At 72.5% G+C, this 56,357-nt stretch carries 52 protein-coding genes and 1 other RNA gene (1 of these 53 only partly in view); 39 read left to right on the forward strand and 14 right to left on the reverse strand.

Annotation, left to right across the window (positions count from 1 at the left end; all coding sequences use genetic code 11):
* The 4 genes from ACFV46_RS18500 to ACFV46_RS18515 form a co-directional block, all read left to right on the forward strand.
* A protein-coding gene (locus tag ACFV46_RS18500) for a protein kinase (RefSeq protein ID WP_385498890.1) crosses the window boundary here: on the forward strand, positions 1-1,027 show its 3' portion. 680 nt of this gene lie to the left of the window's left edge; the window shows 1,027 of its 1,707 coding nt (coding positions 681-1,707); the start codon falls outside the window, past its left edge; it ends in the stop codon at positions 1,025-1,027.
* Positions 1,028-1,262: 235 nt separating this feature from the next.
* Positions 1,263-2,504: a serine/threonine-protein kinase gene (locus tag ACFV46_RS18505; protein WP_385498891.1), complete on the forward strand. Its 1,242-nt coding sequence runs from the start codon at positions 1,263-1,265 to the stop codon at positions 2,502-2,504.
* A gap of 80 nt (positions 2,505-2,584) precedes the next feature.
* Entirely contained in the window at positions 2,585-3,691 is a 1,107-nt protein-coding gene (prfB, locus tag ACFV46_RS18510) for a peptide chain release factor 2 (protein WP_361924371.1), read from the forward strand.
* A 302-nt stretch (positions 3,692-3,993) separates the two neighbouring features.
* On the forward strand, positions 3,994-4,587 hold the full coding sequence (locus tag ACFV46_RS18515) for an LPXTG cell wall anchor domain-containing protein (protein ID WP_385498892.1): 594 nt from the start codon (positions 3,994-3,996) through the stop codon (positions 4,585-4,587).
* Between the two features lie 109 nt (positions 4,588-4,696).
* Here ACFV46_RS18515 and ACFV46_RS18520 read toward each other — a convergent pair whose 3' ends face one another.
* Positions 4,697-4,888, reverse strand: a complete 192-nt coding sequence (locus ACFV46_RS18520; protein ID WP_361924375.1) for a hypothetical protein — start codon at positions 4,886-4,888, stop codon at positions 4,697-4,699.
* Positions 4,889-5,125: 237 nt separating this feature from the next.
* Between ACFV46_RS18520 and ftsE the strand changes: the two genes are divergently transcribed.
* The 8 genes from ftsE to ACFV46_RS18560 all read left to right on the forward strand — a co-directional run bounded on the left by ftsE (position 5,126) and on the right by ACFV46_RS18560 (position 11,840).
* Positions 5,126-5,815, forward strand: coding sequence for a cell division ATP-binding protein FtsE (ftsE, locus tag ACFV46_RS18525; RefSeq protein ID WP_361924377.1), 690 nt, complete (start codon positions 5,126-5,128; stop codon positions 5,813-5,815).
* 37 nt (positions 5,816-5,852) lie between these two features.
* Complete coding sequence (ftsX, locus tag ACFV46_RS18530; protein WP_361924379.1) at positions 5,853-6,770, forward strand: permease-like cell division protein FtsX; 918 nt, start codon at positions 5,853-5,855, stop codon at positions 6,768-6,770.
* 68 nt (positions 6,771-6,838) lie between these two features.
* Positions 6,839-8,005, forward strand: a complete 1,167-nt coding sequence (locus ACFV46_RS18535; RefSeq protein WP_361924381.1) for a S41 family peptidase — start codon at positions 6,839-6,841, stop codon at positions 8,003-8,005.
* 59 nt (positions 8,006-8,064) lie between these two features.
* On the forward strand, positions 8,065-8,607 hold the full coding sequence (gene smpB, locus ACFV46_RS18540; protein ID WP_361924870.1) for an SsrA-binding protein SmpB: 543 nt from the start codon (positions 8,065-8,067) through the stop codon (positions 8,605-8,607).
* A gap of 89 nt (positions 8,608-8,696) precedes the next feature.
* Positions 8,697-9,065: a transfer-messenger RNA gene (gene ssrA / locus ACFV46_RS18545) on the forward strand.
* Between the two features lie 146 nt (positions 9,066-9,211).
* Positions 9,212-10,222 (forward strand): DUF4232 domain-containing protein, encoded by a 1,011-nt coding sequence (locus ACFV46_RS18550; protein ID WP_385498893.1) that lies wholly within the window; start codon positions 9,212-9,214, stop codon positions 10,220-10,222.
* Positions 10,219-10,776: a hypothetical protein gene (locus tag ACFV46_RS18555; protein WP_376729761.1), complete on the forward strand. Its 558-nt coding sequence runs from the start codon at positions 10,219-10,221 to the stop codon at positions 10,774-10,776. The genes ACFV46_RS18550 and ACFV46_RS18555 overlap by 4 nt, the downstream gene beginning before the upstream one ends.
* A 77-nt stretch (positions 10,777-10,853) precedes the next feature.
* Positions 10,854-11,840 (forward strand): alpha/beta hydrolase family esterase, encoded by a 987-nt coding sequence (locus ACFV46_RS18560; RefSeq protein ID WP_385498894.1) that lies wholly within the window; start codon positions 10,854-10,856, stop codon positions 11,838-11,840.
* A 136-nt stretch (positions 11,841-11,976) separates the two neighbouring features.
* On the opposite strand, the gene ACFV46_RS18565 is transcribed toward ACFV46_RS18560, so the two are convergent.
* Positions 11,977-12,822, reverse strand: a complete 846-nt coding sequence (locus ACFV46_RS18565; RefSeq protein ID WP_361924389.1) for an NAD(P)H-binding protein — start codon at positions 12,820-12,822, stop codon at positions 11,977-11,979.
* Positions 12,823-12,934: 112 nt separating this feature from the next.
* Positions 12,935-13,900, reverse strand: a complete 966-nt coding sequence (locus tag ACFV46_RS18570; RefSeq protein ID WP_385498895.1) for a helix-turn-helix transcriptional regulator — start codon at positions 13,898-13,900, stop codon at positions 12,935-12,937.
* 64 nt (positions 13,901-13,964) lie between these two features.
* Here ACFV46_RS18570 and ACFV46_RS18575 point away from each other — a divergent pair, with 64 nt between their 5' ends.
* Positions 13,965-14,567 carry a TIGR03086 family metal-binding protein gene (locus ACFV46_RS18575; protein ID WP_361924393.1) on the forward strand — a complete coding sequence of 201 codons (603 nt, stop codon included), beginning with the start codon at positions 13,965-13,967 and terminating at the stop codon, positions 14,565-14,567.
* 61 nt (positions 14,568-14,628) lie between these two features.
* Here the strand turns inward: ACFV46_RS18575 and ACFV46_RS18580 are convergent, their stop codons facing one another.
* The 5 genes from ACFV46_RS18580 to ACFV46_RS18600 all read right to left on the reverse strand — a co-directional run bounded on the left by ACFV46_RS18580 (position 14,629) and on the right by ACFV46_RS18600 (position 21,550).
* Complete coding sequence (locus tag ACFV46_RS18580; protein ID WP_361924395.1) at positions 14,629-16,146, reverse strand: FAD-binding protein; 1,518 nt, start codon at positions 16,144-16,146, stop codon at positions 14,629-14,631.
* A 125-nt stretch (positions 16,147-16,271) separates the two neighbouring features.
* Entirely contained in the window at positions 16,272-17,975 is a 1,704-nt protein-coding gene (locus ACFV46_RS18585; RefSeq protein WP_361924397.1) for a tryptophan 7-halogenase, read from the reverse strand.
* Between the two features lie 29 nt (positions 17,976-18,004).
* Positions 18,005-19,477: an FAD-dependent monooxygenase gene (locus ACFV46_RS18590; RefSeq protein WP_385498896.1), complete on the reverse strand. Its 1,473-nt coding sequence runs from the start codon at positions 19,475-19,477 to the stop codon at positions 18,005-18,007.
* Positions 19,478-19,656: 179 nt separating this feature from the next.
* Positions 19,657-20,052: a PPOX class F420-dependent oxidoreductase gene (locus ACFV46_RS18595; RefSeq protein ID WP_361924401.1), complete on the reverse strand. Its 396-nt coding sequence runs from the start codon at positions 20,050-20,052 to the stop codon at positions 19,657-19,659.
* Positions 20,053-20,065: 13 nt separating this feature from the next.
* On the reverse strand, positions 20,066-21,550 hold the full coding sequence (locus tag ACFV46_RS18600; protein WP_361924403.1) for an MFS transporter: 1,485 nt from the start codon (positions 21,548-21,550) through the stop codon (positions 20,066-20,068).
* Positions 21,551-21,714: 164 nt separating this feature from the next.
* On the opposite strand from ACFV46_RS18600, the gene ACFV46_RS18605 reads away from it, so the two are divergent.
* On the forward strand, positions 21,715-22,134 hold the full coding sequence (locus ACFV46_RS18605) for a winged helix-turn-helix transcriptional regulator (RefSeq protein ID WP_376729764.1): 420 nt from the start codon (positions 21,715-21,717) through the stop codon (positions 22,132-22,134).
* Positions 22,135-22,138: 4 nt separating this feature from the next.
* On the opposite strand, the gene ACFV46_RS18610 is transcribed toward ACFV46_RS18605, so the two are convergent.
* Genes ACFV46_RS18610 through ACFV46_RS18620 form a run of 3 tightly spaced genes read right to left on the reverse strand, consistent with a single transcriptional unit; the run spans position 22,139 to position 24,439 of the window.
* Entirely contained in the window at positions 22,139-22,675 is a 537-nt protein-coding gene (locus tag ACFV46_RS18610; RefSeq protein WP_385498897.1) for a flavin reductase family protein, read from the reverse strand.
* A 13-nt stretch (positions 22,676-22,688) separates the two neighbouring features.
* Entirely contained in the window at positions 22,689-23,999 is a 1,311-nt protein-coding gene (locus tag ACFV46_RS18615) for a cation:proton antiporter (RefSeq protein ID WP_385498898.1), read from the reverse strand.
* Positions 23,996-24,439 carry a nuclear transport factor 2 family protein gene (locus ACFV46_RS18620; protein WP_385498899.1) on the reverse strand — a complete coding sequence of 148 codons (444 nt, stop codon included), beginning with the start codon at positions 24,437-24,439 and terminating at the stop codon, positions 23,996-23,998. Before ACFV46_RS18620 ends, ACFV46_RS18615 begins: the two co-directional genes overlap by 4 nt.
* A 223-nt stretch (positions 24,440-24,662) precedes the next feature.
* Between ACFV46_RS18620 and ACFV46_RS18625 the strand changes: the two genes are divergently transcribed.
* The gene (locus tag ACFV46_RS18625) at positions 24,663-25,355 is read left to right on the forward strand and encodes an antibiotic biosynthesis monooxygenase family protein (RefSeq protein ID WP_361924411.1); all 693 of its coding nucleotides are present in this window, start codon (positions 24,663-24,665) and stop codon (positions 25,353-25,355) included.
* 65 nt (positions 25,356-25,420) lie between these two features.
* Positions 25,421-26,077, forward strand: a complete 657-nt coding sequence (locus ACFV46_RS18630; RefSeq protein WP_361924412.1) for a response regulator transcription factor — start codon at positions 25,421-25,423, stop codon at positions 26,075-26,077.
* A 34-nt stretch (positions 26,078-26,111) separates the two neighbouring features.
* Here ACFV46_RS18630 and ACFV46_RS18635 read toward each other — a convergent pair whose 3' ends face one another.
* A complete protein-coding gene (locus ACFV46_RS18635) occupies positions 26,112-26,807 on the reverse strand; it encodes a ScbR family autoregulator-binding transcription factor (protein WP_361924413.1) in 696 nt (231 codons plus the stop codon).
* Positions 26,808-26,927: 120 nt separating this feature from the next.
* On the opposite strand from ACFV46_RS18635, the gene ACFV46_RS18640 reads away from it, so the two are divergent.
* Both ACFV46_RS18640 and ACFV46_RS18645 read left to right on the forward strand, forming a co-directional pair.
* Positions 26,928-28,019, forward strand: a complete 1,092-nt coding sequence (locus ACFV46_RS18640) for a ScbA/BarX family gamma-butyrolactone biosynthesis protein (protein WP_385498900.1) — start codon at positions 26,928-26,930, stop codon at positions 28,017-28,019.
* Positions 28,016-29,032 (forward strand): NAD-dependent epimerase/dehydratase family protein, encoded by a 1,017-nt coding sequence (locus ACFV46_RS18645; RefSeq protein WP_385498901.1) that lies wholly within the window; start codon positions 28,016-28,018, stop codon positions 29,030-29,032. Before ACFV46_RS18640 ends, ACFV46_RS18645 begins: the two co-directional genes overlap by 4 nt.
* Here ACFV46_RS18645 and ACFV46_RS18650 read toward each other — a convergent pair.
* The gene (locus tag ACFV46_RS18650) at positions 28,969-29,679 is read right to left on the reverse strand and encodes a ScbR family autoregulator-binding transcription factor (RefSeq protein WP_361924419.1); all 711 of its coding nucleotides are present in this window, start codon (positions 29,677-29,679) and stop codon (positions 28,969-28,971) included. The genes ACFV46_RS18645 and ACFV46_RS18650 overlap by 64 nt on opposite strands.
* Before the next feature lie 572 nt (positions 29,680-30,251).
* Here ACFV46_RS18650 and ACFV46_RS18655 point away from each other — a divergent pair.
* From ACFV46_RS18655 to ACFV46_RS18725, 15 genes are all read left to right on the forward strand, one after another.
* The gene (locus tag ACFV46_RS18655; protein ID WP_376729769.1) at positions 30,252-30,998 is read left to right on the forward strand and encodes a response regulator transcription factor; all 747 of its coding nucleotides are present in this window, start codon (positions 30,252-30,254) and stop codon (positions 30,996-30,998) included.
* Between the two features lie 368 nt (positions 30,999-31,366).
* Complete coding sequence (locus ACFV46_RS18660) at positions 31,367-33,142, forward strand: acetyl/propionyl/methylcrotonyl-CoA carboxylase subunit alpha (RefSeq protein ID WP_385498902.1); 1,776 nt, start codon at positions 31,367-31,369, stop codon at positions 33,140-33,142.
* A 243-nt stretch (positions 33,143-33,385) separates the two neighbouring features.
* The gene (locus tag ACFV46_RS18665; protein WP_086866093.1) at positions 33,386-33,715 is read left to right on the forward strand and encodes a TcmI family type II polyketide cyclase; all 330 of its coding nucleotides are present in this window, start codon (positions 33,386-33,388) and stop codon (positions 33,713-33,715) included.
* The gene (locus ACFV46_RS18670) at positions 33,712-34,983 is read left to right on the forward strand and encodes a beta-ketoacyl-[acyl-carrier-protein] synthase family protein (RefSeq protein WP_385498903.1); all 1,272 of its coding nucleotides are present in this window, start codon (positions 33,712-33,714) and stop codon (positions 34,981-34,983) included. The genes ACFV46_RS18665 and ACFV46_RS18670 overlap by 4 nt, the downstream gene beginning before the upstream one ends.
* On the forward strand, positions 34,980-36,191 hold the full coding sequence (locus ACFV46_RS18675) for a ketosynthase chain-length factor (RefSeq protein WP_361924425.1): 1,212 nt from the start codon (positions 34,980-34,982) through the stop codon (positions 36,189-36,191). The genes ACFV46_RS18670 and ACFV46_RS18675 overlap by 4 nt, the downstream gene beginning before the upstream one ends.
* A 43-nt stretch (positions 36,192-36,234) precedes the next feature.
* Positions 36,235-36,510 carry an acyl carrier protein gene (locus ACFV46_RS18680; protein ID WP_361924427.1) on the forward strand — a complete coding sequence of 92 codons (276 nt, stop codon included), beginning with the start codon at positions 36,235-36,237 and terminating at the stop codon, positions 36,508-36,510.
* A gap of 104 nt (positions 36,511-36,614) precedes the next feature.
* A complete protein-coding gene (gene fabG, locus ACFV46_RS18685; RefSeq protein ID WP_361338426.1) occupies positions 36,615-37,403 on the forward strand; it encodes a 3-oxoacyl-ACP reductase FabG in 789 nt (262 codons plus the stop codon).
* 32 nt (positions 37,404-37,435) lie between these two features.
* Positions 37,436-38,386, forward strand: a complete 951-nt coding sequence (locus ACFV46_RS18690) for an aromatase/cyclase (protein WP_385498904.1) — start codon at positions 37,436-37,438, stop codon at positions 38,384-38,386.
* Between the two features lie 2 nt (positions 38,387-38,388).
* A complete protein-coding gene (locus tag ACFV46_RS18695; protein ID WP_385498905.1) occupies positions 38,389-39,870 on the forward strand; it encodes an FAD-dependent monooxygenase in 1,482 nt (493 codons plus the stop codon).
* A 42-nt stretch (positions 39,871-39,912) separates the two neighbouring features.
* Entirely contained in the window at positions 39,913-41,451 is a 1,539-nt protein-coding gene (locus ACFV46_RS18700) for an FAD-dependent monooxygenase (protein WP_376726806.1), read from the forward strand.
* 4 nt (positions 41,452-41,455) lie between these two features.
* Positions 41,456-42,334: an alpha/beta fold hydrolase gene (locus tag ACFV46_RS18705; RefSeq protein ID WP_361924435.1), complete on the forward strand. Its 879-nt coding sequence runs from the start codon at positions 41,456-41,458 to the stop codon at positions 42,332-42,334.
* Entirely contained in the window at positions 42,331-43,635 is a 1,305-nt protein-coding gene (locus tag ACFV46_RS18710) for an MFS transporter (RefSeq protein WP_385498906.1), read from the forward strand. Before ACFV46_RS18705 ends, ACFV46_RS18710 begins: the two co-directional genes overlap by 4 nt.
* The gene (locus ACFV46_RS18715) at positions 43,632-44,498 is read left to right on the forward strand and encodes a 4'-phosphopantetheinyl transferase superfamily protein (protein WP_361924439.1); all 867 of its coding nucleotides are present in this window, start codon (positions 43,632-43,634) and stop codon (positions 44,496-44,498) included. Before ACFV46_RS18710 ends, ACFV46_RS18715 begins: the two co-directional genes overlap by 4 nt.
* Positions 44,495-46,087, forward strand: coding sequence for an acyl-CoA carboxylase subunit beta (locus ACFV46_RS18720; RefSeq protein ID WP_385498907.1), 1,593 nt, complete (start codon positions 44,495-44,497; stop codon positions 46,085-46,087). Before ACFV46_RS18715 ends, ACFV46_RS18720 begins: the two co-directional genes overlap by 4 nt.
* 10 nt (positions 46,088-46,097) lie before the next feature.
* A complete protein-coding gene (locus ACFV46_RS18725; RefSeq protein ID WP_376726803.1) occupies positions 46,098-46,310 on the forward strand; it encodes an acyl-CoA carboxylase subunit epsilon in 213 nt (70 codons plus the stop codon).
* Between the two features lie 27 nt (positions 46,311-46,337).
* On the opposite strand, the gene ACFV46_RS18730 is transcribed toward ACFV46_RS18725, so the two are convergent.
* Positions 46,338-47,642, reverse strand: coding sequence for an MFS transporter (locus tag ACFV46_RS18730; protein WP_385498908.1), 1,305 nt, complete (start codon positions 47,640-47,642; stop codon positions 46,338-46,340).
* 83 nt (positions 47,643-47,725) lie between these two features.
* On the opposite strand from ACFV46_RS18730, the gene ACFV46_RS18735 reads away from it, so the two are divergent.
* The 6 genes from ACFV46_RS18735 to ACFV46_RS18760 all read left to right on the forward strand — a co-directional run bounded on the left by ACFV46_RS18735 (position 47,726) and on the right by ACFV46_RS18760 (position 56,282).
* Entirely contained in the window at positions 47,726-48,694 is a 969-nt protein-coding gene (locus tag ACFV46_RS18735) for a LysR family transcriptional regulator (protein WP_385498909.1), read from the forward strand.
* Positions 48,695-48,942: 248 nt separating this feature from the next.
* Positions 48,943-50,007 carry a hypothetical protein gene (locus ACFV46_RS18740; protein ID WP_361924448.1) on the forward strand — a complete coding sequence of 355 codons (1,065 nt, stop codon included), beginning with the start codon at positions 48,943-48,945 and terminating at the stop codon, positions 50,005-50,007.
* A complete protein-coding gene (locus tag ACFV46_RS18745; protein ID WP_376726800.1) occupies positions 50,007-52,256 on the forward strand; it encodes a glycosyltransferase in 2,250 nt (749 codons plus the stop codon). Before ACFV46_RS18740 ends, ACFV46_RS18745 begins: the two co-directional genes overlap by 1 nt.
* Complete coding sequence (locus ACFV46_RS18750) at positions 52,253-53,647, forward strand: acyltransferase (protein WP_376726799.1); 1,395 nt, start codon at positions 52,253-52,255, stop codon at positions 53,645-53,647. The genes ACFV46_RS18745 and ACFV46_RS18750 overlap by 4 nt, the downstream gene beginning before the upstream one ends.
* A gap of 136 nt (positions 53,648-53,783) precedes the next feature.
* On the forward strand, positions 53,784-54,734 hold the full coding sequence (locus tag ACFV46_RS18755) for a hypothetical protein (protein WP_385498910.1): 951 nt from the start codon (positions 53,784-53,786) through the stop codon (positions 54,732-54,734).
* 165 nt (positions 54,735-54,899) lie between these two features.
* Positions 54,900-56,282: an MFS transporter gene (locus tag ACFV46_RS18760; protein ID WP_385498911.1), complete on the forward strand. Its 1,383-nt coding sequence runs from the start codon at positions 54,900-54,902 to the stop codon at positions 56,280-56,282.
* The last annotated feature ends 75 nt before the right edge of the window (positions 56,283-56,357 follow it).

Raw genomic sequence — 56,357 nt, forward strand, 5'->3', positions numbered from 1 at the left:
CGAAGTGCTGCACCAGCACCTCAGCGCCGAACCGCGCCGCCCCTCCACGGTCCCCGACCCGCTGTGGACCGTCATCGAGCGCTGCCTGCGCAAGAACCCCGACGACCGGCCCAGCGCCCAGAACCTCGCCCGCGCCCTGCGGGTCGTCGCCCAGGGCATCGGCGTGCACGCGAACTCCGCGCAGATCGCCGCCGCCGAGGGCGTCGGCGCCCTCCTCGCCCCGGACCCCGCCCCGGCCACCGTGCCGGGCTCGGCCGACCCCACCCAGGTGCTGCCGCACGGCGCGGGCTCCTTCGACCCGAACGCCGCGACCAGCGTCCTGCCGCACACCGGCGCGCCCGGCGCCGCCGACCCCACCGCCGTCCTGCCGAACACGGGCGGGCGCGGCGCGGCCGACCCGACGGCCGTGATGCCGCCGGTGCCGCAGGGACAGCCCGGCGGGCCCGGCCCCGAGGACCCGCACCCCTGGCAGAACCAGCTGCGCGCCGCCCGCGACCGCAACGAGCAGACCCAGGTCCAGTACCTCGACCCGAACCAGGACCCCCTGCGCCGCCGCCCGCAGCGGCAGGTGGCCCGCCCCCAGCCCCAGCCGCAGCCCCAGCAGCCCCAGCAGCCCGCGCAGCCCCAGCAGCGTCCGCCGCAGCGCGGCCGGCAGGGCGGCTACACGCAGCCGCGGCAGCACCAGCCGCAGCCGTACGCGCCGCCGCGCCAGCCGCAGCAGCCCCCGCAGCGCTACGCGCCCGAGCCGCAGCGCCCGCAGCGCGAGCCGCGTGAGCCGCGCCGCCGCGGTGGCAACCCGATGCGGATTCCCGGCCTGGGGTGCCTGAAGGGGTGCCTGTTCACGATCGTCATCCTCTTCGTCGCCGGCTGGCTGGTCTGGGAGCTGAGCCCGCTGCAGGAGTGGATCGGCACCGGCAAGGGCTACTGGGAGCAGCTCAGCAGCTGGCTCGGCACGGTCACCGACTGGATCGGCGACCTCGGCGGGAGCTCGGGCGGCGGCTCGGGCGGCGGCACGAGCACCGGCTGACCCTCCCGCGACGACGACCGCCCACGGCTGTACGGACCCTCCGGGGACCGTACGGCCTTCGTGTGTCTGGGGATTTGTCGACACCCGGTGGGTGATTTCCGCCTCCGCGGTGAAGGCCGGCCGTCCGACCGCGTAGTTTTGTCGACCGGGGGTTCCCAGGGTCTGTCGGCTGGGGGTCCGGGGGTCGGCCCCCGGGAGGACGCAGCGGCGGCACAACGCGTCGGTAGGAGCAGTCTTGGCACGGAAGATCGGCAGCCGGTACACCGCCAACCAGATCCTGGGGCGGGGCAGCGCCGGCACGGTGTGGCTGGGCGAGGGACCGGAGGGCCCCGTCGCCGTCAAGCTGCTGCGCGAGGACCTCGCCTCCGACCAGGAACTCGTCGGGCGGTTCGTGCAGGAGCGCACGGCCCTGCTCGGCCTCGAGCACCCGAACGTCGTCTCCGTCCGCGACCTGGTGGTCGACGGCAACGACCTCGCGCTCGTCATGGACCTGGTCCGCGGCACCGACCTGCGCACCCGGCTCGACCGGGACCGCAGGCTCGCGCCCGAGGCGGCCGTGGCGATCGTCGCCGACGTCGCCGACGGTCTGGCGGCGGCCCACGCGGCCGGTGTCGTGCACCGGGACGTGAAGCCGGAGAACATCCTGCTGGACATGCAGGGCCCGCTCGGCCCCGGCGGCGCGCACCCGGCCCTGCTGACCGACTTCGGTGTGGCCAAGCTCATCGACTCCCCGCGCCGCACCCGCGCCACGAAGATCATCGGCACCCCGGACTATCTGGCCCCGGAGATCGTCGAGGGCCTGCCGCCCCGGGCGGCCGTGGACATCTACGCCCTCGCGACCGTCCTGTACGAGCTGCTGGCCGGCTTCACCCCGTTCGGCGGCGGCCACCCCGGCGCGGTGCTGCGCCGCCATGTCACGGAGACGGTGGCGCCGCTGCCCGGCATCCCCGACGAGCTGTGGCAGCTGATCGTCCAGTGCCTGGCCAAGGCCCCCGCCTCCCGGCTGCGCGCCTCCGAGCTCGGGGCGCGGCTGCGCGAGCTGCTGCCGCTGGTCGCCGGGATGCCGCCGCTCGACGTGGACGAGCCCGACGGGGAGCCGGAGGAGGACGAGGCCCCTGCCGCCTCCCCGGCCGACCCGGCGGGGGAGCGGGTACGGCGCCGGGGCGCGGTGCCGCTGGTGCGGGGCGCCCGGCCGACCGACTCCAACCGGGACACCCACACCTCGATGCGGGTCCCGGCCCCCGACGAGCTGGCCGGCGGCGCCCGCGGCACGGCCCGGGTGCCGCGCGCGGCGGGCGCCCCGCGGCCGGGCTCGGCCCGGCACCGCGCCGCGACCCGGCGGCGCCGGCTGGCGCTGGGCGGGGCCGCGGTGGTGCTGGTGGCCGCGGCGGGCGTGGGGACCTGGCTGGCGATCTCGGACGACGACGCCGGGGCGACCCCGCAGGACACCCGCACCACGGCTCCCGCGACCCCCTGACCCGCTCCCCGGCCGGTGAGACGCCCGAGCGGGTACGGCACCCGGAGCTCGCCGCTCTGCGGAGCCGTTACGCTGGAGGCGTGGCAGTCGTCGATGTATCCGAAGAGCTCAAGTCCCTCTCCTCGACCATGGAGTCGATCGAGGCCGTTCTGGACCTCGACAAGCTGAGGGCAGACATCGCCGTGCTCGAGGAGCAGGCGGCCGCGCCGTCCCTGTGGGACAACCCGGACGAAGCGCAGAAGATCACCAGCAAGCTCTCCCACCTCCAGGCGGAGGTGAGGAAGGCCGAGGCCCTGCGCGGGCGGATCGACGATCTCGCCGTGCTGTTCGAGATGGCCGAGGAGGAGGACGACCCGGACACCCGTGCCGAGGCCGAGTCCGAGCTCGCCGCCGTCCGCAAGGCGCTGGACGAGATGGAGGTCCGCACACTCCTCAGCGGTGAGTACGACGCCCGTGAGGCGCTCGTCAACATCCGCGCGGAGGCCGGGGGCGTCGACGCCGCCGACTTCGCGGAGCGGCTCCAGCGGATGTACCTGCGCTGGGCCGAGCAGCACGGCTACAAGACCGAGATCTACGAGACCTCGTACGCGGAGGAGGCCGGCATCAAGTCGACCACCTTCGCCGTGCAGGTGCCGTACGCCTACGGCACCCTCTCGGTCGAGCAGGGCACGCACCGGCTGGTGCGCATCTCGCCGTTCGACAACCAGGGCCGCCGCCAGACGTCGTTCGCCGGTGTCGAGGTGCTGCCCGTGGTCGAGCAGACCGACCACATCGAGATCGACGAGTCCGAGCTGCGCGTGGACGTGTACCGGTCCTCGGGCCCCGGCGGACAGGGCGTCAACACCACCGACTCCGCCGTGCGGCTGACCCACATCCCCACCGGCATCGTCGTCTCCTGCCAGAACGAGCGGTCGCAGATCCAGAACAAGGCCACCGCGATGAACGTCCTCCAGGCCAAGCTGCTGGAGCGGCGCCGCCAGGAGGAGCAGGCCAAGATGGACGCCCTCAAGGGCGACGGCGGCAACTCGTGGGGCAACCAGATGCGGTCGTACGTGCTGCACCCCTACCAGATGGTCAAGGACCTGCGGACCGAGTACGAGGTCGGCAACCCCGAGGCCGTCTTCAACGGCGAGATCGACGGCTTCCTGGAGGCCGGGATTCGCTGGCGCAAGCAGCAGGAGAAGTAAGAGAAGTCATTTGTCGACAAGGCAACTGCCGCCCACCGGGCGGCAGTTGCCTTTTGTGTGCCTGCATGTCTGGGTTTTACATCACACTCACAGCTTCCAACCCATGGCAAAGAACCCGTAGTTGGACATCGCGCCCGCAACGGCCTTGACGTGTTCTTGAAAAATGGGAAGGGTGAAGCGTGGCATACGTATTTCTGGGGCGCATGTGAACCGGGGGGCTCGAGTTGCGTCACCTCCGTCGATCACGGCCGGCCCCTGAACGCCGCCACTCTGACGATTCAGCTACTGGGGGTAGCAACCAGATGACCAAGAAGACGCGGATCCGTATCGCGCGCCTCGCCGCCGGTGCCGTGATCGCGGCCGGCGCCTCGCTGACCGCCGCGGGCGCCGCCTCGGCCGCGGAGTCCGAGGACTGCCTCCTCGGGATCTGCCTCGGCGACGAGGACCCGACGGACCCGCCCACCCAGGACCCGACGGACCCGCCCACCGAGGTCCCGACCGACCCGCCGACCGAAGAGCCCACGATCCCGACGGAGCCCACCGAGGAGCCGACGGAGCCGCAGGAGCCGACCGACCCGGCCGAGCCCACCGACGAGCCGTCCAACCCGGGCAACGGGAACGGCACCGGCGGCGGCAACGGCAACGGCGGCGGCAACAATGCCGACCCCGACGGCGGCACGTCCACCCAGGAGGAGGGCTCCTCCTCCCTGACCGACACCGGTTCGGCCGCCACCGGCACCAGCACCACCGCCCAGGGCGGCGGCGCCGAGCTGGCCGAGACGGGTGCCGCGCAGACCACGTTCCTGCTGGTCGGCGCCGCCACCATGATCGCCGGTGGCATCGGCTTCCGCGTCCTTCCGCGTCTCGCGGGCGGCCGTGGCGGTGCCGCTGCCTGACGGTAGCCGTCACGCGCACACCGCGTGAGCGGGGCCTTACGGCCGAGGGGCCCGGAGCGATCTTCGCTCCGGGCCCCTCGGCATGTCGGTCCGTGGGGGAGGCGGTGCCTCACACCGTCTGGTGCGCCAGCAGGGCCACCGCCGCGATCAGCACCGCGAGCAGGGCGACCAGCGCCATCGGGTTCAGACCCGCGAACGGGTTCTCCTGCTGGAGCCGCTGGCGGTTCGCCCGGCAGACGGGGCAGCGGCCCTCGCTCACGGGTGCGGCGCAGTTCGCGCACACCAACCGGTCGTACGTCATGCGCCGCCCTCCTCGCGCTGTCCTCCGAGAGGTTCAACGGGTCCGCCACCGGATACGTTCCCCTCCCTGTCTACTGTGCCAGGTTCCCCCGCAAAGGGCGCGGGCGCTCTCTCAGGGCGTAGCGGGCACCGGTACAAATGCGCACAACCCTTTACACAACCCCTACGGTGCCTGCGCTCCCCGGCCCGGTTCGCGTATGGTCACGCACACCTACCCCCGGCGACCCGTGGTGCATCCGTGATCCGATTCGACAACGTCTCCAAGGTCTACCCCAAGCAGACCCGCCCCGCACTCAGGGATGTGTCCCTGGAAGTGGAGAAGGGCGAGTTCGTCTTCCTCGTGGGGTCCTCCGGCTCCGGAAAGTCCACCTTCCTGCGGCTCATCCTCCGCGAGGAGCGGTGCAGCCACGGACAGGTGCACGTCCTGGGCAAAGACCTCGCCCGCATCTCCAACTGGAAGGTGCCGCAGATCCGCCGCCAGCTGGGGACGGTCTTCCAGGACTTCCGCCTCCTGCCCAACAAGACCGTCGGCGAGAACGTCGCCTTCGCCCAGGAGGTCATCGGCAAGTCGCGCGGCGAGATCCGCAAGTCCGTGCCGCAGGTGCTCGACCTCGTCGGGCTCGGCGGCAAGGAGGACCGGATGCCGGGCGAGCTGTCCGGCGGTGAGCAGCAGCGCGTCGCGATCGCCCGCGCCTTCGTGAACCGGCCCAAGCTGCTCATCTGCGACGAGCCCACCGGCAACCTCGACCCGCAGACCTCCGTCGGCATCATGAAGCTGCTGGACCGGATCAACCGGACCGGCACGACGGTCGTGATGGCCACGCACGATCAGAACATCGTGGACCAGATGCGCAAGCGCGTCATCGAGCTGGAGAAGGGCCGCCTCGTCCGCGACCAGGCACGCGGCGTCTACGGCTACCAGCACTGACCCGTCCCCGTCCACGGAAAGGCCTGAAAGAGCCGCCATGCGCGCCCAGTTCGTACTCTCCGAGATCGGTGTCGGTCTCCGCCGCAACCTGACGATGACGTTCGCCGTCATCGTCTCCGTCGCCCTGTCGCTCGCCCTGTTCGGCGGGTCGCTCCTGATGAGCGACCAGGTCAACACGATGAAGGGCTACTGGTACGACAAGGTCAACGTCTCCGTCTTCCTCTGCAACAAGAGCGACGCGGAGTCCGACCCCAACTGCGCCAAGGGCGCGGTCACCGAGGACCAGAAGAAGGAGATCCGCGCCGACCTGGACAAGATGACGGTCGTCGACAAGGTGACCTACGAGTCCCAGGACCAGGCGTACAAGCACTACAAGGAGCAGTTCGGCGACTCCCCGCTGGCCGCGTCCCTGACGCCGGACCAGATGCAGGAGTCGTACCGGATCAAGCTGAAGGACCCCGAGAAGTACGAGGTCGTCGCCACCGCCTTCGACGGGCGGGACGGCGTGCAGTCCGTGCAGGACCAGAAGGGCATCCTGGACAACCTCTTCGGGCTGCTCAACGGCATGAACTGGGCCGCGCGGGCGGTGATGGCGCTGATGCTCGTCGTCGCCCTCATGCTGATCGTCAACACCGTGCGGGTGTCCGCGTTCAGCCGGCGCCGCGAGACCGGCATCATGCGCCTGGTCGGCGCCTCCGGCTTCTACATCCAGGCGCCGTTCATCATGGAGGCCGCCGTCGCCGGGCTCATCGGCGGCACGGTCGCCTGCGGCTTCCTGGTGATCGCGCGGTACTTCATCATCGACCACGGCCTGGCCCTGTCGGAGAAGCTCAATCTGATCAACTTCATCGGCTGGGACGCGGTGTTGACCAAGCTGCCGCTCATCCTCGCGACGAGCCTGCTGATGCCGGCGCTGGCGGCGTTCTTCGCGTTGCGCAAGTACCTCAAGGTGTGACCAACGCCAAGGGGGCCGTACGGGGTTCGGACCGTGCGGCCCCTTCGCGTTGTCCTAGACTCACCGGCATGTCAGGCCGTGACCTGTTCTGTCAGCCCCGCCGCTTCGGCCGCGGGGCCGCCCTGACATTGGTGTTCGCGAGCGTGCTCGTCGCCGGTGCGGCGACCGGCTCCCTGCCCGGACCCGAGCGGAAGTCCCCGTCCGGCACCGCCCGTTCGGCGGCCCCCGGACCCCGGCACGAGGACGTCGCCGCGGCCGCGGCCGACGCCATGGCCGCCGGCACATCCCCCGTGGAGGCCGCCGAACGGGCGGTCAGCCGCAGCGGCGACCGCTGGGGCGCCATCTACTCCCGCGGCGAGTACGAGGAGTTCCAGGAGGCCCTCGACGGCCGGTACACCGGGGTCGGGCTGTGGGCCGGGCGCCGGCGCGACGGTGCCGTCGAGGTGACGAAGGTGCGCGCCGGCTCGCCCGCCGCGGAGGCCGGCATCGAGGTCGGGGACCGGCTGCGCAGCGTCGACGGCGCACCGGTCGACGGCCGCCCCGTCAGCGAGATCGTCGCCTTGCTGAGGGGCGACGCCGACGACGCGGCCGCCGGCACGTCCGTCGTCGTGGGCCTGGAGCGCGGCGGGCGCGATTGGGAGCTCACCCTGCGCCGGGCGAAGCTGTCCACCGACCCGGTCACCGTGCGCAAGGGCGCCGGCGGCGTCACCGTCATCCGGATCGCGTCCTTCACCAAGGGCAGCGGGGACGCCGTGCGCGCCGCCCTGCGCCGGGCGCCCTCCACCGCCGGTGTCGTCCTCGACCTGCGCGGCAACTCCGGCGGCCTGGTCACCGAGGCCGTCACCGCCGCCTCCGCCTTCCTCGACGGGGGGCTCGTCGCCACCTACGACGTCGACGGCGCCCAGCGTGCCCTGCACGCCGAGCCGGGCGGCGACACCGGCCGGCCCCTCGTCGCGCTGGTCGACGGCGGCACGATGAGCGCCGCCGAACTGCTCACCGGCGCCCTCCAGGACCGCGGCCGGGCCGTCGTCGTGGGCAGCCGCACCTTCGGCAAGGGTTCCGTGCAGATGCCGAGCCGGCTGCCCGACGGCTCCGTCGCCGAGCTGACCGTCGGCCACTACCGCACCCCGTCCGGGCGGACCGTGGACGGGCGGGGCATCGCCCCCGACCTGCCGGCGGACCAGAAGGTCCTGCAACGGGCCGAGACGGTCCTCAGCGGCCTCGGCGACTCGTAAAACGGCTTCCCGCGCACCCCGTCCGTAGTGCGAAAATGGACGGCACTATGAGCAAGGGAATGTACGTACCGAAGGAGTCCCAGCCCAAGCAGGGCGGGTCCGCCGCGAAGGCCAGGGACGGCGAGAAGGGCGGCAACAAGAAGATCGTCGCCCAGAACAAGAAGGCCCGGCACGACTACGCGATCATCGACACCTACGAGGCCGGTCTGGTCCTCATGGGCACCGAGGTCAAGTCGCTGCGCGAGGGCCGGACGTCCCTGACCGACGGCTTCGTCCAGATCGACGGGGGCGAGGCGTGGCTGCACAACGCCCACATCCCGGAGTACCACCAGGGCAGCTGGACCAACCACTCCGCGCGCCGCAAGCGCAAGCTGCTCCTGCACCGGGAGGAGATCGACAAGCTGGAGGCGAAGTCCCAGGAGACGGGTCACACCATCGTGCCCCTCGCCCTGTACTTCAGGGACGGGCGCGCCAAGGCCGAGATCGCGCTCGCGCGCGGCAAGAAGGAGTACGACAAGCGGCAGACCCTGCGGGAGAAGCAGGACCGGCGGGAGTCGGACCGCGCGATCGCGGCGGCCCGGCGCCGGCAGCGGGGCCACTGACGGACGGGAATGCACTGGCATCGTCCGGCGTTGGTCACGTACGATGGCATCGCACCTCACAGAGGGTGCGGCTCTTGAAAACACCACATGGGGATGATCGGTTTCGACAGCGGCTGTCGAAGCAGGGGAAGCGTGTCGAGGAAGCGGCAATGATCTCGTAAACCATATGTCGCAAAAAATAATCGCCAACACCAAGCGCGATTCCTTCGCCCTCGCTGCCTAAGTAGCGACTCGCGAAGTGTCAGCCCGGGGCTGTTCCCGACCCGGATCCTGGCATCAGCTAGGGAACTAAACCTTGATCCCGGTCACGGGGTGAAAAGGGAAATCAAACAGTGACTGGGCCCGTCGGCGACTTGTTCGCGTGATCGCCGGGGCCGAGAAAATCGCAGCGAACTGCACACGGAGAAGCCCTGATTCTGCACCGTTGGACGCGGGTTCGATTCCCGCCATCTCCACGATCGAGAAGGCTCCGGCCCTCTCACCCATGTCGGCACAGGCCCCGTCGCTTCCGAGCGGCGGGGCCTTGGTCGTTTGTGACACTGCTGTGACGGCGGGTGTGGGGTGCGTCACAGCTCTGGGAGCGCTCCCCTGGTGGGGTGGGCGGATGCCCAGACTCCCGCGCGCGGTACCCCCTGTCCTGGCCGGCCTCCTGCTGCTGACGGCGTGCGGCTCGCACGACGCCACATCGGGCGCGGACGGCGGTGACGGGCGGGTCCGCGCCCGGGCCCTGTGCCCCTCCGACTACACCCAGTACGGCGCCACGCCCCCGGCGGACCGGCCGACGGCGACCCCCTCCGGCACCCCCACCTCGCTGCCCCTGCCGTCTCCCGTGACGGAGGAGAACGGCGTGCGGGTCACGAAGCTGTACGCATGGGGTCCGGAGAGCGGGTGCACGGGCGTCGACTACAGCGCGGAGTTCGAGGTCGTCAACAAGACCTCCGCCCCGGCCACTTACACGGTGACCCTCACGTTCAGCTCGGCGTCCGGCGGCGCGGCCGGCACCGCGGAGCATGTCGTCGAGGCGGTCGGGCCCGGCCGGACCGGCAGGGGCGCCGCCGCGATGACCGGCACGAACCCGGGCGATGCAGAGGTGACAGGCGTGAAGGTGCTCAGGGTGCGCAGCGTTCCCGTCGCCGAGGCGTCGTCGGCGGCCGGGCCTTGCCCGGAGTCGGGCGTGCACGTGTACGCCGACCGGGGGGACGCGGCCATGGGGCTGCGGGTCGTCGGTCTGCACCTGGTCAACTGCGGGACCGCGCCGTACGCGCTCGACGGCTATCCGGAGCTGGAGATCCAGGACGAGGACCACGACACCGTGAAGGACGTCCGGATCCTGCGGGGCACCCAGGAGATCGGCACCGGGATCGGCGGCCAGGAGGCCCCGCAGGCTCTGACGCTGCGTCCGGGGGAGGCCGCCAGGACCACACTGGCCTGGCGCAACACCACCCAGGCCGGCACGCCGGTGAACGCGCCCTACGCCCGCGTGTGGGCCAGGCCCGGGGCCGACCCGGTGACGGTCGTCCCCGAACTCGACCTCGGGACGACGGGCCGGCTCGGGGTCGGCCCGTGGCAGCGGGACGAGACGTACCGGGACCCGGAGGCCGGCGCCCGCCCGTGAGTCTGTTCCTCGTCCTCCTCGCCGGGGCGGCCGCGCTGTATCTGCTCGGCCGGTCGCGGGTGCCGCCCGGCATCCAGGTGGCCGTGCTCACCGCGCCCCCGGTGGTGGCGGTGATGTGGCTGCTGGACGAGGTGTTCGGTCGGCGGGCCGTCGCGGTCGCCGTCGGCGCGGTGTTCCTGGTGGTCCTGGTCGCGCTGAACGGGCTGCTGGAGCACCCCCGGCTGCCGCTGTGGGTGAAGCTCGCGGTGTTCGGGACGGTGCCGGGGGCCGCGCTGGCCTGGCTGCTGGTCGTCACCGCCGACGACACTCTCAAGGACCCCGGAGAGGATCCCTGTTCCCTGCATCACGGCGGGACGGGCGTCTCCGAGGTCTTCCCGCCGCGGGCGTACTGCCGCTTCCCGGACGGCCGGACCCTCGACCTCGCGCCGGTCACCCAGGCCGTGTTCTGGGTCTGCCTCGTCGTCAGCCTCGGGTTGCTCGCGACCGGGCTGGTGCGGGCCGTGCGGGATCCGCGGGCGGTGGCCCGCCGGTTCCGGTGGACCCGGCGCGGCTGAACCACCATGCGGCGGGCGCCCGTTGTGGTGTCCGGCCCCATATCGGCGTCCCGTCCGTGCTTCTACGGTCCCTCCGCATGACACCGACCAGAGCCGCACGTCCTCGACTCGCCGTCCTGGTGACCCTGCTGGTCGCCCTGACCTCCGTCCTCCTCGCCCCCGGCCGGGCCGCCGCCGCCTCGCTCCAGGAGGTGACCGGGTTCGGGTCCAACCCCGGTGCCCTGCGCATGTTCCGGTACGTCCCCGACGGGTTGCCCGCCGGCCGGCCGGCGGTCGTCGCGCTGCACGGGTGCACCCAGAACGCCGCCGGGTACGGCACCGGCAGCGGCTGGCTCCAGCTCGCCGACCGCTGGAAGTTCTCCGTCGTGCTGCCGCAGCAGCAGAGCGCCAACAACCTCTCGTCCTGCTTCAACTGGTTCCAGGCCGGCGACATCGCGCGCGGCCAGGGCGAGGCCGCGTCGATCGCGCAGATGGTGGACCGCCAGCTCGCCGACACCTCCGGTGACGCCTCCCGGGTCCAGGTCACCGGGCTGTCCGCCGGGGGCGGCATGACCGCCGTGATGATGGCGGCCTACCCGGAGAAGTTCGCGTCCGGCGGGATCGCGGCCGGGCTGCCGTACGGGTGCGCGCAGGCCGCCGGGTCGCCGTACGTCTGCATGTACGTCGGCGCCACCCAGACCGCCCGGCAGTGGGGCGACCGGGTGCGGGCCGCGCGGCCCGGGTACACCGGGCCCTGGCCGACGCTCGTCGCCTTCCAGGGCACGGCCGACTACACGGTGAAGCCGGCCAACATGACCGACCTGACCCGGCAGTGGACCGACGCGCACGGCACCGACCAGACCGCCGACGTCAGCGACACGGTCGCCGGGTTCCCGCACCAGGTGTTCCGGGACGCCTCCGGGCGCGCGGTCGTGGAGACGTACAGCCTCACGGGGATGGGCCACGGGCAGCCCGTCGACCCCGGCAGCGGCATCGAGCAGTGCGGGACGGCCGGGGCGTATCTGCTCGATGTGGACCTGTGTGCCGCGTACCGGATGGGCCGGGCCTGGGGGCTCGGCGGGTGATGGCCCGCCCCGGACCCGTACGGGGGATTTCCGGGTCCGGGGCGGTGCCGGTGCCGCGACCGGTGGCAAGGGGGCCGCGGCTGTCCGGGGCGCCGGCGACGGGGGAGGTCGCCGGCGCGGTCCTCAGGGGACGGGGTCAGGCGAAGGCGGGCGCGTTGCGCTTCGCCCAGCCCGCGAAGGAGCCGGCGGGACGGCCGAGGAGGCGCTCGACGTCGGGGCTGACGCGCTGCTCGGCGGGGAGCGGCTCCCCGAGGATGTCCAGGGTGCCGTCGATGACGGGCTCCGGCATGAACCGCGCCATGTGCTCGCGTGCCTGCGCGCGGGTCAGCTCGACGAAGCCGACCTCCTCGCCGAGGGCCTCGGCGAGCGCGGCGGCCTGCTCGCGCGGGGTGACGGCGGCCGGACCGGTCAGCTCGTACGTCTGCCCGGCGTGGCCGTCCTCGCGCAGCACCACGGCCGCCACGGCGGAGATGTCCGCCGGGTCCACGACGGGCAGGGCCACGTCGGCGAACGGGGCGATCACCGCGCGCTGGGTGCGGACGCTCTCGATCCAGGCGTAGGCGTTCGAGGCGAAACCGCCCGGCCGCAGGATCGTCCAGTCCAGGCCGGAGCCGCGCACGGCCTCCTCGAACTCGCGCAGCCGGCCGTGCGAGAGGGCGTCCGGGCGGGTGGCGTTGATCTGCGAGGACAGCAGCACCACGCGCCGCACCCCCGCCTCGCGGGCCGCGGCCAGCACCTCGGTGGCGGGCGCGCCGCCGCCCAGCAGATCACCGGCGAGCAGCAGGAACAGGGCCTCGGCGCCCTCCAGGGCGGGGCCGAGCGTCGAGGGATCGGCGAGGTCGGCGCGGACATGCCGCGCTCCCTCCGGCAGGTCGTGGGAGAGGGGATTGCGGGAGACGGCCGTGACCTTCTCGCCCGCGGCGGTGAGCGCCTCGACGAGGGGACGGCCGACGTTCCCGGAGGCTCCGGTGACAACGATCATGAGAACTCCCAAATGCGAGTGGACAAGGGTGAGTTGGGACCAAGTGGTGCGATGTGGTGCGATGTCTTCGACAGTAGCATCCTCGGTATAGTAGGTACCTAGAGGAAAGTGACTAGGGAGTCGCCGCGTCCTCCAGTTCCTCGTAGCGGACCCGCAGCGCGCGGCCCAGCCGGGCCAGCTGGGCGCGGGCCGCGGGCGGGCCCACCACCTCCACCCGGTCGGCCAGCCCCGCCAGCTGCGCCGCCAGCACCTCCAGGGAGGGTCCGGCCGCCTCGATCTCCCGGCGGCCGTCGCCGAGCAGCCGCCCGATCCGCAGCCGCCCGCCGAACAGCCGCTGCAGCACGGGCAGCGCGTCCTGGTCGGCGTGGGCCGTGACGGCCGCCGCGAGCAGCCGGTCCTCCAGCCGGCCGGCCAGTGAACGCCAGGCCGCCGCCAGGTCGAAACCGGCGGGCCGCAGCACCGGCTCACCGGTCCGCTCCACCGAGGTCACCCGGCCCATCCGGAAGGACCGCAGCCCGTCCGTCGTGCCGGCCACGAGATACCAGTGGCCCGCCTTGTGGACGAGGCCGAGCGGGTCCACCGCCCGCTCGGCCGGCTCCTCGCCGGGGCGGGCGTACCCCAGCCGGACCCGCACCCCGTCGAGGACGGCCCGTTCCAGCTCCGCCAGATGCGGGTCGGCCGCCGTCACGGCGGCGCCCGACCAGTCCAGCTCGTCGACGATCCGGGCCCGGGACGCCGCCTCCGCGTGCGGCCGCAGCGGCTCCGGCACCGCGCGCAGCAGCTTGCGCAGCGCCGACCGCAGTTCCGGGGAGGCGCCCGCCGCCCCGGCCGCCAGGAACAGGGCCCGCACCTCGGGCGAGGTCAGCCCGGTCAGGTCCGTGCGCGCCCCGCCGACCAGCTGCCACCCGCCGCCCCGCCCGCGCTGGGCGTAGACGGGGACACCCGACGCGGTCAGCGCCTCCAGGTCGCGGCGCGCGGTCCGCTCGGAGACCTCCAGTTCGGCCGCCAGCTCCGCCGCCGTGACCCGGCCGCGCGCCTGGAGGAACAGCAGGGCCGCCACCAGCCGGTCAGCGCGCATCGCCGCTCACCCCTTCGGGTAAATAGGCCGGAGGGTGGCCCATTTCGCCGGAAGACTCGACGGCATGACCCATCCCGAGAACACCTCCGCCACCCCGCCCGCCGACCCCCGCGACGGCCTGTTCAAGGCCGTCGACCTGGCCGGTGACGTGCTCGCGTCCGTGCGGCCCGAGGACTACGAGGGCACCACGCCCTGTCCGGACTACTCGGTGCGCCAACTGTCCCTTCACCTCGTCTCCGTGCTCCGCCGTGTCGCCGTGATCGGCGCCGGCGGTTCGTTCTTCTCCGTCCCGCACTTCGCCGAGGACGTCGCCGACGGCGCCTGGGCCGAGGCCTGGGCCGCCGGGACGAAGGAACTGCGGTCGGTCTGGTCGGATCCGGCGGTCCTGGGCCGGGAGATCGGGCTGCCCTGGGGGCCCGTCCCCGGCGCCGCCGCCGCGGTCATCTACACCAATGAGTTCGTGCTGCACACCTGGGACCTGGCCAAGGCCACCGGCCAGAAGCCCGCCTGGGACGACGCCGTGCTGGCCGCGCCGCTGGCCGCGATGCACCGGGCGGTGCCCCGGGAACCGCGCGGCGGCCAGGTGCCGTTCGGCCCCGTCGTGGACGTCCCGGAGGACGCCCCCGCCATCGACCGCCTGGTCGGCTGGTACGGCCGCAGGCCCTGACCCCGCCCGGTCCCCGCGGGTGCCCGGAGGGGAGGGCACCCGCGGGGCGGACGGCCGGCGCTCAGGCGCCTATGGACTGAGGGAAGCGGAAGAACCGGTTCGGGTCGTACGTCTTCTTGATCCGGGCCAGCCGCGGGTAGTTCTCCGCGTAGTACGACTGCTTCCAGTCCGTGAGCGAGGGGTCCATCCAGTTCTGGTAGCTCTCGCCGTTGGACAGCGGGTCGATCGTCGCGAACCCCCGGTCCACCCAGGTGTTCGCGACCGCCTTGGCCTCGTCGGTCACCTGGGCCGGATCGTTGATCAGCACCCGGTAGTTGACCGAGAAGAGCGAGTCGCGGTGCACGTACGCCGTCGCCGTGCGGGACGGCTCGTTGGCGGCGCCGCCGAAGAAGTGGAAGTCCAGGTAGCGCGCCTGGCCCGCCCGGCGGTCCGCGTCGAACGCCGTCATCACGTCCGCCCAGCCGCTCGCCGCGTACGGCCGGCTGCCCAGGCGCGTGCGCTCCAGGCCGTAGGCCGGCCGGGACAGCGTGCCGGAGGGCGTCTTCTCGGAACGCTGGCACTGGTCCTCGGTGAGGGTGGCGCAGCCGAAGATCATCATCATGAGCTGCTGGTACGTCATCACGCCGTCCTGGCGCTGCACCGGCGCACCGGTCAGGGCGAGCAACCGGGCGGCTTCGGCGTCGAGTTCGGCCGGGGTGCCGCGCGAGGCGAGGAAGACGTTGGCCTGCGGCACCGAGCCCGGCGCCGCGTCGGGCTGCACCACGTAGGCGCCGCCGCCGATCGTGTGCGGGGCGTCCACCAGCCAGCGGGCCACCCCGTCGAGGACGTCGGCCATCCGGTCGTACGGGAAGATCAGGTTGCTGATCGCCATCTGGTCGCCGGTGTGCGGGGTCACCGTGAACCGGGTGACGACGCCGAAGTTGCCGCCGCCGCCCCCGCGGATCGCCCAGAACAGGTCCGGGTTCTGCTTCGCGGAGGCGGTCACCACGCGCCCGTCGGCCAGCACCACCTGCGCGGCGGTCACCGCGTCGCAGGCCATGCCGGTCGGCCGGGTCAGGAAGCCGAAGCCGCCGCCCTGCAGGAAGCCGCCCGCGCACACGGTCGGGCAGCCGCCCTCGCTGACCACCAGGTGGTGCGGGGCCAGTGCGCCCAGGATCGTGACGTTCTTCGCGCCCGGGCCGATGTCCACCGACGAGGCGCTGTTCACCGTCACGGCGTCGAGCTGGGACACGTCGATGATCAGGCCCGGTGTCGTGGACCAGCCGCCGTAGTTGTGGCCGCCGCTGCGGACCGCGGTGCGCACACCGTGGTCCTGGGCGAAGCGCACACACACCGAGACGTCCGCCGCGCTGCGGCAGTAGGCGACGGCCTGCGGGTTCACCGCGTCGAACTGCCCGAGCTCCAGCTGCCGGGCGACGGTGTAGTAGGGGTCGGAGGGCAGCACGAGCCGGCCCGAGAGGCGGCTCGCGAGCCGGGCGTACGGCACGCCCGCGCCTTCGGCGGCCACCGGAACGGCGGGTACGAGAGCGAGACCGGCGGCTGCGGAGCCGGCACCGAGCAGGGTTCTACGACTGATCACACGGTGTCCCAGAGTCGATACGGGTGACGGACGGTCGGGGAGCGGCCCGCACAGGGCCGAGCGCTTGGGGGTGGCACCACGCCCTGTGCGGACCGGATCGGGGGTGGGGGAGTGGGGGGAGGAGGTCAGGAGACCTTCTTGCCGCGCAGGGCGGACTTCGCGACGCCCTTGAGCATGGCGCGGCCCAGGTCGCGCATCTCCTTGGGGCCGTTGGTGCTGGCCCACCACATGAACTTGATCATCGTGGGGGTGGTGGCCCGGTAGAAGCGGTGGTCCTCGCCGTCCTTCCAGCCGAACGGCGTGTTGACCGACTCGCAGTCGTTGATGGCCTGGAAGACGATGTCGGCCGCCTTGTCGCCGTCGATCTCACCGGCCTCGTACTTCAGGCAGGTCTCGTGGGTGACGTCGAGCAGATGCTTGAAGGCGTGGCTGTCCGGCCACCACAGGCCCGGGTAGGGCGCCTTCTCCATGTTGCGGAAGTGCCGGTCGTCACCGTCCAGTTCGAACTCCTGGCGGGCCTGGATCTGGCGCATCGTGGCGGGTGTGGTGAAGCAGGCCCAGACCCGGAAGACCGCGTTCCAGAGCCGGAAGTGGGAGAACGCGATGTACGAGCTGTCGACGATCATGTCGTTGTACGTCAGCAGGCCCTGCTCCAGGCGCTCCACGTACTCGAAGCGCTCGGCGGAGAAGTCGCCGTCGCGCAGCGCCTCCAGGACGCGGTAGCACAGGGCGTCCACCACCTCGAAGGTGTTGGACAGGCCCCGCGAGTACAGCGGGTCCACGAAGCCGGCGGCGTGCGACATCAGGCACCAGCGGTCGCCCACGGTCTGCTTCGAGGAGTACTGGATGCGGTCCGGCGTGGAGATCCACTCGCGCACCCGGCGCGCGCCCTCGAACTGGCGCTTCACCGCCGGGTACATGTCGAGGTAGTGCTGGAACTCCTCGTCCGGCGTCTTGTCCTTGGGCTGCGGGTACAGCCGCTCGTCGAAGGTCAGCCCGACGCTGCACATCGGGTTGCGGGAGTCCTTGTAGTTGTCGAACGGGATGATCCAGAACCAGCCGCGCTCGATCAGGTGGTGCAGGGTGCCGCCGTGGAAGGGGGACTCGGCGGGCGGGCGCAGCGCGTCGGGGTAGCCGCACACGTCGTCGTAGGGCTTGATGCCGACGTAGTGCGTGAACATGGAGCGCGCGTGGTGCCGGATCCGTGTCGGCTTGTCGCGCAGGTCGAACTTCTGGGCGAGCGGGGAGCGGAAGCCGCTGGCGTCGATGAGGTACTTCGCACGGAAGACCTCGCCGTTCTGGCCGGTGACCGTGACGCCCTCGTCGTCGAAGTCCAGGTCGGTGGCGCGCCAGTTCTGGCGCAGCGTGCAGCCGTACTTGGCGGCGACGTTGAAGTAGTAGGTGTCGGTGTCCTGGCGGAACATGTGCGACGCCTCGGTCAGCATCTTCGGGATGACGAACATCGTCGCCTCGCGCGGGTCGGGCTCCCGGTCGGGGACGTGCCGCACGAAACCGAAGCTCTGCTTCCTGCCGTGGTGGGCGCCGATGTGCTTGGTGACGGCCTTGATGTCGAGCAGGTGCTTCAGCTCGGGGACGTCGTAGCGCACGGCGAGGATGTGCAGCCACTCCACGAGCTGCGGGTTCTGCGACTCGCCGACCGCGAACCGCGGGTGCTGGCCGGCGTCGACGAGCACCACCTTCGCGCCCTGACGGGCCAGGATCGCGCCGGTGATCGAACCGCCGATCCCGGCGCCCAGGATGATGACGTCGCACTCGGTCCACGCGCCGGGCTGCGGTGGCGTCTTCTGCGTCTCGGCCTTGCCGGTCAACTCGGGACTCCTCTTCTGGCGGTGGGGGCTCAGCCGGCGGCGGGGGCGCCGAACCAGCGCTGCAGGGCGGTGGCCAGACCGTCGGCGGTGCCGTCCGTCCCGACCCAGGCGATGTAGCCGTCGGGGCGCACCAGCAGGTCGGCGGCGGGGGCCTCCGGGTCGGGCCGGGAGGCGGCGACGACGTCCACGCGGTCGGCCCAGCCGGCGGCGGCCTGCGTCAGGGCCTCGCCGCCGCGCAGGTTCAGCAGCAGCGGGCGGCCGCGCGTGAGCAGCGCGTACGTGCTGGTCTTCTCGTCGCCGACCAGCAGGTCCTGGTCGGGCAGCCGGCGGCCGAGCAGCGGGTGCCCGCCCTCGCCCATGTCGTAGGTGATGTCCAGGCCCGTGACCAGGCCGACCAGGTGCTTGCGGACCGCCTCGATGCCGACCAGCTCGCCGAACAGCTCGCGCAGCGGCTGCATCTCGGGGCCGCCGAGGTAGAGGGAGCGCTGCACCAGCGTGTTGGCGACGATCCGGCCGCCGACCGGGTGGCGCTCGGAGTGGTAGGTGTCCAGCAGCCCCTCGGGTGCGTGGCCCTTCAGTGCGGCGGCCAGCTTCCAGCCGAGGTTCACCACGTCGCCCACGCCGGCGCTGATGCCCTGCGCGCCGATCGGCAGGTGGATGTGGGCGGCGTCGCCGGCCAGGAAGACGCGGCCCTTGCGGTACTCGGCGGCGTGCCGGCTGGCGTCGGTGAAGTAGCTGGTCCACAGCGGCCGGTACCCGGTGATGTCCTCACCGGTGACGCGCTGGAAGGCGGCGGCGACCTCGGGGAAGGTCGGTGCCTCCGTCGTCGGGCGGACGCCGGCGCCGCGCTCGAAGACGACCACGCGGGTGGCCCCCGGACCCAGCGGCAGCACCACGACCATGCCGGCCTCGCCGACCTCGCCGGTCGGGCGGATGCGCAGCTCGTTGGTGGCGACGTCGGCCATCAGCATCTCGATGGTGGCGCTGGTGCCGGGGAAGTCGATCCCGGCCAGGCGCCGCACGGTGGAGCGGGCGCCGTCACAGCCGACGAGGTAGGCGGCGCGCAGCGTCTCGGCACCGTCGGGGCCCGCGACCTCCACGGTGACGCCGTCGTCGTCCTGCGTCATGCCGACGACCTCGTGCCCGCGGCGGATCTCGGCGCCGAGGCCGGTGGCCCACCGGTGCAGGATCGCCTCCGTCCGCGACTGCGGAACCCCCCGGACGCCGAAATTGCCGCCCTCGACGATTTGGTAGTCGATGGGCAGTCCGCCGAAATGGCCGAAGGGTATCGTCTCGAGTTCACCGAATTCATCGAGAAGTCCGCGCTGACCGAACTCCTCGATGGTGCGCGCGGAAAATCCGAGGGCACGGGACTGCTGCATCGGTGCGGTCAGCCGGTCGAGGACCAGCACCTCGTGCCCCGCCAGGCGGAGTTCACCGGCGAGCATGAGTCCGGACGGGCCGGCCCCGGCGACGATCACGTCGGCATGAAAACGGTTCATGTTTCCTCTCCCAGTGGATTTTTCACCAGTATTCCGGGGGAGCCGGGGAAGCTGAACGGCCGTAAGTACAGGTCTCTGACAAGTTTCGTCAGAGATTCCACAGCAGGGTCAGGGGGTGGAAATACGCCGAGGGCGCCGGCGGTTTCGCGCCCGGCGCCCTCGGCGGGTGTGCGCCCCGCTCACAGCAGGCCCAGCACCCGGTCCACGTCGATCTCGATGACGACCAGGCCCGGCGGCTCCGGCGGCGGCGACCAGTACCGCTTGGCGTACCGCCGGACGCCCTCCTGGACCCGTGACGGGTCGTCGTGCACGGTGGCGGTGCCCTCCAGGGTGATCCAGCGGGGCCCGGCCGTCTGGCACAGGGAGACCCGGCCGCCGGGCGCGGCCAGCACGTTGCGGGCCTTGCGCCGGGTCACCGCGGTCATCACCCGGGCCAGTCCCGCCTCGCCGTCCCAGGTGAAGCGCACGGGCGTCACATGGGGCGAGCCGTCGGGGCGGAGCGTGGTGAAGGTGCACAGCTGGTTCTCGGCGAGGAAGTCCTCGGCCGCGGGGGACAGACGCGGTGACGTCGGCATACTCGGTCCGATCTCAGGCGGTGGGGGCGGCGGGCTGGTCCGCGGCCTTGGTGAGGGGCAGCAGGATCAGCGTGAGGACCAGGCCGGCCGCGGCGAAGCAGGCACCGGCGAGGAACGCGTCGTGGAAGACCTCGGTGCGCGCCTGGGTCACCCGCGCGGGCACCCCGTCCGCCCACTTGGTCAGCTCCTCGACCTGGCGGAAGGCGTAGGTCGCGGCCACGGCGAGGCCCAGGGCGCCGCCGACCTCCTGCGCGGTGTTGATGAGACCGGCCGACAGGCCGGACTCGTCCTCCTCGGTGCCGGTGAACGCGGCCACCTGCACCGGCACGAAGGACAGGCCGAGACCGAGGCCGGAGATCAGGAAGGCGGGCAGCAGGTCCACCGCGTAGGAGGCGTCGGACGGGGCCCGCCACAGCAGGAACATGCCCACGCTGGTCAGGGTCAGGCCGACCATCAGCACCGGCTTGGCGGCGACCTTCGTCACCAGCTGGGAGGCGACGCCCGCGCCGACCGCCACGATCACGGCGAGCGGGACGTACGCCAGACCGGTGCGCAGCGCCGACCAGTTCAGGACCTGCTGCATGAACAGGCTGGCGAAGAAGAACAGGGTGACGCAGGTGCCCAGCAGCAGGATCGCGACGACGTTGGAGGCGCGCAGCGACTTGCGCTTGAAGACGCCGAGCGGGATCAGCGGCGCCTGGGCGCGGCGCTCGATCAGCAGGAACGCGATGAGCAGGACCGCGGAGAGGGCGAAGCCGCCGTAGACGCGGGCCATGGGGACGTCGGAGTCGTCGACGGTCTGGCCCAGGCTGAAGATGAGCAGCACCAGACCGGCGGTCAGGGTGACGGCGCCGGCGACGTCGAAGGAGCGGCTGCGCTCGGCGGCCCGGCTCTCGGCGACGACCCGGGGGGCGAGCACGGCCAGGACGAGGCCGATCGGCACGTTGATGAAGAAGATCCAGCGCCAGCCGGGGCCGTCGGTCAGCAGACCGCCGAGGGTGACACCGGCGACGGCGGCGATGCCGCTCAGCGCGCCCCACGCGCCCAGCGCCTTGTTGCGCTCGGCGCCCTCCTCGAAGTTGTTCGCGAGCAGGGACAGCGCGGCGGTCGCGATGAACGCGGCGCCGAGGCCCTGGGCGCCGCGCGCCACGATCAGCATGGCCGCGCTCTGGCCGAACCCGGCGAGCAGCGAGGCCAGGGCGAACAGGATCAGGCCGGTCTGGAGCATCCGGCGGCGGCCGAAGGCGTCGGCGAGCCGGCCGGTCAGCAGCAGGAAGCCGCCGAGCAGCATGCCGTACGTGGTGACGATGTACTGCAACGACGTCTGGGAGATGTGCAGTTCGTCCTCGATCGTCGGCAGGGCCACGTTGACGATCGACACGTCGAGGAAGGTCATGAACCCGGCCAGGCAGAGGAACGCCAGGATGAGTCCGGGACGCTTCGGCGGGGCCGACGCGTCGGTGGAGTGGGGAAGGCGCAGCGACTCTTGGGTCGACATGTCGCTCCTAGTGGGAGGTGAACGGAAGGGTTCCGTAGGGACGGGACAAGGAGGGAAAGGACATGGCGCGGGGCCGGGAGCGGGGAAGCTCACCGCCTTCCGGGAAGCTAGCATCCTGGGTAAAGTAGGTACCTAGAGGAAAGTGGCTTCCCGGGAGGATCCGCATGGACGGCACAAGCACGATGGGCGGCGCCGCGAAGCACGCCGCAGGGGTCGACTCGGAGCTGGCGTGCCCGGTCTCCCCGGTGGTCGACATCGTCTTCAGCCGCTGGACGACACCGATCCTGTGGACGCTGAACGAGTTCGGCCGGCAGCGCTTCGTCGAGCTCCAGCGCAACATCCGCACCATCACGCCGAAGGTGCTCACGCAGCGGCTGCGCCAGATGGAGCGCGACGGCCTGGTGGTGCGCACGTACCACCCGGAGGTGCCGCCCCGGGTCGAGTACGAGATCAGCGAGCTGGGCCGCAGCCTGGCGCCGATCTTCGCCCACCTCGCCGACTGGTCCGCGGAGAACCTGCACAAGGTCGAGCGGGCCAGGCGGGAGTTCGACGACGCCGACCTGCCGGCCGGGGCGCCGCGCTGACGGCTCAGCCCCGCGCCACGGCGTCCAGGACACGCATCGCGCCCTTGTAGAACACCAGCGGATCGGCCTCCTCCTCGGAGGTGCCGAGGGCGGTGACCTCACCGACCACGATGGCGTGGTCCCCGCCGTCGTACTCCTCGGCGAGACGGCACTCCAGGAACGCGAGCGCCTCGGTGAGGACCGGCAGTCCGCCGGCCGAGCGGTGGTGCGGGACCTCCGTCAGCCGCGCCGACTCGCGGCCCGCGAACTTCCAGGCGAGCCCTTCCTGTCGGTGCGTCAGGAAGTTCACCACGAAGCCCCGGGAGCGCTGGAGCACCGGGCGCAGCCGGGACTGCCGGTGCAGGCAGAACAGCACCAGCGGCGGGTCCAGCGAGACGGACGTGAAGGAGTTCACCGTGGTCGCGGCGCCGTCCTCCGGGCCGCCGGTGGTGATCACGGTGACGCCGGTGGCGAAACTGCCGCACACCGTGCGCAGCGCGCGGCCGTCGACCGGTGGTCGCGGCTGCCGCTCGTGCGGGGACAACGGCTGGACGGGTATCACGGGATCCCCCTCGTCAGGTGCGCGGCGCGGTCGCGTCCGCGACGGGTGTGGGTGCCACGGTGAGGTCGCCGGCCGTGAGGTGCTCGCGCCGGGACAGCAGCGGGGCCGCCATCGCCGTCGTCACGAGGGCCATGATCACCAGCATGGTGAACATCCGCCCGTCGAGCACGCCGAGGCTCACCGCGGCGTTGAGGATGATGAGTTCGGTCAGGCCCCGGGTGTTCATCAGCACGCCCAGGTCCTTCGCCTCGCGCCAGGACAGGCCGGACAGCCGGGCCGGGGCGATCGCGCCGAGCAGCTTGCCCGCGCAGGCCACGGCGACGACCAGGGCCAGCGCCAGGCAGTCGGCCGCCGTCAGCGCGCCGAGGTCGACACCGAGGCCGGTGACGATGAAGAAGACCGGCAGCAGGATCACGCTGACGTCGTCCAGCGGCCGGCGCAGATGCGCCGCGAGCACCCGCCGGGGTTCGCGCGGCATCACGAAGCCGAAGAGGAACGCGCCGAAGATCTGGTGGATGCCGATCCAGGACGTCAGCCACGACGAGGCGAACACGCCCGCGCACAGCACCGCGAGCAGCGCCGGCCAGCGCTCCATGGCAGCCCACCGCCACACCAGCCGCGAGACGAGCGGCCGTACGACGACGAGCATCACGGCCACGTACACCACGCTCAGCGCGCCGATCCGGGCCAGGTCCGCGTAGTCGCCGTCCGAGCTGACCAGCGCCGAGACGTACGCCAGCAGACACCAGGCGAGGACGTCGTCGATCGCGGCGCTCGCCAGCGACAGGGCGCCCACCCGGGTGTCCATCAGCTTGTTCTCGGTCAGGATGCGGGCCAGCACGGGGAACGCGGTGACGGACATCGCGGTGCCCATGAAGGTGGCGAACGCCAGGAACGAGATGTGCTTCCCGGTCACCGTGTCGTGGTGCGGGTACAGCACGGCGGCGGCGGCCACCCCGAGCCCGAAGGCCAGCACGATCGACGACAGCGAGACGCCGGCCGCCAGCCGGGCGTGCGGCCGGATCAGCCGCCGTTCGAACTCCCAGCCCACCACGAACATGAACAGCACCAGGCCGACCTGCGCCACCGCCGACAGCAACGGCCGTACATCCGTCGGGAACAGACGGTTCGTCAGGTCGCCGGGGAACAGGCCCAGCAGGCTCGGCCCGAGCACGATGCCGGCCGTGATCTCCCCGATCACCTTGGGCTGGCCCACCTTGCGGGCGAGCGCCCCCAGACCGGCGCCGACCAGCAGGATCACCCCGATACCCAGCAGCATGGCGGCGATCCGGTCCTCCTGGACGCCTGCCGCCAGGGCCCTCATCGGGCGTCCGCCGGGCGGGGCGGGCTGCCCGTCGACCACACCAGCTGGAACGACAGCTCCGTCAGCCGCCAGCCCTGACCGGTGCGCCGGGCCGCGCCGCGCACGAGCGTGCCGGAGACGAACAGCGGATCGCCGGGGGTGTCCGGGTGGTGCACATGCGTGGAGACCAGGTTGGCCCGCAGCACCGCCCGCTCGTCACCGGTGAGGTCCACGACCGCCGGCGAGTTGAGGTGCTGGGTGCGGGCGAAGGCCTCCAGCGCCCGCCGGTGCCAGTCGGCCAGACCATCGACGCCCTCGTGCCGGGCCATCGGGAACTCCACACGGGCGTCGTCGGTGAACAGCCCGCGCGCCCAGTCGTCGTCGAGCTTTTCGTCGTCCAGACCTATGAGATATCGGTCGAGCAGTCCGCCGATTTCGGCTTTCGCAGTGGAGGAATTCATCACCCGAGCATCGCGCGCGGGCCGGCGACCGCCCAAGAGCACTTGTCGAAGACCTGACGTAGAGGTAGAAGATCTGACGCTGCCGCAAAAGACCTGACAATCCGCGCGGAGACCTGAACACAACGCCCTTCACCAGCGGTTGCGGCCTTGTCATGCTGGTCCGGAAGCACCGATCACCATTCGAGTTCTGCTTCTTTCATCACCGACCGGAAGAGAAGAGAGAATGCCGAAGATCGCCGCCGATGGTAAGAACCTGACCGTCCTCAACCTGTTCTCCACCGACTCCGCGGAGAAGCAGGACAGCCTGCTCGCCGCGATGCGGGAAATCGTCGACTCCGCGGCCTACGAGGGCTGGCGGTCCAGCACCGTGCACAGCGGGCAGACCAAGTTCGGCACCGCCAACTTCATCCAGTGGCGCTCCACCGAGGACCTGGAGGCCCGGTACGCCGGCGAGGAGTTCAAGCACCGCACGCTCCCGCTGTTCGGCGAGATCACCACCGCCATCCGGCTGCTGCAGAACGAGGTGGTCTTCACCCAGCAGAAGCCCGGCGCCGACGAGACCGAGATCTCCCCGGAGCGCGACGACTACACGGTCATCGACCTGTACGGCGTCACCGAGAAGCACCAGGACGACCTGGTCGAGGCGCTCGGCGCGTCCCAGGACTGGCTCCAGAAGGTCCCCGGCTACCGCAGCCACACCGTGCTGCGCGGACTGCGCGGACGCAACATCGAGGGCAAGTGGGTCGTCGTCTACGCGCAGTGGGACAGCAAGGAGGCCTACGACGCCTTCCTCGCGCAGCCGGCCGCCGAGCGCTCGGCGGAGCGGCAGAAGGTCGACGCCGCCGTGGACGCGCTGGCCACCTGGCGGGACTCCAACACCTACCGCGTGGTGCACACCCGGTCGGCGGGCGAGTGAGGGCAGGGGGTGCCGGCCGGGCGGGGCCACCCGCCCGTGCCTGACGGACCCCCGGTGGAGTCCAGATGCGCGTACTCGTGATCGACCCGGACGACGGGTCCGCCGAACCCCTGGTCTGCCGCCTGGTGCGCAACGGGCACCAGGTCCGGCGGGCCCGCACCGGCCGGGCGGGCCTCCAGGCATGGGAGCAGGCCGAGGTCGTCCTGCTCGACCTGGACCTGCCCGACCTCGACGGTCTGCAGGTGTGCGCGGAGATCAGGGCGCGCGGCGGCACGCCACTGATCACCTTCACCGGCCGGGACTCCGAGCTGGACCGGGTGCTCAGCCTGCGCTCCGGCGCCGATGACTGCCTGGTCAAGCCGTACGGCTTCCGGGAGCTCGCCGCCCGGATCGACGCGGTGACCCGCCGCGTCGTCACCGGCGGCGGCCCGGCCGGGGTGTCCTGCGGGGCGCTGCGGCTGGACCCCGGCACCCGTGAGGCGTGGCTGGGACAGCGGCCGCTGGAGCTGACTCGCAAGGAGTTCGACATCCTGCTGCTGCTCGCCTCGGCGCCGGAGACCGTGATCTCCCGCCGGAACCTGATCGCGGGTGTCTGGGCGGACGAGTGGGCCATCTCCACCCGCACCGTGGACACCCATGTCAGCGCGCTGCGCGCCAAGCTGGGCGAGGGCTGGATCACCACGGTGCGCGGCGTCGGCTACCGGCTGGAGGAGGCCGGCTGAACACGGGCGCCCGCGGAGCCGCGCGGGCCGCCCGTCAGGCCGCGCTGTCCCCGTCGGCCTCGGCCTCCTCCGCCTCCAGCGCGGCGTCGCGCGAGGCGAGGAGGGCGACGGCCCGTTCCTCGCTCAGCTCCAGCGTGGGCAGGATCTGCGGCATCGCCACGCTGGGCAGCAGATGGCGGAACATGGCGATGACCCGGCGCGTCAGATCCCGCCGCTGGCACAGCACCTGCGACGTCCACTGGATGCCGGTGAACGCCCCGGACAGCAGCTCCGCCGTCTCCGCCGGATCGACGTGCGGCAGCAACTCCCCGCGCTCGCGGGCCTCCACGAGCAGTTCGGTCAGCCGGTCCGCCCACTCCTGGAACGGGCGGCCGTGGAAGGGGTTGCCGCCCTCCCCGTTCTCGCTCCACTGGTCCATGGCCAGCCCGACACTGGCGCGGGTGAGCGGGTCGTACTGCAGCTGGTGGGCGAACAGCAGGCCCTGATCGGTGAGTTCCTGCAGCTTCGTGCGCTGCGCGGGCAGCGGCCCCAGCTCCAGCTGCGCCGCTATGACTCCGAGGGCCAGGTCCTCCTTGGACGAGAAGTGGAAGTACAGCGCACCCTTCGTCACGCCGGCCCGCGCGATGATCTCCGTGATGGTGGCCGTGCTGTAGCCACGCTCGTCGAACACCTCCGCCGCAGCCAGCAGGATCGACGTGCGGGTCTGGATCGCTCGCGCTTGTCGTGCCATGCCCCCGTGCCTGTTTCTATGTCAGAGCTTGGTCAGGTTCCCCCGCAAAGAGAACCGGACTGCCAGTCTTTTGTCGAGAGGGGAACTATTCCCCGCAGGCAGCGACTCAGGGGGCACTCCATGGCTGATCCCGCTATATCCGTAGTCGACAGGTTCGTCGGGTCCCGTCCGCATCTGACCCCGGCGCAGGAACGATCCGACACGGGTTCGGTGGCCTCACCGGCCCGTCCGGGCCGTCCGGGCGGCGAACACGCCCCGGCGAACCGCTCCGAACAGCCCCTCGTACGCCTCGCATACCAGACCGACTCCCCGGTTCTGATTCCCGACGGTCGGGCCACCGGAGAGCTGTGCCACCGCCCCGACGCCGCCGACCGCTTCCCCGTCGACTGGCTGCGCCTGACCGAGCACCGCTTCCTCGTCAGCGTCGACTGGCCCGCCGCCCACCGGTTCTTCGCCCCGCTGCCCGGCGGACGGCAGGACCCGATGCTGGTCGCCGAGACCACCCGGCAGGCCACGATGATGCTGGCGCACGCCGCGTACGGCGTCCCGGTCGGCGACCAGTTCGTCATGCAGGAACTCGGCTACCGACTGCTGACCGACGAGTTCACCGTGCTCGCCGCCTCGGGGCCGATCGACGTGGTCGTCGAGTGCTCCGACGTGCAGCTGCGCGCCGGGCGCCTGGTCGGGATGCGGGTCGACCTGCGCTTCCAGCGGCTCGGCCGGGTGCTCGCCACCAGCATGGGTGTCCTCTACTGCACCTCCGCCCGCGTCTACCGCAGACTGCGCGGCGCCGGCATGGGCGCGGCACTCGGCGCGGTGCCGCTGCTGCCCGCCGTCCCCGCCCACGAGACCGGCCGCACCGACCCCGCCGACGTCGTCCTCGCCCCGTCCAAGCACCGCCCCGGCTGGCGGCTGCGCCTGAACACCGCACACCCGACGCTCTTCGCCCGCCCGAACGACCACGTCCCCGGCATGGTCCTCCTGGAAGCCGCCCGTCAGGCCGCCACCGCGCTGACCCCCGGGCACGGCTTCCACCCGGCCTCGATGCGGGTCGCCTTCCACAAGTACTGCGAACTCGCCGAGCCCTGCTGGCTGCTGGCCGGCCACGAGACGGACGCCGAACAGGGACCGGTGGTGCGGGTCACGGGAATCCAGGGGGAGGAGCCCGTCTTCACCGCGACCCTGGGGACCGCCGTACGGGACGCCGGGTGAGCCCGCACGTCCTGGTGACGGGGTCCGGTGGGTTCGTCGGCGGCCACGTGGTCGCCGCGGCCGGCGCCGCGGGGGGCGTACGGCTGCGGCTGCTGGCCCGCACCGGCCCGCCGCCCGGCCCCCGCCCGGCCCTCACCTTCGTACGGGGCGACCTCGCCGAACCCGCCTCGCTCGCCGGCGTCTGCGACGGCGTCGACGCGGTCGTGCACTGCGCGTCCCGCGTCGGCGGCGACCCCGAGGAGCTGCGGCGCGTCAACGACCTGGGCACGCGCGCCCTGGTCGAGGAGGCACAGCGGGCCGGCGTACGGCGGTTCGTGTACCTGAGCACCGCGGCGGTGCACGGCAGGGGACCGTTCCGCGCGGTCCGGCCCGGCGAGGTCCCCCTCGCGCCGGTGTCCGCCACCAGCAGGACCCGGGCGGCGGCCGAGGGCCATGTGCTCGCGGCGGGCGGCACGGTCCTGCGGCCCCATCTCGTGTACGGGGCGGGCGACCGCTGGGTGGTGCCCGGCGTGCTGACCCTGCTGCGCGCGCTCGGCGCCCGGCCCGAGGGGCGGCTCGGCCGGCAGTCGGCGGTCGACGCGGCCGCCCTGGGGAGGGCACTGCTTTCGGCCGCGCTCGCCCCACCGGAACACAGGGGCGGTGTCCGATTCGTCAACCATCCCCGGCCGGTGCCGGGTGAGGACCTGTTGACCGCGGTCGCCGAAACGTACGGTCTCCTTCCGGGGGCCGCGCCCGGCCTGCCGCTGGAGGAGGCGCGCGCCCGGCTGCGCGGCCATCCCGTCGCCCTGCACCACCTCGAACTGCTCGCGGTGGACCACTGGTTCGACGACGCGCCGGTCTGGGACGCGCTCGGCTGCTCCCCCGGCCCGTCGTTCACCGAGGGCCTCCCCCGGTACGCGACCCGGTACCGGAACGCGGAACCGGCCCCGCCGCCGGGGTCCGGCCGGCGTCAGTACACGCCCGACGCCGCGCTCTGCGCCCCCAGCGTCTCGCCCGGGGAGAAGGGCAGATAGCGGGACGCGGACACCGCGTACTCCACCACCTCGGCGGTCCCGCCGGGGTTCAGCCGGCCGAGCAGGTCCGGTTCGGCGAGCCCCGGCAGGAAGCCCTGCCAGAACCCGGTGAAGGCGAGCCGTGTCCGCTCCGCCTCACCCCCCTTGATGAGCACCCCTATCCCGGTCGTGGCGGCGACGATGGCGCAGGTCACCGCCCTCAGGTGGACCTGTTGCGCGAGGCTGCCCTCCTGTCGCGCGCGGTCGAGCAGACGCTGCACGGCGGCGTGCCAGGCGTGCAGGAACTGCTCCCGCCCGCGCCGGGACCGGTCGTTGTCCAGCCGTAGTCCGGCCCGCGCCACGACGTCCCAGGACAGCAGCTGGCTCAGGGTGTGGGAGACGTCGGTGAGCGCCTGGAGCGGCTCCGAGTTGCGCTCGTAGGCACTGCGGGCGGCGCACCACAGGGTGCCGCGCGCCTCGCTCACGACGGCCTGCGCCAGCTCCTCCTTGTTCGCGAAGTGGAAGTGCAGCGCGCCGGTGCTCATGTTGGCCCGGGCGCTGATGTCGGAGAGCCTGGCCGAGGCGTAGTCCTCGCGGTCGAAGACCTCGGCCGCCGACTTGAGCATCAGCCGGCGCGTGCGGATCGCCCTCTCCTGTTGTAGTCCCACCTGCGTGCTTCCTCTCATCCCGCCCGTCCCGAAACGGACTTGAAGGTCTGTTTAGCGGGCGCGAGTGCCCACCCCCAGGGGAGGGTCGGTGTGATCGGCGACCCTCAACGTTATCGACACTCCGTCAGTACTGCCCAGAAGAGCACACTTTCCCACCTCAGGACCAGGTCGAGGACGAAGCGGAAGCAGGGAATCAGACGGCCGAGAACGTTCTGGACGGTATACCACCGCGTCCGGAGGTGCGGAACACGTCCGACGCGACCGTTTCAGGGCCCTACCTGCGTACCTCTGGCTCCCCGGAGCGCGGTCAAGAACATACCGCGTCCGCCGTCAGTGGCTGTTCGCACCTGGTTCACGGTCGAAAATTACTCGCGAAGCGAAGTGAAGATCGTGAAAGCGATGACGCTGTGCAGCGGAATTGATCCTTCACTTGGCATCAACTCCGGCGAAAGCCGCATCCATTGTGACGGTCGGTGAGTTTACCTAGTCTTTTTTTGACAAACCGAGAGGTAGGTTTTTAGGCTCGTCCAGCGAAGTGCTCGAGCGGGAACTACGTGTTCAGGGGGAGAGCAGTGAGTCAACGCGCCACGAGCAGCACTCTGGAGATCCGACAGCCGGAGATCCGACAGCCCGTCCCGTCCCAGATCCGCAAGCCGACCACCAATTGGCGGGTCCTGGTCGTCGAGAACAACACCGGCGACCGGGAGGCGCTGGCCGCCGGCCTCCGGCGGCACGGTCACCATGTCGAAGGGGTCGCCACGGGGAACGCGGCCCTCCAGTCGTACCAACGGGCGGACATCGTCCTGCTCGACCTCGAACTGCCGGACGTGGACGGTCTGGAGGTGTGCCGTTCCATCCGCGCGCTCAGCGACGTCCCGCTCATCGCCGTGACCGGGTGGGGGACGGAACTGGACCGTGTCCTCGGCCTCCAGGCCGGCGCCGACGACTACCTCGTCAAGCCGTACGGCTTCCGGGAGCTGATGGCCCGCATGGACGCGGTGATGCGCCGCTCGCGTCCGCAGATCCAGGCCGAACAAGTGGTTCTGCGCGGTCCGTTACGCATCGACGCGGCCTCCCGCGAGGTCAGCCTGCACGGCCGTGTCGTGGAACTCACCCGCAAGGAGTTCGACCTCCTGCACCTGCTGGCCTCCCACCCGGAGACCGTCATCTCGCGCAAGCGGATCATGCAGCAGGTCTGGGGCGGTTCCTGGTCCCGGCGCACCGTGGACACCCATGTCAGCAGTCTGCGCGGCAAGCTCGGAGGCAGCGACTGGATCGTCACCGTGCGCGGGGTCGGCTTCCGCTTCGGCAGCGGCTGACGGCACCGACCGATACGAAGGGCGGGCTCCCCACGAGGGAGCCCGCCCTTTTCGCTGCCCGGGCGCATTTCCGCTGACCGGAGGGCTTTCCCGGCCTGGAAAGCCACCCATTCCGTACGGCCCCGAATCTCTTCCCCGCCCTCGGCCGGCCGGGGCGTCTGACGCTTTTCTGACACTTGCCTGGCCCTGCGCCAACAAAGCGGTAGCGGTCCTGTCGATCTGGTCCGAAGGCTTAATGGGCGACTGTTGAAGACCGCCCTCCCCCCAGCCGACGATGGACAGGTATTCGGGCGCCGCCCAGGAAGTCGAAATACCCCGGGCGCGCTCGACCATCCCTGAATTCCAGCCGAGCGAGGAGAGGGCCCGTCGTGCGCAAGGTGCTCATCGCCAACCGTGGCGAAATCGCTGTCCGCGTGGCCCGGGCCTGCCGGGACGCCGGGATCGCGAGCGTGGCCGTCTACGCGGATCCAGACCGTGACGCGTTGCATGTCCGCGCCGCGGATGAGGCGTTCGCCCTGGGCGGTGACACCCCGGCCACCAGCTATCTGGACATCGGCAAGGTCCTGAACGCCGCCCGTGAGTCGGGGGCGGACGCGATCCACCCCGGATACGGGTTCCTGTCGGAGAACGCCGAGTTCGCCCAGGCCGTCCTGGACGCCGGGCTGATCTGGATCGGGCCGCCCCCGCAGGCCATCCGCGACCTCGGTGACAAGGTCGCCGCCCGGCACATCGCCCAGCGCGCCGGTGCCCCCCTCGTGGCCGGCACCCCCGACCCCGTGAGCGGCGCCGAGGAGGTCGTGGCCTTCGCGAAGGAACACGGCCTGCCGATCGCGATCAAGGCGGCCTTCGGCGGCGGCGGACGCGGCCTGAAGGTCGCCCGCACCCTGGAGGAGGTCCCCGAGCTCTACGACTCCGCCGTGCGGGAGGCGGTCGCCGCGTTCGGCCGCGGCGAGTGCTTCGTCGAGCGCTACCTCGACAAGCCCCGCCACGTCGAGACCCAGTGCCTCGCCGACACCCACGGCAACGTCGTCGTGGTCTCCACGCGGGACTGCTCCCTGCAGCGCCGCCACCAAAAGCTGGTGGAGGAGGCCCCCGCCCCGTTCCTGACCGACGCCCAGGTGGAGGAGCTGTACTCCTCGTCGAAGGCGATCCTGAAGGAAGCCGGCTACGTCGGTGCCGGCACGGTGGAGTTCCTCGTCGGCGCGGACGGCACGATCTCCTTCCTGGAGGTCAACACCCGTCTGCAGGTCGAGCACCCGGTCACCGAGGAGGTCGCCGGCATCGACCTGGTGCGGGAGATGTTCCGCATCGCCGACGGTGAGGAACTCGGCTACGGCGACCCGGTCCTGCGCGGGCACTCCTTCGAGTTCCGTATCAACGGCGAGGACCCGGGCCGCGGCTTCCTGCCCGCCCCCGGCACCGTCACCGCCTTCGCCCCGCCGTCGGGCCCGGGGGTGCGGCTGGACGCGGGCGTGGAGTCCGGCAGCGTGATCGGCCCGGCCTGGGACTCCCTGCTGGCCAAGCTGATCGTCACCGGCGCCACCCGCGAGCAGGCCCTCCAGCGCGCCGCACGAGCCCTGGAGGAATTCACCGTCGAGGGCATGGCCACCGCCATCCCGTTCCACCGGGCCGTGGTCAAGGACCCCGCGTTCGCTCCCGAGCTGACCGGCTCCACGGACCCCTTCACGGTCCACACCCGGTGGATCGAGACCGAGTTCGTCAACGACATCAAACCCTTCACCACCCCCACCGACACCGACCAGGGCACCGACGAGGGGGGACGGGACACCGTGGTGGTCGAGGTCGGCGGACGGCGCCTGGAGGTGTCGCTGCCCGCGTCCCTCGGGATGGCCCTCGCCCGCACCGACCTCGCCGCCGGAGCCCGCCCGAAACGCCGCGCGGCACGGACCTCGGGCCCCGCCGTCTCCGGCGACACCCTCGCGTCCCCGATGCAGGGGACCGTCGTCAAGGTCGCGGTGGAGGAGGGCCAGCGGGTCGAGGAGGGCGACCTGATCGTCGTCCTGGAGGCGATGAAGATGGAGCAGCCCCTCACCGCGCACCGGTCCGGCACCGTCAAGGACCTGACCGCCGAGGTGGGCGCCTCCCTCACCTCGGGCGCACCGATCTGCGAGATCAAGGACTGAGGACGTCCGAGGAGGTGCGAACCGTGACACACGACGACGGGCGCGAGCCGCCCGCTCCCCAGCCGCCGGCCTGGCTCCTGGCCGGCGAGGACGACGAGAACGACAGCGAACAGCCGTACATCTGCCGGGGCATCGACTGACGAAAGCGCGCTCCCTTTTCCCCGGGCCCAGAGCTTTTTCCGCCCGCCCGCACGCCTGCCTTTTCCCACAGACCCTCCACGCACCCTTTTCCAAGGAGAGCTCATGCACAGCACTTTGATCGTGGCCCGGATGGAACCGGGCTCCGCGGTCGATGTCGCCAAGCTGTTCGGCGCGTTCGACGAGACGGAGATGCCGCATCTGATGGGCACCCGGCGCCGTCAGCTCTTCCAGTACCGGGGGCTGTATTTCCACCTCCAGGACTTCGACGCGGACAACGGCGGCGAGCTGATCGAGAAGGCCAAGTCCGACGAGCGTTTCGTGCGCATCAGTGAGGACCTGAAGCCCTTCATCGAGGCGTACGACCCGGCCACCTGGCGGTCGCCGGCCGACGCCATGGCCCAGCGCTTCTACTCCTGGGAGGCGTCCCGATGAGCGGTCGTCGTGTCGTCATCACCGGGATCGAGGTGCTCGCCCCCGGCGGCGTCGGCAAGGACGGCTTCTGGGACATGCTGAGCGAGGGCCGCACCGCCACCCGCGGGATCACCTTCTTCGACCCGAGCCCCTTCCGGTCCCAGGTCGCGGCGGAGATGGACTTCGACCCGGAGCGGCACGGACTCACCCCGCAGGAGGTCCGCCGGATGGACCGGGCCGCCCAGTTCGCGGTGGTCGCGGCACGCGGCGCGGTCGAGGACAGCGGCATCGACCTCGCGGCCCACGAGCCGCACCGGGTGGGCGTCACCATCGGCAGCGCGGTCGGCGCCACGACCGGTCTGGACGAGGAGTACCGGACCGTCAGCGACGGCGGCCGGCTGCACCTGGTGGACCACACCTACGCCGTACCGCACCTGTACAACTACCTCGTCCCGAGCTCCTTCTCGGCCGAGGTCGCCTGGACGGTCGGCGCGGAGGGCCCCAACACCGTGGTGTCCACGGGCTGCACCTCCGGCATCGACTCGGTCGGCTACGCGGTGGAGCTGATCCGGGAGGGCTCGGCGGACGTGATGATCGCCGGCTCGTCGGACGCGCCGATCTCCCCGATCACCATGGCCTGCTTCGACGCCATCAAGGCGACGACCCCGCGCAAGGAGGACCCCGAGCAGGCGTCCCGGCCGTTCGACGGCACCCGCAACGGGTTCGTGCTCGGTGAGGGCTGCGCCGTCTTCGTGCTGGAGGAGCTGGAGAGCGCCCGGCGCCGCGGGGCCCACGTCTACGCGGAGATCGCGGGCTACGCCACCCGCAGCAACGCGTACCACATGACCGGTCTGCGCCCGGACGGCGCCGAGATGGCGGAGGCCATCTCGGTGGCGCTGGACGAGGCCCGGATGAACGTGGACCAGATCGACTACATCAACGCGCACGGCTCCGGCACCAAGCAGAACGACCGGCACGAGACGGCCGCCTTCAAGAAGAGCCTCGGCGAGCACGCCTACCGGACGCCGGTCAGCTCCATCAAGTCGATGGTGGGCCACTCGCTCGGCGCGATCGGCTCCATCGAGATCGCCGCCTCGGCGCTGGCCATGGAGCACCACGTGGTCCCGCCGACCGCGAACCTGCACACCCCGGACCCCGAGTGCGACCTCGACTACGTGCCGGTCACCGCCCGCGAGCAGCTGACCGACGCGGTGCTGACGGTCGGCAGCGGGTTCGGCGGCTTCCAGAGCGCGATGGTGCTCGCCCGTCCCGAGAGGAGCATGGCATGAGCGCGGTGGTGGTGACGGGCCTCGGCGTCACGGCACCCAACGGGCTCGGCGTCCAGGACTACTGGGCGGCGACCCTCGCCGGGAAGAGCGGCATCGGGCGGATCACCCGCTTCGACCCCTCGCAGTACCCGGCCCGGCTGGCCGGGGAGATACCCGGCTTCGCGGCCGAGGAGCATCTGCCGAGCCGGCTGCTGCCGCAGACCGACCGGATGACCCGCCTCGCGCTGGTCGCCGCCGACTGGGCGCTGGAGGACGCCGGGATACGGCCGCAGGACCTGCCCGACTCCAGCATGGGCGTGGTGACCGCGAGTGCGTCGGGCGGCTTCGAGTTCGGCCAGGGCGAGCTGCAGGCGCTGTGGAGCCGGGGCAGCCAGTACGTCAGCGCGTACCAGTCGTTCGCCTGGTTCTACGCCGTCAACAGCGGCCAGATCTCCATCCGGCACGGCATGAAGGGCCCCAGCAGCGTGGTCGTCAGCGACCAGGCCGGCGGTCTGGACGCGGTCGCGCAGGCCCGCCGGCAGATCCGCAAGGGCACGGCGGTCGTCGTCTCCGGGGCGGTGGACGCCTCCATCTGCCCGTGGGGCTGGGTCGCCCAGCTCGCCGCGCAGCGGCTCACCACCCGGGACGAGCCGAGCCAGGCGTACCTGCCGTTCGACGCGGCCGCCGACGGCTACGTCCCCGGCGAGGGCGGCGCGCTGCTCGTCCTGGAGTCCGAGGAGTCGGCGCGCTCCCGGGACGCGAGGATCTACGGCGAGGTCGCCGGGTACGCCGCCACCTTCGACCCGGCGCCGGGCAGCGGGCGCCCGCCGGGGCTGCGCCGGGCGATCGAACTCGCCCTGGCCGACGCCCGCATGGACGCCGGCGACATCGACGTCGTGTTCTGCGACGCCGCCGCCGACCCCGAGCTGGACCGGGCCGAGTCGGAGGCGATCACCGCGGTGTTCGGCGCGAACGGCGTCCCCGTCACCGCGCCGAAGACGATGACCGGCCGCCTGTACTCGGGTGCGGCGCCCCTGGACCTGGCCACCGCGCTGCTGTCCCTGCGCGACGGGGTGATCCCGCCGACGGTGCACGTCACGCCGTCGCCCGAGCACACCCTCGACCTGGTGACCGACCGCCCGCGCGAGGCCCGGCTGCGCTCGGCGCTGGTCCTGGCCCGCGGCCACGGCGGCTTCAACTCGGCGGCGATCGTCCGGGCGTCCGCCTGACCGTCCCGTCACGACCCACGCGAACGAACGAGAGGAATCCCACGTGTCCACACAGCAGTTCACCCTCGACGACCTCAAGCGCATCCTCATCGAGGGCGCCGGCGCCGAGGAGACCGTCGACCTCGACGGCGACATCCTCGACGCGGACTTCGAGCACCTCGGCTACGAGTCGCTGGCCCTGCTCGAGACCGGCGGCCGGATCGAGCGCGAGTACGGCATCACCCTCGACGACGACGTCCTGTCCGAGGCCAACACGCCGCGCGCCCTGATCGACGCGGTCAACGGGCAGCTGGGAAGCGGGTCGCAGGCCGCCGCCTGACCTTCCGCGACACCGGCACTCCCTGATCCGCCGCCGTCGGCACCCCTTCGGCCGACGGCGGCGCATTCCCTCGTAGCCATGACCGCAAAGGAGTTGGAAGAGACATGCCGCAGCAGCAGACGCAGCGGGTCGCACTGATCACCGGGGCCACCAGTGGCATCGGACTGGCGGCCGCCCGGCAGCTGGGCTCCGCCGGGCACCGGGTGTTCATCGGTGCCCGCAACGCCGACAACGTGGCCGCGACGGTCAAGCAGCTCCAGGAGGAGGGCATCGAGGCCGACGGCGCCGCCGTGGACGTCCGCTCCCGGGACGCGGTCCGCGCCTTCGTACAGGCCGCCGTGGACCGGTTCGGCGGCGTCGACGTCCTCGTCAACAACGCGGGCCGCAGCGGCGGCGGTGTCACCGCCGACCTCGCGGACGAACTGTGGGACGACGTCATCGACACCAACCTCAACAGCGTCTTCCGGATGACCCGCGAGGTCCTCACCACCGGCGGCATGCGCGACCGCGGCTGGGGCCGGATCATCAACATCGCCTCCACGGCCGGCAAGCAGGGCGTCGTCCTCGGCGCCCCCTACTCCGCCTCCAAGCACGGCGTCGTCGGCTTCACCAAGGCCCTCGGCAACGAGCTGGCGCCCACCGGGGTCACCGTCAACGCCGTCTGCCCCGGCTATGTCGAGACGCCCATGGCCCAGCGGGTCCGCCAGGGCTACGCCGACGCCTACGGCACCAGCGAGGACGCGATCCTCGAGAAGTTCCAGGCGAAGATCCCGCTCGGCCGCTACTCCACCCCGCAGGAGGTCGCCGGGATGGTCGGCTACCTCGCCTCCGACACCGCCGCCTCCGTCACCTCCCAGGCGATCAACGTCTGCGGTGGCCTCGGCAACTTCTGACCCCCGACCACCGAGAAGAAGAGGACGAGGACGTGACCACGACGAACGCGACGACCCGCGAGGTGGCGCACGAGATCACCGTCTCGGCCCCCGCCGACGCCGTCTACCGGCTGATCGCGGAGGTGGAGAACTGGCCGCGGATCTTCCCGCCCACCATCCACGTCGACCACCTGGAGAAGGGCGCGCGCGAGGAGCGCATCCGCATCTGGGCCACCGCCAACGGCGCCCCCAAGAGCTGGACCTCGCGGCGCACCCTGGACCCGGAGAACCGCCGGATCACCTTCCGCCAGGAGGTCTCCGCGCCTCCCGTCGCCGCGATGGGCGGCGCCTGGGTCATCGAGGAGCGCCCCGGCGGCGAGTCGCTGGTGAGGCTGCTGCACGACTACCGGGCCGTCGACGACGACCCCGAGGGCCTGGCCTGGATCGACGAGGCCGTCGACCGCAACTCCCGCTCCGAGCTGGCCGCCCTGAAGGAGAACGTCGAACGGGCCCACGCCACCCGCGAGCTGACGTTCTCCTTCGAGGACACCGTGCTCATCGAGGGCGCGGCCAAGGACGTCTACGACTTCATCGACCAGGCCGACCGCTGGGTGGACCGGCTGCCGCACGTGGCCCGCGTCCGCTTCGAGGAGCCCGCGCCCGGCCTCCAGGTGCTGGAGATGGACACCCAGGCCAAGGACGGCTCGACGCACACCACCAAGTCGTACCGGGTGACGTTCCCGCACCGCGCGATCGCCTACAAGCAGGTGACGCTTCCGGCGCTGATGACCCTGCACACCGGCCTGTGGACGTTCGAGGAGTACCCGCGCGGGGTCGCCGCGACCTCCCAGCACACGGTGGTGCTGAACCCGGACAACATCCAGCGGATCCTCGGCCCCGACGCGACCGTGGAGGACGCCCGCGAGTACGTCCAGGGCGCGCTGAGCACCAACAGCCGGGCCACGCTGGGCCACGCCCGGGACCACGCGGAGAAGAGCCGCTGACCATGGCCACCGACACCTCCGGCGCCGGCCGGGTCGTCGTGGTGGGGGCGGGTCCCGTCGGCCTGTTCCTCGCCGGGGAGCTGCGCCTGGGCGGCGCCGACGTCGTCGTCCTCGAACGGCTGCGCGTCCCCACCACGGAGTCCCGCGCCTCCACGCTGCACGCCCGCACGGTCGAGCTGTTCGACTGCCGGGGCCTGCTGGACGCGCTCGGCGACCCGCCCCGGGAGCCGCGCGGCCACTTCGGCGGCGTCCCCATGGACCTCACCGTGCCCGGGCCGTACACGGGCCAGTGGAAGGTGCCGCAGACCCGGACCGAGGAACTGCTCCAGGACTGGGCCCGCGCCCTCGGCGCCGACGTCCGGCGCGGCTGGGAGGTCCGCGGACTCGTCCAGTCGGACGCGCACGTGGAGCTGACGGTGGCGGCCCCGGACGGCGAACGGCGGCTGCGGGCGGCGTACGTCGTCGCCTGCGACGGCGAGGACAGCACCGTCCGCGCCCTGACCGGGGCGTCCTTCCCGGGCTCCCCGGCGGCCCGTGAACTGCTGCGGGCCGACATCGCCGGCATCGACATCCCGAACCGGCGCTTCGAACGCCGGGAGCACGGGCTGGCGATCGCCGCCCGGATGCCCGGCGGCACCACCCGCGTCATGGTGCACGCCTTCGGCCGGGCCGCCCGGCCGCGCACCGGACCGCCCGCGTTCGCCGAGGTCGTCGACGTCTGGCGGCGGGTCACCGGGGAGGACCTGAGCGGTGGGCGCCCGGTGTGGCTCAACGCGTTCGGGGACGCCAACCAGCAGCTGGAGCGCTACCGGCACGGCCGGGTGCTGTTCGCCGGGGACGCCGCCCACCGGCAGATGCCCAGCGGCGGCCAGGCGCTCAACCTCGGTCTGCAGGACGCGGCCAACCTCGGCTGGAAGCTCGCCGCGGTGACCCGCGGCCGGGCCTCCGACGGGCTGCTCGACACCTACCACGACGAGCGGCACGCCGTCGGGCGCCGCGTGCTCGCCAACATCCGCGCCCAGGCGCAGCTGCTGCTCGGCGGACCCGAGGTGGAGCCCGCCCGCGCCCTGCTCGCCGAACTCATCGCGGCGGGCCCCACCCGGGACCACCTCGCGGCGATGATCACCGGGCTCGACATCCGCTACCCGGTGGGCGGCGGCACCCACCCGCTGCTCGGCGCCCGGCTGCCGCTCGGCACGCTGCCCACGCCCGACGGCCCGGTGGACGTCGCCCGGGCGCTGCGGGACGGGCACGGCCTGCTGCTGGTCGCCGACACGGCCCGGGCGGAGCTGCGCTGGCTCGGCAAGATCTGGGCCGACCGCGTCACCCCGGTGGCGGTACGGGCCGGCGCGGACGCGCCCCTGCACGGCGCCGAGGGGCTACTGGTGCGCCCGGACGGCCATGTCGCCTGGGCGGGCGCGGACCCGTGGGCGGCCACGGCGGCGATCCGGCACTGGTTCGGACGGCCGGACCCCGGGCTGTGATCCCACGCGAGGCCGAACACCGCAAGTCATGGCAAGTCGTACATGTTCCTATCGATTCGGGCGACGTGCAGAGAGGGAAGCACTGTGGACACGGATGTGATCGTCGTCGGTGCGGGGCCGACCGGCCTCATGCTGGCCGGAGAACTGCGGCTGGGCGGAGCCCGGGTCGTGGTCGTGGAGAAGCTCGCCGAGCCGACCGGGCAGTCCCGCGGACTCGGCTTCACCGCCCGCGCCATGGAGGTGTTCGACCAACGGGGCCTGCTCCCGCGCTTCGGAACGCTGGAGAAGAGCCCCATGGGCCACTTCGGCGGCATCCAGTTCGACTACACGGTCCTTCAGGACGCCCACTTCGGCGCGCGGGGCGTCCCGCAGTCGCAGACCGAGGCCGTCCTGGAGGAGTGGGCCGCTGAGCTGGGCGCCGACATCCGCCGGGGCTGGGAGCTGACCAAGCTGTCCGAGGACGGCCACGGCGTCGAGATCGTCGCCGCCACCCCCGACGGCGAACAGCGGCTGCGCGGCGCCTACCTGGTCGGCTGCGACGGCGGCCAGAGCGTCGTACGCCGGGCCGCCGGCTTCGACTTCCCCGGACTGCCCGCCACCCGCCGAATGTACCTGGCGGACGTCACCGGCTGCGCCATCCGCCCCCGCTTCCTGGGCGAGCGGCTGGAGCACGGCATGGTGATGGCCGCGCCGCTCGCGCCCGGCGTCGACCGGATCATCGTCTGCGAGCACGGCACGCCCGCCGGGGACCGCCCGCAGACCGTGGAGTTCGAGGAGGTCGCCGCCGCCTGGGAACGCATCACCGGCGAGTCGCTGGCGGGCGGCGGCGCCGACTGGGTCAGCTCCTTCACCGACGCCACCCGGCAGACCTCCGCCTACCGCAAGGGCCGTGTCCTGCTCGCCGGGGACGCCGCGCACGTCCACCTCCCGGCCGGCGGCCAAGGGCTCAGCACCGGCGTCCAGGACGCCGTCAACCTGGGCTGGAAGCTGGCCGCGGTGGCCCGCGGCACCATGCCCGACAGCCTGCTCGACACCTACCACGACGAACGGCACCCGGTCGGCGCCCGTCTGCTGATGAACACCCGCGCCCAGGGCATGATCTTCCTCGGCGGCCCCGAGGCCGACCCCGTCCGGGCCGTGTTCGGCGAGCTGATGGAGCTGGAGGACGTCCGCCGCCGGCTCGCCGGCATCGTCAGCCACCTCGACGTCACCTACGACCTCGGCCCCGGCACCCACCCGCTGCTCGGCCGCCGCCTGCCCCCGCGCCCGCTGGAGCTGCCCGACGGCACCCGCACCGGCACCGCCGACCTGCTCCACCCTGCCCGCGGCGTCCTGCTCGACCTGACCGGCGACCCCGCCCCGCGCGAGGCCGCGGCCCCCTGGACGGACACCGTCACCGTGGTCACGGCCCGCCCCGAGGACCCCGGCGCCTTCGCCGGGGCCACCGCCCTCCTCGTCCGCCCCGACGGGCACGTGGCCTGGGCGGCCGGCGGCGACAGCGCCCGGGACGACGTGGCCGCCGGGGTCGACCGCCTCGTCGAGGCCCTGCACCACTGGTTCGGCAGCCCGGAGGTGGCGTAGCACGATGACCACCGCGTCCCTGTCCGTCGGCCCCCGAGTACGGCGGATCACCCTGAACGCCGCCGGGCACACCCTGTCCGCCCTGCTGAGCGCGCCCCCGGACACGCCACCGCGTGCCACCGTCGTCGCGCTGCACGGAGCCGGGATGAGCGCGGGGTACTTCGACGGCGGGGCCCAGCCCGACGCCTCCCTGTGCGCGCTGGGCGCGCACCTGGGGTTCCAGGTCCTCGCCGTCGACCGGCCCGGCTACGGCGACTCCGCCGCCGGGTTCCCCGACGGCCTGGACCTCGCCGGGCAGGCCCGTGTCCTCGGGGCCGCGCTCGACGACTTCCGCGCCGGGTACGACACCGGCGTCGGAACGTTCCTCCTCGCGCACTCCTTCGGCGGCAAACTCGCCCTGACCCTGGCCGCCGAGGCCCCGCCGCCCGGACTGCTGGGCCTGGACATCTCCGGCTGCGGACACCGCTACGCCCCGCGCTCCCAGGAACTGCTCACCGGCACCGACCGGGCCCGCTGGAAGCACAACTGGGGCCGGCTCGCCCTGTACCCGCCGGCCACCTTCCGGCACAGCGCCGACTTCGTCCGGCCGGTGCCCGAACGGGAACTGCGGGCCGCGTCCGCCTGGCCCGACGTCTTCGACGCGCTCGCCCCGCGCGTGCGCGTCCCCGTACGGCTGACGTTCGCCGAGCACGAACTGTGGTGGCGGCACGACGCCGACGCCCTCGACGACCTGCGCGCACGGCTCAGCTCCGCCCCGCGCGTGGTCGTCGACCGGCAGCCCGACGCCGGGCACAACATCAGCCTGGGCCGCACGGCCCGCGCCTACCACCTGCGCGCGCTCGCCTTCTTCGAGGAGTGCCTGCCCGAACGGGACGGTCCATGACCGGGTCCCACGCCGGGAAACGGGGACCGCGGGGACTGCTGGCCACCGGGACGCGGTCGCTGGGCGTGCGCAACTTCCGGCTCTTCGCCGGCGGGCAGATCGCCTCCGTGACCGGCACCTGGATGATGGTCGTCGCCCAGGACTGGCTCGTCCTCGACCTCACCGGCGACTCCGGCACCGCCCTCGCCACCGTCACCGCGCTCCAGTTCACGCCGATGCTGCTGCTCACCCTGTACGGCGGCCGGATCGCCGACCGGTACGACAAGCGGGCGCTGCTGACCGGGGCCAACATCGCCTCCGGGCTGCTCGCGCTGCTGCTGGGGCTGCTGGTCACCGGCGACGGCGCCCGGCTGTGGCACGTGTACGGATTCGCCCTGGCCCTCGGCGTCGCCAACGCCGTCGAGGTGCCCGCCCGGCTGTCCTTCATCGCCGAGCTCGTCGGGCCGGAGCTGGTGCCCAACGCCTCCGCGCTCAGCGGTGCCTACTTCAACATCGCGCGGGTCGTCGGCCCCTCGCTCGCCGGGCTGCTGATCGAGGCGGCCGGCACCGGCACCGTGATGCTGCTCAACGCGGCCAGCTACGCGGCGACCGTCGCCGGGCTGCGCGCCATGCGGCCCGGCGAACTGCACCGGCCCGAGCGGCCCGCCGCCCGCGACGCCCGGGTCGTGGAGGGACTGGCCCATCTGCGGTCCCGGCCCGACCTGGTGGCCACCCTGTCCCTGCTCGCCGCCGTCTCCCTGTTCGGCCTCAATCTGCAGCTGACCCTGCCGCTGATGGCCCGCACCGTCTTCCACACCGACGCCGCCGCGTTCGGGCTGCTCACCGCCGCGCTCGCCGCCGGATCCCTGCTGGCCGCCTTCACCAGCACGCTGCGCCGGGGCCGCCCCCCGGCCCGGCTCGTCATCGGCTGGGCCTGCGCCTTCGGCGCGCTCGCCGCGGCCACCGGCTGGGCGCCGAACCTGGCGGTCGCCCTGCTCCTGCTCGTCCCGACCGGCTTCGCGTCCCTGTACTTCGCGCAGGCCGCCAACCACCGCGTCCAGCTGGGCAGCGACCCCGCCTACCGGGGCCGCGTCATGGCCCTCTACACCCTCATCCTCCAAGGCACCGCCCCGCTCGGCGCCCTGTTCGTCGGCGCCGTCACCCACTACCTGGGGACCCGCTCCGCGCTGTGGGCCGGGGGACTGATCTCCCTGGCGGCCGCGCTCGTGGCGGCGGCCGCCGACCGCGGCGCCGCGCGCGCCGGCACCGCCGGGACCGAGCGGACGACCCACCCCACCACCCGGACCGGGAGCCGCCCGTGAACCACCCCCTCGACCCGCACCCCGCCCGCGGCGCCCGGCAGCTCGGCCCGTCCGATCTGCACCTGTGGCTGCTGCCGGCACCGGCCTCACCGCGCGACGCGCCCGTCGGCGAACTCGACGACCACGAGCGCCGCCGCGCCGCCGCCTACCGCCGGCACGCCGACCGGCAGATGTACGTCGCCGCCCATGTGGGCCTGCGCCGGGTGCTGTCCGTCTACACCGGCGTCGCGCCCCGGCGGCTGGTCGTCGGCCGTGAGTGGTGCGAGGAGTGCGGGGAACGGCACGGCCGGCCCGTCCTGCTCGACCTGCCGGGCGCCCCCGAGTTCTCCCTCTCCCACAGCCACGGGCTCGCCCTGGTCGCCGTCGCCCGCACCCGGGTCGGCGTCGACGTGCAGGCGCTGCCGTCGCCCGCGACCGTCGACGCCTGCCTGCCCCTGCTGCACCCGGCCGAGCGCCAGGAGATCGCCCGCGTCCCGCCCGAGCGGCGGCCGACCGCGTTCGCCCGGCTGTGGTCCCGCAAGGAGGCGTATCTGAAGGGGCTCGGCACCGGGCTCGCCCGCGCCGCCGACCTCGACTACCTCGGCGAGGGCGCCGAGTCCTGGCGCCCGGCCGGCTGGACGGTGCGCAACATCCCGCTGTGCGAGGGCCATGTCGGCGCCGCCGCGCTGGCCGGCGCCGGCGACCGGCGGGCCGCACTGCACCCGGTGCCCGCCGACTGGCTGCACGCCCGGGACGCCGTGGAGCGGATCCACGCCGTCGAACCGGGACTGCGCACGGTGCTGCGCGCCCACGACCCGTCGTCCGTCCGCCCGCACGACCTCATCGACACCAGGAACAGGAAGGAAAGGGCCCAGGCATCATGACCGTCGTCGATCCCGAGACGCTGCTGCCCGACACCGACGCCCCCGAGGCGGACCGGTTCTCCGAACTGGCGGCCATCAAGGAGCTCGCCCGCACCGGCCCCGACCCGAGGGCCACCGAACGCCAGCACGCCAAGGGCAAGCTGACCGCCCGCGAACGCATCGAACTGCTGCTGGACCCCGGCTCGTTCACCGAGGTGGAGACCCTGCGCCGGCACCGCGCGCAGGGCTTCGGACTCGAGGCCAAGCGGCCGTACACCGACGGCGTGATCACCGGCTGGGGCACGGTCGAGGGCCGCACGGTCTTCGTGTACGCCCATGACTTCCGGATCTTCGGCGGTGCGCTCGGCGAGGCCCACGCGCAGAAGATCCACAAGCTGATGGACCTGGCCATCGCGGCCGGCGCCCCGCTCGTGTCGCTCAACGACGGCGCGGGCGCCCGGATCCAGGAGGGCGTCTCCGCCCTCGCCGGGTACGGCGGCATCTTCCGGCGCAACACCAAGGCGTCCGGGGTGATCCCGCAGATCAGCGTGATGCTCGGCCCGTGCGCGGGCGGCGCCGCGTACAGCCCGGCACTCACCGACTTCGTGTTCGCGGTGCGGGACATCTCGCAGATGTTCATCACCGGGCCCGACGTCGTGAAGGCGGTGACGGGGGAGGAGATCACCCAGAACGGCCTCGGCGGCGCCGACGTCCACGGCGGCACCTCCGGCGTCGCCCACTTCGTCTACGACGACGAGCGCACCTGCCTGGAGGAGGTCCGCTATCTGCTGACCATGCTCCCCTCCAACAACCGCGAACTCCCGCCCGCCCACCCCACCGGCGACCCGGCGGACCGCCCCGGCGACGCCCTGCTCGACCTGGTCCCCGCCGACGGCAACCGCTCCTACGACATCCGCAAGGTCGTCGAGGAGATCGTCGACGACGGCGACCACCTGGAGGTGCACGCCGCGTTCGCCACCAACCTCGTCTGCACGCTCGCCCGGATCGACGGGCATGTCGTCGGCATCGTCGCCAACCAGCCCGCGTCCATGGCCGGCGTCCTCGACATCAGGGCCAGCGAGAAGGGTGCCCGGTTCGTCCAGTTCTGCGACGCCTTCAACATCCCGCTGGTCACCCTCGTCGACGTACCCGGCTTCCTGCCCGGCGTCGACCAGGAGCACGAGGGCATCATCCGGCGCGGCGCGAAACTCCTGTACGCCTACTGCAACGCCACCGTGCCCCGCGTCTCCGTGGTCCTGCGCAAGGCGTACGGCGGCGCCTACATCGTCATGGACTCCCGGTCCATCGGCGCCGACATCGCCCTCGCCTGGCCCACCAACGAGATCGCCGTGATGGGCGCAGAGGGCGCCGCCAACGTCGTCTTCCGCCGCGAGATCGCCGCCGCCGACGACCCCGAGGCGATGCGCCGCCGCAAGATCGAGGAGTACCGCAGCGAACTCGTCCACCCCTACTACGCGGCCGAGCGCGGCCTCGTCGACGACGTCATCGACCCCCGCGAGACCCGCCTCGCCCTCAGCCGCGCGCTGACGATGCTCGCCACCAAATCCGAGTCCCTGCCCACCCGCAAGCACGGCAACCCGCCCCAGTGAGGAGCACCCCATGACCCCGACCCCGGCCGACCTGCTCGCCGCCACCTCGGTCCGCGTCCTGCGCGGCGCCCCGAGCCCCGAGGAACTGGCCGCCTTCACCGCGGTGCTCACCCTGCGCCTCGCCCCGGCCCCCGACCCGGCGCCGCCCCGCCCCTCCACGGCCGCCTGGTCCCGCCCCGACCGCACCCGCCCCTACACGAGCCCGCGGGCCTGGCACACCTGACCCCGACCCGCACGGGGCTCGTCCGCCTCACGCCTCCCGAGGGCGAGGCACCCGTGCCACCACCGCCACCACCAGGGCAACCGCGGCGGCCACGGCCGGCACGGCGTACCCCGTGGACGGGGACATGTGCTCCACCGTCCAGCCGCCGGTCGCGCTGCCGCAGGCTATGCCGCCGAGCAGGGCCGTCACCGCGAGGGTCATGCCCTCGTTGAGGCGGCCCGGTGGGGTGCGGCGCTGGACCAGGGCCATGTTGGTGATCATCGTGGGGGCGGTCGCCATGCCGGCCAGCAGCAGGGTCGCGGCCAGCACCGGGAGCGAGCCGGTGGTGGACGTGGCCAGGGCCGGCAGAACCAGCAGCGCGGTCATCGCCGCCACGCACCACGGGTAGCGGCGCTCGGGGGAGCCGGTGAGCCGCAGCCGGCCGTACACCAGGCCCGCCACGCAGGACCCGGCCGCCTGGAGCCCCAGCACCGCGCCCGCGGCGGCCCGGTGCCCCTGCGCGTCGGCGTACGCGATCGTCACGACCTCCGTCGCCCCGAACACCGCGCCCAGGGCGAGGCAGACGGCCAGCAGCGCGGGCATGCCGGGCGCGCGCAGCGGCGCCGGGCCGGGCGCCGAGGCCGGGCCGTGCGCCGGCGGCTCGGTCGACCGCTGGGCGGCGAAGGCCAGCACCCCGGTCACCAGCAGCGTCACGGCGACGAGCGTGCCCGCCTCGGGGAAGAACGTCCCGCACAGGAAGGCCGCGAGCACCGGGCCCAGCATGAAGCACAGTTCGTCGACGGACTGCTCGAGGGAGTTCGCGGTGTGCAGGGCCCCCGGGTCGTCCTTCAGCAGATGGGTCCACCGCGCCCGGGACATACCCCCGGTATTGGGTGTGCTCGCGGTGGCGGCGTAGGCGGCGAACAGCGTCCACGCGGGGGCGTCGTACCGCACGCACAGCAGCAGGGCGAGGCTGCCCAGCGCCGCGAGCAGCGTGGCCGGCACGGCCACCCGGGCCTGCCCGTACCGGTCGACGAGCCGCGCGACCCCGGGCGCGACCACGGCGGTCGCCGCCAGCCCGGTGGCGGTGACGGCCCCGGCGAGGGCGTACGACCCGCGCGTCCCGGCGATCATCACGACCGCGCTCACGCTGAACATGCCCATGGGCAGCCGGGCCGCCAGGTTGGCGGCGGTGAAGGCGAGCGCGCCCGGCCGGGCGAACAGCCGCCGGTAGGGTCCCGGGGGCCGCCGGGCCGTCCGTCCACGGGGAGGGATCGCGGCAGCACGGGTGGGTGATGGGACGTTCCGGACTTCCCCGGCATCAGGGGCACTTGTGGCGGTCGATCTCGGCATGCGCCCAGCCTCGGCCGTCACCGATCACCGGGTCCAACACCTGCTCCGCACGGATTCACGCACTCCTGTTGTAAGTTCGGCCCATGCCGGCTCCCGCCCACCTCGACCCCCGCCTCCTGCGCGCCTTCCTGGCCGTCGCGGAGGAACTGCACTTCACCCGCGCCGCCGCCCGCCTGTACGTCGCCCAGCAGGCGCTCAGCCGGGACGTGCGCCGCCTGGAGCGCGAGCTCGGCGCCGAGCTGTTCGTGCGGACCACCCGCCAGGTCACCCTCACCCCCGACGGCGAGCGCCTCGTGCCGTACGCCCGCCGCGCGCTCCAGGCGCAGGACGACCTGCTCGCCGCCTTCGGGCAGGCCCGCCCCCTGCTCGTGGACCTGAACACACCCGGCCTGCGCACCACCCGCGCGGTCCTGCACCGGGCGCGCGAACTCGCGCCCGAGCTGGAGCTCATGGCCCGCTTCGAGAGCGGTCTGACGGGCGCCGCCGCCGATCTGCTCGCGGGCCGCCTCGACGCCTCGTTCGGCCGGTTCGCCGGCCTCGACCCGGCGCTGCGGGCCGGCCTCGACCACCAGCCGGTCCGTCTGGAGCCGATGGCCGTCGTCCTCCCCGAGGACCACCCCCTGGCCGCCCGGGACACGGTGCCGCTGGACGCGCTCGCCGGGGAGACCGTGTACGCCGGCGCCGGCAATCCCCGTACCCCCGAGTGGACCGCGCTGGCGCGAACCCTCTTCGAGGGGCGAGGGGTCGAGATGGCCGCCCCGGCGCCCCTGGCCGTCGGCGACGAGGAGTTCCAGCGGCTCATGGCGAAGACGCGGAACCCGGTGCTGGCGGTCGTCGACTTCCCCCCGATGCCGGGCACGGTGCTCCGCCCGCTGACGCACCCGGTCCCACTGTCGCCAGTATCACTTGTATGGAGAAAGGGTCTCGAACATCCCGGACTTATCGCCCTCCGCCGGGCAGCCTCCCAGGTCACAGGCGAGGAAGGATGGCTGGATCGACCACCTGAGGGATGGATTCCGGCCACCGACGCATGCGTCATGGGTGTCCATTAGTTGGCACGTGGCAACCACGAAACCTCCGCGTGCGCTACATTCTTCGCCTGAGCACAGTGTGGTAAAGGGGGGCGCTCGGCCGGGTGGGGGCTCGGTGCGACGACGTGTGCTCGGAGTCGTGTGCGCACCCGGAACGGTCCCGTGGGGGGATGTGCGTGCGCGTGAAGAAGTGGCGAGAAGACGCCCAACCGGAGTGGCCCCAGGCCGCGTACCGGTCTGTGGGCAATTCTTCCGCGGGGGGCGCCAGGGTGGACACCCAGGCCTTCCCGGCGACCGGGGAGACCGGGCTCCCGGGTCGGGGGCCGCGCTCCCGGACCGAGGCGAGGGAGACGGACATACTCCAGGGTGGCAGGCGTGCCTCGACGGACGCCGACAAGACGGAGATCCTGCGCGGCGTACCCGCCGCGTCCGGCGACGAGACCGCGGTCCTGCCCGGCGTCGGAAGACCGGCGGGACCGCCCCGGCACGGCCGGCACGCGGCCGGCGCCACCGACCCGTTCGCGGCGTCCGGCGGCCCCCGCACGGCACCCGTGCGCGATCCGTGGGCCGAGCACGAGCAGGCGGCGGGCCCCGGCGGCGCCGGCGCCACCCACGACCCGCACGAGGTCACCGTCCAGCTCGACGGCATAGGGCTCCAGCTCGACGGCATGATGCGCGCCGCCAAGGACGCCCCCGGCGCCCCCGAGGGCTCCGACGGGCCGGTGTTCGTCGACGAGACGGGCCGCCGCAGCCGCCGCTTCCGCCGGCTCGGCATGGCCGTCGCCCTGGCCTGCGCGGTCTACGCCGTGGTCATCGTCGCCACCCTGCTGTCCGGGAACTCCGACGCGCCCTGGCTGCCCGTCGAGGGCCCCGCGGAGAAGCCCGCCGGCCAGGTCGACACCTCGCCGATGCCGGCCGACTCGGTGACGCCCTCCGAGACCTCGGACGTCTCCCCGGGCGCCTCCCCGTCCGCGTCCGCGGGCGAGAGCCTGCTGCCCGGAACCGGCGGCACCGCGTCCGGCGCGTCCGCCGGCGCCGAGGACCCGGCCGCCTCCGGCCAGCCGAAGCCGAGCAACACCAAGGCGACGTCCAACCCCGGCGGCACCAACCCGACGCCCGACCGGCAGACACCCACCAACCCGGTCACCAACAACCCCGCACCGAGCCCGACGGACGGCGGCGGCACCACCACGGAGCCGACCGACCCCACGACCACCGAAGACCCCGGAACGGGGACGGTCGCCAACGGCCCGAGCAACCCTGAGCCCGTCGCGCAGGAGCCCGGAGGCACCACCTCCGCTCCCGCCGCCCCGTTCCCGGAGAACACCTTCTGATGGCATCCCGCACCCGCCGCCGTGGGGCAGAGCACGGAGCCCGCGGCGGCTCCTCGCGTCGCCACGCACCCGAACACCGCGCCCGCGGCGCCGCCCAGCGCCGCCGCCGCGTGCCCATGCGCCTCCTCCTGCCCTGCCTGGTCCTCGTCGCCCTGATGGCGATGCTGATGCTGCGCGGCTACGTCCACAGCGAGATCCTGGCCGACCACCGCATCCGGCCCGAGGCCGCCTCCGACAAGGTCCCGGAGAAGATCCTCGAGGGCGGCCCCGTCATCGACACCCGCGGCGGCCGGACCGAGACGCTGAGCCTGCGCGACCACCGCCTGGTCCTCACCTTCGACGACGGCCCCGACCCGGAGTGGACCCCCAAGGTCCTGGACGTGCTCAAGAAGCACAACGCCCACGCCGTCTTCTTCGTCACCGGCACCATGGCCTCGCGCTACCCGGAGCTGGTCCGGCGCATGGTCGAGGAGGGCCACGAGGTCGGCCTGCACACCTTCAACCACCCCGACCTCTCCTACCAGTCGAAGAAGCGCATCGACTGGGAGCTGTCCCAGAACCAGCTCGCGATCACCGGCGCCGCGGGCATCCGCACGTCCCTGTTCCGCCCGCCGTACTCGTCGTTCGCCGACGCCATGGACAACGAGTCCTGGCCGATCACCGAGTACATCGGCCAGCGCGGCTACCTCACCGTCGTCAACAACACCGACAGCGAGGACTGGCAGAAGCCCGGCGTCGACGAGATCATCCGCCGCGCCACCCCCAAGGGCGGCAAGGGCGCCATCGTCCTGATGCACGACTCCGGCGGCGACCGGCACCAGACCGTGCAGGCCCTCGACCGGTTCCTGCCGGACCTGCAGGCCAAGGGCTACACGTTCGGCAACCTCACCGAGGCGCTCGGCGCGCCCAGCGCCCACAGCCAGGTCACCGGGCTCGACCTGTGGAAGGGCAAGGCCTGGATCTTCCTCGTCCGGGCGTCGGACAACATCACGGGCGTGCTCGTCGTCGGCCTCGCGGTGATCGGCTTCCTGGTCATCAGCCGCTTCGTGCTGATGCTGCTGCTGTCCGGCATCCACGCGCGCCGGGTGCGCCGCAAGGGCTTCCGCTGGGGCCCGCCCGTCACCGAACCGGTGACGGTGCTCGTCCCGGCGTACAACGAGGCCAAGTGCATCGAGAACACGGTGCGTTCCCTCATGGCGAGCGAGCACCCCATCGAGGTGATCGTCGTCGACGACGGCTCCAGCGACGGCACGGCCCGCATCGTCGAGGCCATGGGGCTGCCGAACGTCCGGGTCGTCCGCCAGCTCAACGCGGGCAAGCCCGCCGCGCTCAACCGCGGTCTGGCCAACGCCAGCCACGAGATCATCGTGATGATGGACGGCGACACCGTCTTCGAGCCGGCCACGGTCCGTGAGCTCGTCCAGCCGTTCGGCGACCCGCGCGTCGGCGCCGTCGCCGGCAACGCGAAGGTGGGCAACCGCGACTCCCTCATCGGCGCCTGGCAGCACATCGAGTACGTGATGGGCTTCAACCTCGACCGCCGCATGTACGACATGCTGCGCTGCATGCCGACCATCCCGGGCGCCGTCGGCGCCTTCCGGCGGTCGGCGCTGGAGCGGGTCGGCGGCATGAGCGACGACACGCTCGCCGAGGACACCGACATCACCATGGCGATGCACCGGGACGGCTGGCGCGTCGTCTACGCCGAGAACGCGCGCGCCTGGACCGAGGCGCCGGAGTCCGTCCAGCAGCTGTGGTCCCAGCGCTACCGCTGGTCGTACGGCACGATGCAGGCGATCTGGAAGCACCGCCGCGCCCTGGTGGAGAAGGGGCCCTCGGGCCGCTTCGGCCGGGTCGGCCTGCCCCTGGTGTCGCTCTTCATGGTCCTGGCGCCCCTGCTCGCCCCGCTCATCGACGTCTTCCTGATCTACGGCCTGATCTTCGGCCCGACGCAGAAGACCGTCATCGCCTGGCTGGGCGTCCTCGCGATCCAGCTGGTCTGCGCCGCCTACGCCTTCCGGCTGGACAAGGAGCGCATGACGCACCTGATCTCGCTCCCGCTCCAGCAGATCCTCTACCGCCAGCTGATGTACGTGGTCCTGCTCCAGTCCTGGATCACGGCCCTCACCGGCGGCCGGCTGCGCTGGCAGAAGCTGCGCCGCACGGGCGTGGTGGAGGCACCCGGCGGCCCCGTGCCGTCGCAGCGTTCGGCAGGCACACGTGACGGCGATCGGAGGCCGGTGGGATGACGCACCAGTACCCGCCCATGGGTCCCGGAGCGGCCGGGTCCGGGGCACCGGAGCCCGCCTGGCAGAACGACCCCGTCTGGCAGAACGACCCGGCCTGGCGGACGGACCCCTACCCCGGCGCGGGCGCGTACGGGCACGAGCCGGCGGCGACCGCCGTCGTACCCGAGCCCGCCGCCCCCGCCCCGGCACCCGAACCCGCGCCGGCGCCCGCGCCGAAGAAGCCGGGCCGTGACCGCTATCTGGATCTGCTGCGCTCCATCGCGCTGGTCCGTGTGGTCGCGTACCACCTCTTCGGCTGGGCCTGGCTGACGGTGCTGTTCCCGTCCATGGGCGTGATGTTCGCGCTGGCCGGCTCGCTCATGGCGCGCTCCCTGAACCGTCCCGCGTGGGGCGTCATCAAGAGCCGCGTCCGGCGTCTGCTGCCGCCGCTGTGGGTGTTCAGCGCCGTCGTGCTGACGATGATGTTCGCCGGAGGCTGGAACCCGACGAAGGACCCGGACCTCGGCGGCGGCATGTGGGCCGTCATCGACCTGTTCAACTACCTCGTCCCGGTCGGCGCCCCGCCGTACCCGTGGCAGATCGGCTCCCAGTCCGGTCTGCTGGAGAACACCTGGGCGGTGCAGGCGGCCGGCGTGCTCTGGTACCTGCGGGCCTACCTGTGGTTCGTCGTGGCGTCCCCGCTGCTGCTGTGGGCGTTCCGCCGGGCCCCGCTGCCGACCCTGCTGGCCCCGCTGGCCCTGACGGCCGTCGTGGGGACGGGCCTCGTCACGATCCCCGGCGAGACCGGCAACGCGATCTCCGACTTCGCCGTCTACGGCGGCTGCTGGGTGCTGGGCTTCGCCCACCACGAGGGACTGCTGGCCAAGATCCCGCGCTATGTGGCCGTCTCCTGCGCCGCGCTCGTCATGGCCTTCGGACTGTGGTGGGCCTCGGGCCACCTCGGCCCGGACGGCTGGGACCTCAACGATATCCCGCTGTCCCAGGCGACCTGGTCCTTCGGGTTCGTCGTGATCCTGCTGCTCTACTCGCCCTCGTGGCAGGAGCTGCCGGGCCGGCTCGCCCGCTGGGACAAGCTGGTCACGCTGTCCAACAACCGCGCGGTCACGATCTACCTCTGGCACAACCTCCTGATCATGGCCACGGTCCCGATCCTGGACCAGCTGTACAACCTGCCGTTCATGGAGAGCGAGCGGGCCTCGGCCGCCCTCGACTCCACGTACATGATCTGGATGTTCTTCCTCGTCTGGCCGTTGATAGGGCTGGCCGTCCTGTGCTTCGGCTGGGTCGAGGACTTCGCCGCCAAGCGCAGCCCGCGCCTGTGGCCCAACGGCACGAAGAAGAAGGCCGCCGCGTCCGGCGACGGCGGCCGCGGCGGCCGTCGCCGCGGATGACACCGCCCCCGTCCGCCCCCGCGACCGCCCGTCTCCGCAGGTCCGCCGTCCCCGATGTCGGACCCGCATGGAAGACTGGCCCGGTCGCTGTGGTGGACGGGGTCGCCGGGTGGTCCGGTGGGGGAGTGGGTGACGGGTGAGCAAGCGGCAGGTCCAGAAGATGCTGCGGTTGATCGCGAGCGGTCAGCCGGTCGAGCTCACGAGTCCCATGGCCTCGGTGAAGAAGCTCGCCCACCTCGCCTTCATCGCCCAGCAGTTCGGCTACGAGTACCTGGACGTGAGGCAGGGGGGACGCAACAACGCCCTCGTGATGCTGATCGCGCCCGACCCCAGCCCGCAGGCCCGCGCCCGGGCCGCGCAGAACTGGGCGCAGTACCCGGACGCCGGTGACGGCGTCTCCGTGCCGCCGATCGTGCCCGACGCGCACGAACTGCTCAAGGCGCGCATCAACTTCGACCTCACCGGCCGGCATGTCGAGAAGCGCCTGTACTGGGTGGCCGCCGGTATCACCGGCGGCTTCTTCTTCTCCGCCCTGAAGGCGGACATCGAGGGCGACTCCGCCCTCTTCGTCATCCTCGGCTGGGTGGGGCTGATGGCGCTGCTCGGCGTCGGCATCGTCGTCACCCGCAAGCGCAACGCCAAGTTCGCGGCGCGGCTCGAGGCCGCCGGGTTCACGCCCGTACGGGACGAGACGGGCCGACTGCGCTACCTGCCGGCCGGATACGCCGGCCCGTTCGGCGCGAGCGGGCCGTACGGCGGGCAGGCCCCGGCCGCCGCGCCGGGCGCCCCCGGCGGCTACGGGCAGCAGGCCCCGGCGCAGGCCCCGTACGCGCAGCCCGCCGCACCCGGTCCCTACCCGGGCCGGCCGGCCGCTCCCGGCCCGTACGGGCAGCAGCCCGCCCCGGGGCCGTACGGCGCGCCCCAGGCGCCCCAGCAGCCCCAGGGCCCCTACGGCGTGCCGCCGCAGACGCCCTACGGACAGCCGCAGCAGCCGTACGGGCAGGCACCCCAGCCGCCGCAGCCGTACGGCCAGCAGCCGCCCTATCCGCAGCAGAACCCCCACTGGCAGCCCCCGCAGCAGCCCTGACCGGGTCGTCCGGGTCCGGTCCGCGGGACCTCTCATCCGCCCCGCCCGGCGGGTGAGAGCAACGTTCCTTGCCGGTCACCGGGTGCCACAGCACGGAAACGCGCCCTCCCTACCTTCGGGATCAGCCACTCGCAGGCGACCGAGCCCGAAGACCGTGGAGGCGCCATGACAGCCCCGAGCACTGCCCCCGTCGCGAGCAGGGGAGGCCGCTGGATCGACCACTGGGACCCCGAGGACGAGACCTTCTGGAACACCACCGGCGAGCGGATCGCCCGCCGCAACCTGTTCTTCTCCGTGCTCTCCGAGCACATCGGGTTCTCGATCTGGACCCTGTGGTCCGTGATGGTGCTGTTCATGGGGCCGGAGTACGGCCTCACCCCCGCCGACAAGTTCACCATCGTCTCGATGGCCACCCTGGTCGGCGCCGTCGCCCGCGTCCCCTACACCTTCGCCGTCGCCGTCTTCGGCGGCCGGATGTGGACGGTGGTCTCCGCGAGCCTGCTGCTCGTGCCCACGGTCGCCGCGTTCGTGGTGATGGAGCCGGGGACCTCCTTCACCGCCTTCCTGATCTGCGCGATGCTGGCCGGCGTCGGCGGCGGCAACTTCGCCTCCAGCATGACCAACATCAACGCCTTCTTCCCGCTGCGGAAGAAGGGATGGGCGCTCGGGCTGAACGCCGGCGGCGGCAACATCGGTGTCCCCGTCGTGCAGCTGGTCGGTCTCGCCGTGATCGGCGCCAGTGGGGGCCCGCGTCTGCTGCTCGGCATCTACATCCCGTTCATCGTGGTCGCCGCCGTCCTCGCCTGGCTGAGGATGGACAGCATCTCCTCCGTCCGCAACGACACCGGTGCCGCCAAGGACGCCGCGAAGGACCCGCACACCTGGATCATGTCCTTCCTCTACATCGGCACCTTCGGCTCGTTCATCGGCTACAGCTTCGCCTTCGGCCTGGTCCTGCAGACGCAGTTCGGCCGGACGCCCCTGCAGGCCGCGTACGTCACCTTCATCGGCCCGCTGCTGGGCTCCCTGATCCGTCCCGTCGGCGGCTCGCTCGCCGACCGCTTCGGCGGCGCCCGGATCACGCTGTGGAACTACGTCGCCATGGCCGCCGCGACCGGCGTCGTCATCGTGGCGTCGGTCCGCGAGTCGCTGCCGCTGTTCACCGTGGCCTTCATCGCCCTGTTCGTCCTGACCGGGCTTGGCAACGGCTCCACGTTCAAGATGATCCCCGGCATCTTCCACGCCAAGGCCCTCGGCAAGGGCCTGGAGGGCGAGGCGGCCGCCGCCTACGGACGCCGGCTCTCCGGTGCCTCCATGGGGCTCATCGGCGCGGTGGGCGCCCTCGGCGGACTCGGCATCAACATGGCCTTCCGGCAGTCGTTCCTCAGCGTGGGCTCCGGCACCGGCGCCTTCGTCGCCTTCCTCGCCTTCTACGGCCTGTGCTTCGCCGTCACCTGGGCCGTATACCTTCGCCGCCCGGCGCCCGCCACGGCCCCCACGGCTTCGGCGACGGAGACGAAGCCGCAGCTCAGCTACGCCGAGGTGTGACGTAACACCGCTGACACGTGGCCGAACCGAGCCTGTCACGCACCGTTGACAGGCTCGCTCGGCATGCGGACGCGG

Source organism: Streptomyces sp. NPDC059852, assembly GCF_042731455.1.
Taxonomy (GTDB): domain Bacteria; phylum Actinomycetota; class Actinomycetes; order Streptomycetales; family Streptomycetaceae; genus Streptomyces.

Bases quoted from the DNA above. Each gene is read 5' to 3' on its own strand.
- ACFV46_RS18515 (WP_385498892.1), top strand. From the start codon at position 3,994: ATGACCAAGAAGACGCGGATCCGTATCGCGCGCCTCGCCGCCGGTGCC.
- ACFV46_RS18520 (WP_361924375.1), bottom strand. From the start codon at position 4,888: ATGACGTACGACCGGTTGGTGTGCGCGAACTGCGCCGCACCCGTGAGC.
- ftsX (WP_361924379.1), top strand. From the start codon at position 5,853: ATGCGCGCCCAGTTCGTACTCTCCGAGATCGGTGTCGGTCTCCGCCGC.
- ACFV46_RS18535 (WP_361924381.1), top strand. From the start codon at position 6,839: ATGTCAGGCCGTGACCTGTTCTGTCAGCCCCGCCGCTTCGGCCGCGGG.
- smpB (WP_361924870.1), top strand. From the start codon at position 8,065: ATGTACGTACCGAAGGAGTCCCAGCCCAAGCAGGGCGGGTCCGCCGCG.
- ACFV46_RS18550 (WP_385498893.1), top strand. From the start codon at position 9,212: ATGCCCAGACTCCCGCGCGCGGTACCCCCTGTCCTGGCCGGCCTCCTG.
- ACFV46_RS18560 (WP_385498894.1), top strand. From the start codon at position 10,854: ATGACACCGACCAGAGCCGCACGTCCTCGACTCGCCGTCCTGGTGACC.
- ACFV46_RS18565 (WP_361924389.1), bottom strand. From the start codon at position 12,822: ATGATCGTTGTCACCGGAGCCTCCGGGAACGTCGGCCGTCCCCTCGTC.
- ACFV46_RS18570 (WP_385498895.1), bottom strand. From the start codon at position 13,900: ATGCGCGCTGACCGGCTGGTGGCGGCCCTGCTGTTCCTCCAGGCGCGC.
- ACFV46_RS18575 (WP_361924393.1), top strand. From the start codon at position 13,965: ATGACCCATCCCGAGAACACCTCCGCCACCCCGCCCGCCGACCCCCGC.
- ACFV46_RS18590 (WP_385498896.1), bottom strand. From the start codon at position 19,477: ATGAACCGTTTTCATGCCGACGTGATCGTCGCCGGGGCCGGCCCGTCC.
- ACFV46_RS18595 (WP_361924401.1), bottom strand. From the start codon at position 20,052: ATGCCGACGTCACCGCGTCTGTCCCCCGCGGCCGAGGACTTCCTCGCC.
- ACFV46_RS18600 (WP_361924403.1), bottom strand. From the start codon at position 21,550: ATGTCGACCCAAGAGTCGCTGCGCCTTCCCCACTCCACCGACGCGTCG.
- ACFV46_RS18605 (WP_376729764.1), top strand. From the start codon at position 21,715: ATGGACGGCACAAGCACGATGGGCGGCGCCGCGAAGCACGCCGCAGGG.
- ACFV46_RS18615 (WP_385498898.1), bottom strand. From the start codon at position 23,999: ATGAGGGCCCTGGCGGCAGGCGTCCAGGAGGACCGGATCGCCGCCATG.
- ACFV46_RS18620 (WP_385498899.1), bottom strand. From the start codon at position 24,439: ATGAATTCCTCCACTGCGAAAGCCGAAATCGGCGGACTGCTCGACCGA.
- ACFV46_RS18625 (WP_361924411.1), top strand. From the start codon at position 24,663: ATGCCGAAGATCGCCGCCGATGGTAAGAACCTGACCGTCCTCAACCTG.
- ACFV46_RS18630 (WP_361924412.1), top strand. From the start codon at position 25,421: ATGCGCGTACTCGTGATCGACCCGGACGACGGGTCCGCCGAACCCCTG.
- ACFV46_RS18635 (WP_361924413.1), bottom strand. From the start codon at position 26,807: ATGGCACGACAAGCGCGAGCGATCCAGACCCGCACGTCGATCCTGCTG.
- ACFV46_RS18640 (WP_385498900.1), top strand. From the start codon at position 26,928: ATGGCTGATCCCGCTATATCCGTAGTCGACAGGTTCGTCGGGTCCCGT.
- ACFV46_RS18665 (WP_086866093.1), top strand. From the start codon at position 33,386: ATGCACAGCACTTTGATCGTGGCCCGGATGGAACCGGGCTCCGCGGTC.
- ACFV46_RS18670 (WP_385498903.1), top strand. From the start codon at position 33,712: ATGAGCGGTCGTCGTGTCGTCATCACCGGGATCGAGGTGCTCGCCCCC.
- ACFV46_RS18675 (WP_361924425.1), top strand. From the start codon at position 34,980: ATGAGCGCGGTGGTGGTGACGGGCCTCGGCGTCACGGCACCCAACGGG.
- fabG (WP_361338426.1), top strand. From the start codon at position 36,615: ATGCCGCAGCAGCAGACGCAGCGGGTCGCACTGATCACCGGGGCCACC.
- ACFV46_RS18695 (WP_385498905.1), top strand. From the start codon at position 38,389: ATGGCCACCGACACCTCCGGCGCCGGCCGGGTCGTCGTGGTGGGGGCG.
- ACFV46_RS18700 (WP_376726806.1), top strand. From the start codon at position 39,913: ATGTTCCTATCGATTCGGGCGACGTGCAGAGAGGGAAGCACTGTGGAC.
- ACFV46_RS18705 (WP_361924435.1), top strand. From the start codon at position 41,456: ATGACCACCGCGTCCCTGTCCGTCGGCCCCCGAGTACGGCGGATCACC.
- ACFV46_RS18710 (WP_385498906.1), top strand. From the start codon at position 42,331: ATGACCGGGTCCCACGCCGGGAAACGGGGACCGCGGGGACTGCTGGCC.
- ACFV46_RS18720 (WP_385498907.1), top strand. From the start codon at position 44,495: ATGACCGTCGTCGATCCCGAGACGCTGCTGCCCGACACCGACGCCCCC.
- ACFV46_RS18725 (WP_376726803.1), top strand. From the start codon at position 46,098: ATGACCCCGACCCCGGCCGACCTGCTCGCCGCCACCTCGGTCCGCGTC.
- ACFV46_RS18730 (WP_385498908.1), bottom strand. From the start codon at position 47,642: ATGCCGAGATCGACCGCCACAAGTGCCCCTGATGCCGGGGAAGTCCGG.
- ACFV46_RS18735 (WP_385498909.1), top strand. From the start codon at position 47,726: ATGCCGGCTCCCGCCCACCTCGACCCCCGCCTCCTGCGCGCCTTCCTG.
- ACFV46_RS18745 (WP_376726800.1), top strand. From the start codon at position 50,007: ATGGCATCCCGCACCCGCCGCCGTGGGGCAGAGCACGGAGCCCGCGGC.
- ACFV46_RS18750 (WP_376726799.1), top strand. From the start codon at position 52,253: ATGACGCACCAGTACCCGCCCATGGGTCCCGGAGCGGCCGGGTCCGGG.
- ACFV46_RS18760 (WP_385498911.1), top strand. From the start codon at position 54,900: ATGACAGCCCCGAGCACTGCCCCCGTCGCGAGCAGGGGAGGCCGCTGG.